General features: G+C 44.5%; 70 protein-coding genes and 1 pseudogene (1 of these 71 only partly in view). 45 read left to right on the forward strand and 26 right to left on the reverse strand.

Annotated elements, in window-relative coordinates:
• The 15 genes and pseudogenes from E4T80_RS03050 to E4T80_RS03120 all read right to left on the reverse strand — a co-directional run.
• Window positions 1-455, reverse strand: a pseudogene (locus E4T80_RS03050) (HTH domain-containing protein); the annotation flags it as partial.
• 78 nt (window positions 456-533) lie between these two features.
• Entirely contained in the window at window positions 534-1,889 is a 1,356-nt protein-coding gene (locus tag E4T80_RS03055) for a terminase TerL endonuclease subunit (protein WP_228064757.1), read from the reverse strand.
• On the reverse strand, window positions 1,889-2,359 hold the full coding sequence (locus tag E4T80_RS03060; RefSeq protein ID WP_135054845.1) for a TerS protein: 471 nt from the start codon (window positions 2,357-2,359) through the stop codon (window positions 1,889-1,891). The genes E4T80_RS03055 and E4T80_RS03060 overlap by 1 nt, the downstream gene beginning before the upstream one ends.
• A gap of 108 nt (window positions 2,360-2,467) precedes the next feature.
• Complete coding sequence (locus tag E4T80_RS03065; protein ID WP_135054847.1) at window positions 2,468-2,812, reverse strand: HNH endonuclease; 345 nt, start codon at window positions 2,810-2,812, stop codon at window positions 2,468-2,470.
• Window positions 2,793-3,191 (reverse strand): hypothetical protein, encoded by a 399-nt coding sequence (locus E4T80_RS03070; protein ID WP_135054849.1) that lies wholly within the window; start codon window positions 3,189-3,191, stop codon window positions 2,793-2,795. Before E4T80_RS03070 ends, E4T80_RS03065 begins: the two co-directional genes overlap by 20 nt.
• Before the next feature lie 67 nt (window positions 3,192-3,258).
• Complete coding sequence (gene lysC, locus E4T80_RS03075; protein WP_135054851.1) at window positions 3,259-3,474, reverse strand: Rz1-like lysis system protein LysC; 216 nt, start codon at window positions 3,472-3,474, stop codon at window positions 3,259-3,261.
• A complete protein-coding gene (locus E4T80_RS03080) occupies window positions 3,455-3,778 on the reverse strand; it encodes a DUF2570 family protein (RefSeq protein WP_228064756.1) in 324 nt (107 codons plus the stop codon). Before E4T80_RS03080 ends, lysC begins: the two co-directional genes overlap by 20 nt.
• Entirely contained in the window at window positions 3,751-4,302 is a 552-nt protein-coding gene (locus E4T80_RS03085; protein ID WP_135054853.1) for a lysozyme, read from the reverse strand. Before E4T80_RS03085 ends, E4T80_RS03080 begins: the two co-directional genes overlap by 28 nt.
• Window positions 4,295-4,576, reverse strand: a complete 282-nt coding sequence (locus E4T80_RS03090) for a hypothetical protein (protein WP_194186297.1) — start codon at window positions 4,574-4,576, stop codon at window positions 4,295-4,297. The genes E4T80_RS03085 and E4T80_RS03090 overlap by 8 nt, the downstream gene beginning before the upstream one ends.
• 198 nt (window positions 4,577-4,774) lie before the next feature.
• Window positions 4,775-5,239 carry an antiterminator Q family protein gene (locus E4T80_RS03095; RefSeq protein WP_135054855.1) on the reverse strand — a complete coding sequence of 155 codons (465 nt, stop codon included), beginning with the start codon at window positions 5,237-5,239 and terminating at the stop codon, window positions 4,775-4,777.
• A 13-nt stretch (window positions 5,240-5,252) separates the two neighbouring features.
• On the reverse strand, window positions 5,253-6,605 hold the full coding sequence (locus E4T80_RS03100; protein WP_135054857.1) for a replicative DNA helicase: 1,353 nt from the start codon (window positions 6,603-6,605) through the stop codon (window positions 5,253-5,255).
• Window positions 6,602-7,549, reverse strand: coding sequence for a hypothetical protein (locus E4T80_RS03105; protein WP_135054859.1), 948 nt, complete (start codon window positions 7,547-7,549; stop codon window positions 6,602-6,604). Before E4T80_RS03105 ends, E4T80_RS03100 begins: the two co-directional genes overlap by 4 nt.
• The gene (locus E4T80_RS03110) at window positions 7,546-8,292 is read right to left on the reverse strand and encodes a Rha family transcriptional regulator (RefSeq protein ID WP_135054861.1); all 747 of its coding nucleotides are present in this window, start codon (window positions 8,290-8,292) and stop codon (window positions 7,546-7,548) included. Before E4T80_RS03110 ends, E4T80_RS03105 begins: the two co-directional genes overlap by 4 nt.
• A 51-nt stretch (window positions 8,293-8,343) precedes the next feature.
• Complete coding sequence (locus E4T80_RS03115; protein ID WP_135054863.1) at window positions 8,344-8,781, reverse strand: YmfL family putative regulatory protein; 438 nt, start codon at window positions 8,779-8,781, stop codon at window positions 8,344-8,346.
• 52 nt (window positions 8,782-8,833) lie between these two features.
• The gene (locus tag E4T80_RS03120; protein WP_135054865.1) at window positions 8,834-9,025 is read right to left on the reverse strand and encodes a Cro/CI family transcriptional regulator; all 192 of its coding nucleotides are present in this window, start codon (window positions 9,023-9,025) and stop codon (window positions 8,834-8,836) included.
• Window positions 9,026-9,146: 121 nt separating this feature from the next.
• Between E4T80_RS03120 and E4T80_RS03125 the strand changes: the two genes are divergently transcribed.
• From E4T80_RS03125 to E4T80_RS03140, 4 genes are all read left to right on the forward strand, one after another.
• Window positions 9,147-9,908, forward strand: coding sequence for a LexA family transcriptional regulator (locus E4T80_RS03125; RefSeq protein WP_135054867.1), 762 nt, complete (start codon window positions 9,147-9,149; stop codon window positions 9,906-9,908).
• A gap of 34 nt (window positions 9,909-9,942) precedes the next feature.
• Window positions 9,943-10,242: a DUF4298 domain-containing protein gene (locus tag E4T80_RS03130; protein ID WP_135054868.1), complete on the forward strand. Its 300-nt coding sequence runs from the start codon at window positions 9,943-9,945 to the stop codon at window positions 10,240-10,242.
• Window positions 10,243-10,355: 113 nt separating this feature from the next.
• On the forward strand, window positions 10,356-10,838 hold the full coding sequence (locus E4T80_RS03135; protein WP_135054869.1) for a hypothetical protein: 483 nt from the start codon (window positions 10,356-10,358) through the stop codon (window positions 10,836-10,838).
• Between the two features lie 3 nt (window positions 10,839-10,841).
• Window positions 10,842-11,630, forward strand: coding sequence for a DUF1828 domain-containing protein (locus tag E4T80_RS03140; RefSeq protein ID WP_135054871.1), 789 nt, complete (start codon window positions 10,842-10,844; stop codon window positions 11,628-11,630).
• Window positions 11,631-11,701: 71 nt separating this feature from the next.
• On the opposite strand, the gene E4T80_RS13240 is transcribed toward E4T80_RS03140, so the two are convergent.
• Complete coding sequence (locus E4T80_RS13240; RefSeq protein WP_265588410.1) at window positions 11,702-11,824, reverse strand: hypothetical protein; 123 nt, start codon at window positions 11,822-11,824, stop codon at window positions 11,702-11,704.
• 192 nt (window positions 11,825-12,016) lie between these two features.
• Between E4T80_RS13240 and E4T80_RS03145 the strand changes: the two genes are divergently transcribed.
• The 11 genes from E4T80_RS03145 (at window position 12,017) to glmU (ending at window position 19,472) form a co-directional block, all read left to right on the forward strand.
• Window positions 12,017-12,211, forward strand: coding sequence for a host cell division inhibitor Icd-like protein (locus E4T80_RS03145; RefSeq protein WP_167740685.1), 195 nt, complete (start codon window positions 12,017-12,019; stop codon window positions 12,209-12,211).
• Window positions 12,204-12,422, forward strand: a complete 219-nt coding sequence (locus E4T80_RS03150) for a hypothetical protein (protein WP_135054875.1) — start codon at window positions 12,204-12,206, stop codon at window positions 12,420-12,422. The genes E4T80_RS03145 and E4T80_RS03150 overlap by 8 nt, the downstream gene beginning before the upstream one ends.
• Window positions 12,415-12,666, forward strand: coding sequence for a hypothetical protein (locus tag E4T80_RS03155; protein WP_135054877.1), 252 nt, complete (start codon window positions 12,415-12,417; stop codon window positions 12,664-12,666). Before E4T80_RS03150 ends, E4T80_RS03155 begins: the two co-directional genes overlap by 8 nt.
• Window positions 12,659-12,871: a hypothetical protein gene (locus E4T80_RS03160; RefSeq protein WP_135054879.1), complete on the forward strand. Its 213-nt coding sequence runs from the start codon at window positions 12,659-12,661 to the stop codon at window positions 12,869-12,871. Before E4T80_RS03155 ends, E4T80_RS03160 begins: the two co-directional genes overlap by 8 nt.
• A gap of 124 nt (window positions 12,872-12,995) precedes the next feature.
• A complete protein-coding gene (locus E4T80_RS03165) occupies window positions 12,996-13,472 on the forward strand; it encodes a hypothetical protein (RefSeq protein ID WP_135054881.1) in 477 nt (158 codons plus the stop codon).
• A 10-nt stretch (window positions 13,473-13,482) separates the two neighbouring features.
• Window positions 13,483-13,725 (forward strand): DUF4224 domain-containing protein, encoded by a 243-nt coding sequence (locus tag E4T80_RS03170; RefSeq protein ID WP_135054883.1) that lies wholly within the window; start codon window positions 13,483-13,485, stop codon window positions 13,723-13,725.
• A gap of 8 nt (window positions 13,726-13,733) precedes the next feature.
• A complete protein-coding gene (locus E4T80_RS03175) occupies window positions 13,734-14,786 on the forward strand; it encodes a tyrosine-type recombinase/integrase (protein ID WP_135054885.1) in 1,053 nt (350 codons plus the stop codon).
• 206 nt (window positions 14,787-14,992) lie between these two features.
• A complete protein-coding gene (locus tag E4T80_RS03180) occupies window positions 14,993-15,949 on the forward strand; it encodes a MucB/RseB C-terminal domain-containing protein (RefSeq protein ID WP_135054887.1) in 957 nt (318 codons plus the stop codon).
• Entirely contained in the window at window positions 15,946-16,374 is a 429-nt protein-coding gene (locus E4T80_RS03185) for a SoxR reducing system RseC family protein (RefSeq protein ID WP_135054889.1), read from the forward strand. The genes E4T80_RS03180 and E4T80_RS03185 overlap by 4 nt, the downstream gene beginning before the upstream one ends.
• Before the next feature lie 12 nt (window positions 16,375-16,386).
• Window positions 16,387-18,069, forward strand: coding sequence for a long-chain-fatty-acid--CoA ligase FadD (gene fadD, locus E4T80_RS03190; RefSeq protein ID WP_135054891.1), 1,683 nt, complete (start codon window positions 16,387-16,389; stop codon window positions 18,067-18,069).
• 35 nt (window positions 18,070-18,104) lie between these two features.
• A complete protein-coding gene (glmU, locus tag E4T80_RS03195; protein WP_135054893.1) occupies window positions 18,105-19,472 on the forward strand; it encodes a bifunctional UDP-N-acetylglucosamine diphosphorylase/glucosamine-1-phosphate N-acetyltransferase GlmU in 1,368 nt (455 codons plus the stop codon).
• Window positions 19,473-19,565: 93 nt separating this feature from the next.
• Here glmU and E4T80_RS03200 read toward each other — a convergent pair whose 3' ends face one another.
• Window positions 19,566-19,895, reverse strand: coding sequence for a DUF5339 domain-containing protein (locus E4T80_RS03200; RefSeq protein ID WP_135054895.1), 330 nt, complete (start codon window positions 19,893-19,895; stop codon window positions 19,566-19,568).
• Between the two features lie 442 nt (window positions 19,896-20,337).
• Between E4T80_RS03200 and E4T80_RS03205 the strand changes: the two genes are divergently transcribed.
• The 17 genes from E4T80_RS03205 to E4T80_RS03285 all read left to right on the forward strand — a co-directional run bounded on the left by E4T80_RS03205 (window position 20,338) and on the right by E4T80_RS03285 (window position 33,957).
• Window positions 20,338-21,888 carry a cytochrome ubiquinol oxidase subunit I gene (locus E4T80_RS03205; protein ID WP_047976988.1) on the forward strand — a complete coding sequence of 517 codons (1,551 nt, stop codon included), beginning with the start codon at window positions 20,338-20,340 and terminating at the stop codon, window positions 21,886-21,888.
• Window positions 21,889-21,901: 13 nt separating this feature from the next.
• The gene (gene cydB / locus E4T80_RS03210; RefSeq protein WP_135054897.1) at window positions 21,902-23,050 is read left to right on the forward strand and encodes a cytochrome d ubiquinol oxidase subunit II; all 1,149 of its coding nucleotides are present in this window, start codon (window positions 21,902-21,904) and stop codon (window positions 23,048-23,050) included.
• A gap of 11 nt (window positions 23,051-23,061) precedes the next feature.
• Window positions 23,062-23,160, forward strand: coding sequence for a CydX/CbdX family cytochrome bd oxidase small subunit (locus E4T80_RS03215; protein WP_084724261.1), 99 nt, complete (start codon window positions 23,062-23,064; stop codon window positions 23,158-23,160).
• Window positions 23,161-23,162: 2 nt separating this feature from the next.
• Window positions 23,163-23,468, forward strand: a complete 306-nt coding sequence (gene ybgE / locus E4T80_RS03220) for a cyd operon protein YbgE (RefSeq protein WP_135054899.1) — start codon at window positions 23,163-23,165, stop codon at window positions 23,466-23,468.
• Between the two features lie 171 nt (window positions 23,469-23,639).
• A complete protein-coding gene (gene ybgC / locus E4T80_RS03225; RefSeq protein WP_135054901.1) occupies window positions 23,640-24,038 on the forward strand; it encodes a tol-pal system-associated acyl-CoA thioesterase in 399 nt (132 codons plus the stop codon).
• A gap of 19 nt (window positions 24,039-24,057) precedes the next feature.
• Window positions 24,058-24,738: a protein TolQ gene (tolQ, locus tag E4T80_RS03230; RefSeq protein ID WP_135054903.1), complete on the forward strand. Its 681-nt coding sequence runs from the start codon at window positions 24,058-24,060 to the stop codon at window positions 24,736-24,738.
• Between the two features lie 64 nt (window positions 24,739-24,802).
• Window positions 24,803-25,240 (forward strand): colicin uptake protein TolR, encoded by a 438-nt coding sequence (tolR, locus tag E4T80_RS03235; protein WP_135054905.1) that lies wholly within the window; start codon window positions 24,803-24,805, stop codon window positions 25,238-25,240.
• A 16-nt stretch (window positions 25,241-25,256) separates the two neighbouring features.
• Window positions 25,257-26,522, forward strand: a complete 1,266-nt coding sequence (gene tolA, locus E4T80_RS03240) for a cell envelope integrity protein TolA (RefSeq protein WP_135054907.1) — start codon at window positions 25,257-25,259, stop codon at window positions 26,520-26,522.
• A gap of 20 nt (window positions 26,523-26,542) precedes the next feature.
• Window positions 26,543-27,829, forward strand: a complete 1,287-nt coding sequence (tolB, locus tag E4T80_RS03245) for a Tol-Pal system beta propeller repeat protein TolB (protein ID WP_135054909.1) — start codon at window positions 26,543-26,545, stop codon at window positions 27,827-27,829.
• Between the two features lie 19 nt (window positions 27,830-27,848).
• Complete coding sequence (gene pal / locus E4T80_RS03250; protein WP_047976996.1) at window positions 27,849-28,322, forward strand: peptidoglycan-associated lipoprotein Pal; 474 nt, start codon at window positions 27,849-27,851, stop codon at window positions 28,320-28,322.
• 146 nt (window positions 28,323-28,468) lie between these two features.
• Complete coding sequence (djlA, locus tag E4T80_RS03255; protein WP_135054911.1) at window positions 28,469-29,311, forward strand: co-chaperone DjlA; 843 nt, start codon at window positions 28,469-28,471, stop codon at window positions 29,309-29,311.
• Window positions 29,311-29,934, forward strand: a complete 624-nt coding sequence (locus E4T80_RS03260) for a DUF2238 domain-containing protein (RefSeq protein ID WP_135054913.1) — start codon at window positions 29,311-29,313, stop codon at window positions 29,932-29,934. Before djlA ends, E4T80_RS03260 begins: the two co-directional genes overlap by 1 nt.
• Before the next feature lie 22 nt (window positions 29,935-29,956).
• Window positions 29,957-30,916 (forward strand): tRNA dihydrouridine(16) synthase DusC, encoded by a 960-nt coding sequence (dusC, locus tag E4T80_RS03265; protein ID WP_135054915.1) that lies wholly within the window; start codon window positions 29,957-29,959, stop codon window positions 30,914-30,916.
• Entirely contained in the window at window positions 30,909-31,952 is a 1,044-nt protein-coding gene (locus tag E4T80_RS03270; RefSeq protein ID WP_135054917.1) for a YcjF family protein, read from the forward strand. Before dusC ends, E4T80_RS03270 begins: the two co-directional genes overlap by 8 nt.
• 23 nt (window positions 31,953-31,975) lie before the next feature.
• Window positions 31,976-32,566, forward strand: a complete 591-nt coding sequence (locus tag E4T80_RS03275; protein WP_135054919.1) for a LemA family protein — start codon at window positions 31,976-31,978, stop codon at window positions 32,564-32,566.
• Between the two features lie 78 nt (window positions 32,567-32,644).
• Complete coding sequence (locus E4T80_RS03280) at window positions 32,645-33,178, forward strand: TPM domain-containing protein (RefSeq protein WP_135054921.1); 534 nt, start codon at window positions 32,645-32,647, stop codon at window positions 33,176-33,178.
• Window positions 33,175-33,957 carry a TPM domain-containing protein gene (locus tag E4T80_RS03285; RefSeq protein ID WP_135054923.1) on the forward strand — a complete coding sequence of 261 codons (783 nt, stop codon included), beginning with the start codon at window positions 33,175-33,177 and terminating at the stop codon, window positions 33,955-33,957. Before E4T80_RS03280 ends, E4T80_RS03285 begins: the two co-directional genes overlap by 4 nt.
• Window positions 33,958-34,009: 52 nt before the next feature.
• Here the strand turns inward: E4T80_RS03285 and upp are convergent, their stop codons facing one another.
• The 5 genes from upp to msrB form a co-directional block, all read right to left on the reverse strand.
• The gene (gene upp, locus E4T80_RS03290; protein WP_047977004.1) at window positions 34,010-34,636 is read right to left on the reverse strand and encodes a uracil phosphoribosyltransferase; all 627 of its coding nucleotides are present in this window, start codon (window positions 34,634-34,636) and stop codon (window positions 34,010-34,012) included.
• 59 nt (window positions 34,637-34,695) lie between these two features.
• Entirely contained in the window at window positions 34,696-35,583 is an 888-nt protein-coding gene (gene ilvY, locus E4T80_RS03295) for an HTH-type transcriptional activator IlvY (protein WP_135054925.1), read from the reverse strand.
• 16 nt (window positions 35,584-35,599) lie between these two features.
• Complete coding sequence (locus tag E4T80_RS03300) at window positions 35,600-36,688, reverse strand: glycosyltransferase family 9 protein (protein WP_135054927.1); 1,089 nt, start codon at window positions 36,686-36,688, stop codon at window positions 35,600-35,602.
• Window positions 36,689-36,762: 74 nt separating this feature from the next.
• Window positions 36,763-36,975: a 50S ribosomal protein L31 gene (rpmE, locus tag E4T80_RS03305; RefSeq protein ID WP_047977007.1), complete on the reverse strand. Its 213-nt coding sequence runs from the start codon at window positions 36,973-36,975 to the stop codon at window positions 36,763-36,765.
• A gap of 142 nt (window positions 36,976-37,117) precedes the next feature.
• Window positions 37,118-37,513 carry a peptide-methionine (R)-S-oxide reductase MsrB gene (gene msrB / locus E4T80_RS03310; RefSeq protein WP_135054929.1) on the reverse strand — a complete coding sequence of 132 codons (396 nt, stop codon included), beginning with the start codon at window positions 37,511-37,513 and terminating at the stop codon, window positions 37,118-37,120.
• Window positions 37,514-37,743: 230 nt separating this feature from the next.
• On the opposite strand from msrB, the gene gap reads away from it, so the two are divergent.
• Window positions 37,744-38,748 (forward strand): type I glyceraldehyde-3-phosphate dehydrogenase, encoded by a 1,005-nt coding sequence (gap, locus tag E4T80_RS03315; RefSeq protein WP_047977009.1) that lies wholly within the window; start codon window positions 37,744-37,746, stop codon window positions 38,746-38,748.
• Window positions 38,749-38,958: 210 nt separating this feature from the next.
• Here the strand turns inward: gap and queA are convergent, their stop codons facing one another.
• Window positions 38,959-40,050, reverse strand: coding sequence for a tRNA preQ1(34) S-adenosylmethionine ribosyltransferase-isomerase QueA (gene queA / locus E4T80_RS03320; protein WP_135054931.1), 1,092 nt, complete (start codon window positions 40,048-40,050; stop codon window positions 38,959-38,961).
• 69 nt (window positions 40,051-40,119) lie between these two features.
• On the reverse strand, window positions 40,120-40,884 hold the full coding sequence (locus E4T80_RS03325) for a glycosyltransferase family 2 protein (RefSeq protein WP_135054933.1): 765 nt from the start codon (window positions 40,882-40,884) through the stop codon (window positions 40,120-40,122).
• Window positions 40,885-40,995: 111 nt separating this feature from the next.
• On the opposite strand from E4T80_RS03325, the gene yhbY reads away from it, so the two are divergent.
• The 12 genes from yhbY (at window position 40,996) to lpxA (ending at window position 52,469) form a co-directional block, all read left to right on the forward strand.
• A complete protein-coding gene (yhbY, locus tag E4T80_RS03330) occupies window positions 40,996-41,310 on the forward strand; it encodes a ribosome assembly RNA-binding protein YhbY (RefSeq protein WP_084724262.1) in 315 nt (104 codons plus the stop codon).
• Between the two features lie 65 nt (window positions 41,311-41,375).
• Window positions 41,376-42,098 carry a phosphatase PAP2 family protein gene (locus E4T80_RS03335; RefSeq protein ID WP_135054935.1) on the forward strand — a complete coding sequence of 241 codons (723 nt, stop codon included), beginning with the start codon at window positions 41,376-41,378 and terminating at the stop codon, window positions 42,096-42,098.
• A gap of 2 nt (window positions 42,099-42,100) precedes the next feature.
• Window positions 42,101-43,018 (forward strand): N-acetylglucosamine kinase, encoded by a 918-nt coding sequence (gene nagK, locus E4T80_RS03340; protein WP_135054937.1) that lies wholly within the window; start codon window positions 42,101-42,103, stop codon window positions 43,016-43,018.
• A gap of 50 nt (window positions 43,019-43,068) precedes the next feature.
• Window positions 43,069-43,776 (forward strand): hydroxyacylglutathione hydrolase, encoded by a 708-nt coding sequence (gene gloB / locus E4T80_RS03345; RefSeq protein ID WP_135055066.1) that lies wholly within the window; start codon window positions 43,069-43,071, stop codon window positions 43,774-43,776.
• Window positions 43,777-43,852: 76 nt separating this feature from the next.
• Entirely contained in the window at window positions 43,853-44,566 is a 714-nt protein-coding gene (uppS, locus tag E4T80_RS03350) for a polyprenyl diphosphate synthase (RefSeq protein WP_135054939.1), read from the forward strand.
• 15 nt (window positions 44,567-44,581) lie between these two features.
• Entirely contained in the window at window positions 44,582-45,448 is an 867-nt protein-coding gene (locus E4T80_RS03355; protein WP_135054941.1) for a phosphatidate cytidylyltransferase, read from the forward strand.
• Window positions 45,449-45,457: 9 nt separating this feature from the next.
• Window positions 45,458-46,771, forward strand: a complete 1,314-nt coding sequence (gene rseP / locus E4T80_RS03360) for a sigma E protease regulator RseP (RefSeq protein ID WP_135054943.1) — start codon at window positions 45,458-45,460, stop codon at window positions 46,769-46,771.
• 56 nt (window positions 46,772-46,827) lie between these two features.
• Window positions 46,828-49,245 (forward strand): outer membrane protein assembly factor BamA, encoded by a 2,418-nt coding sequence (gene bamA / locus E4T80_RS03365; protein ID WP_135054945.1) that lies wholly within the window; start codon window positions 46,828-46,830, stop codon window positions 49,243-49,245.
• A gap of 100 nt (window positions 49,246-49,345) precedes the next feature.
• Window positions 49,346-50,131, forward strand: a complete 786-nt coding sequence (locus E4T80_RS03370; protein ID WP_135054947.1) for an OmpH family outer membrane protein — start codon at window positions 49,346-49,348, stop codon at window positions 50,129-50,131.
• Window positions 50,131-51,159 carry a UDP-3-O-(3-hydroxymyristoyl)glucosamine N-acyltransferase gene (gene lpxD / locus E4T80_RS03375; protein ID WP_135054949.1) on the forward strand — a complete coding sequence of 343 codons (1,029 nt, stop codon included), beginning with the start codon at window positions 50,131-50,133 and terminating at the stop codon, window positions 51,157-51,159. Before E4T80_RS03370 ends, lpxD begins: the two co-directional genes overlap by 1 nt.
• A gap of 25 nt (window positions 51,160-51,184) precedes the next feature.
• Window positions 51,185-51,649 carry a 3-hydroxyacyl-ACP dehydratase FabZ gene (gene fabZ / locus E4T80_RS03380; RefSeq protein WP_084724264.1) on the forward strand — a complete coding sequence of 155 codons (465 nt, stop codon included), beginning with the start codon at window positions 51,185-51,187 and terminating at the stop codon, window positions 51,647-51,649.
• A 25-nt stretch (window positions 51,650-51,674) separates the two neighbouring features.
• Entirely contained in the window at window positions 51,675-52,469 is a 795-nt protein-coding gene (gene lpxA, locus E4T80_RS03385) for an acyl-ACP--UDP-N-acetylglucosamine O-acyltransferase (RefSeq protein WP_135054951.1), read from the forward strand.
• 94 nt (window positions 52,470-52,563) lie between these two features.
• On the opposite strand, the gene cpdB is transcribed toward lpxA, so the two are convergent.
• Both cpdB and E4T80_RS03395 read right to left on the reverse strand, forming a co-directional pair.
• The gene (gene cpdB, locus E4T80_RS03390) at window positions 52,564-54,534 is read right to left on the reverse strand and encodes a 2',3'-cyclic-nucleotide 2'-phosphodiesterase (protein WP_135054953.1); all 1,971 of its coding nucleotides are present in this window, start codon (window positions 54,532-54,534) and stop codon (window positions 52,564-52,566) included.
• A gap of 57 nt (window positions 54,535-54,591) precedes the next feature.
• Window positions 54,592-54,753, reverse strand: partial view of a peptidylprolyl isomerase gene (locus E4T80_RS03395; RefSeq protein WP_135054955.1) — the 3' end only. Its footprint extends 348 nt past the window's final position; 162 of the gene's 510 nt are visible here — the last part of the coding sequence; its start codon lies off the right edge, out of view — the gene reads right to left on this strand; its stop codon occupies window positions 54,592-54,594.

A 54,753-nucleotide genomic window follows, 5' to 3' on the forward strand; every position in this document is an offset into this window, starting at 1 on the left:
CGAAAATGCGCGATATTTACCGTCGTTTCAACCCCATTTAACACCACTTTCTCAATACTCCAATCAAATTGATAAGACTCACCGAGTGGAAATTTTTGAGGAATAAAAACAGCCGTAGCGGGTGGGGAAAAAGACGATTTATAACGCTTAATAAAACGAGAAACACAAGGGTATTGCCCTTCAAAACCAAGGCTTTGCAAATACTCAAAATGACGTACTGCGGTTAAACGTTGAGAAGGTGGCTTATCCATCTCCTCTTTGAGTCGTTCAATTAATAGTGCTTTATAAGGCCCTAATTTAGGTGAATCTGTGTGTTGACGTTGATAGTTTGGAATCTCAATCATATTGAGATATTTTTTGACAGTACGACGACTGAGTCGAAGTTTTTCAGCGATTTTACGCTGAGAAAGCCCCTCTTTATGATAAAGGCGACGTATTTTTAAGATGGTTTCCATGCAAAGCATACCAGGTTATTCCCTGTTTAAATAACAAGGAGTTTATCAAAAGATGCAGTGGATCACTTTTCGATGATCTTACTGCATCAGCCTGGCGCATTTTTGCATGATCATTAACAGTCCGTTGAGTAAGTCGCTTTCAAGGGTATCGATAGCCGGCGACATATCTTTAAACCCCTGTCCAAATGGAACAAGCGGTAGGTTGATGCCCTGATGTTGCAATTCCTTTTGAAGGAGGTCTATTCGCCAACGGTCAAAGGCAATGGCGGCAATATCAAATTCACTTAAAATCTCGGCAATATCCCGAGCCACGTGGGCATAATCCACAGTCGCTCCCGGTGTGGTGCGGATAAAGCCTTGTCTAACCCAGACATCGTAGGGGTTGCGATCCCGTTTCGCGCGGTCAAGCAAGCCGACTTCCGGTGTCCAAAAATAGGCATAGACATTGATTTTGCCGTGTGTATCTTTTGCCGTTAGCACAAGGGTGGTTAAGTCGGTGCGGGCGGATAAATCTAACCCGCCGTACACGGTCAGCCCTTGCGGACTGTCTGTCGGCTCACCGTTTTGTTTCCAAACCGATTGGCTGACAAAAGTGGAGACGGTGCTGACCCGCTGGTTTAACATTAAATTACGGAAAGCATTTTCAAAGCTCGGCATTCGGCAGGCTTTTTCTGCCAGTGCCTGCATATCTTCTTCACTGCGGAAAATACCCAATGCCGGATTGGCTTGTTTCCACGCGGTAATGTCGGTTAATTCAAGCGCTTTATCGGCACTGTAGACGTGGCAAACTGTCTGTGGATCTTGTCCGGTGTTGGCATCATCAATCCAAATGGAGAGTAAGTCCGCATCGTTTGCCGCTTGGGTGCTGATCGTCAGTAATAACGGGTGTTTATGCGCCCCTTGAGCAGTGGTAATTGCATCGACAAAGGCAGATTGGCTGCCCTGTACCTGCCCGACTTCATCTAAAATGGCTAACACGGGGGATAAACCCTGTGCGGTGCGTCCGTCTGAAGCGAGGGCTTTGTACTCGACATTGCCGGTCAAGCCAATTAGTCGTTTGCCACTCGGTTTAATCGCGATAATCTCACTTAAGATTGGACTAAGTTGCACCATTTTGACGGCGAGGTTAAAGACGATAGCGGCTTGTTCTCGGCTTAATGCGCCGCTGACAATTTGGCTGTTACGGATAGCCACCGGCCCGACAAGGTGGGCAAGCAGTAAGCAGGCAATCAAAGCCGTTTTGCCGTTTTTACGCCCAATCGATAAAATGCCGTGCTTGGTGCCGTGCGGGTTGTCGTATACGTCCAGAATAAACCGGCGCTGAAAGGCTTCGAGTTTAATCGGTTTGCCGACTAATGCTCCTTCCGGCACGATACAGTATTGCTCAATGAAGGCGATGACTTTCTCTGCGGTGGTCATTTGTGCGTTGCCCATCAGTTAAACCTCGCCAATAAGCCGTTGTCATCAGCGAGTGTGGCGCGAGCCTGTTGGTAAAGCTGGTTGGTTTTGACTTGATCTCGGCTTTCACCTTGGGTCGCACGGCTGTGAATTTGGAGGCTACGGCACATTTGGATTTCCCGTTTGTATAATTCTTCAACCACATAATGCAGTGGGTGGATTTTCATTGCACCGGTATCTGTTTTAAGCCAACGACGCGTGTTGGCAAGTTCTTGTTCGTATTCATCAATTTCAACATACAGTTTGGCGAGTTTGACCGCACGTTCTTGATCGATAGGCGTCCAACTGTCTAATGCCCGGCTGTTAATAATCGACTCCCAATAGCGTTTTTCGGCTTTGCTAAGCGTTTGGGGCGGTTTGAGTTGAGTTTGGGCAGCTTGCAGTGCCTGAATGTGGGCGGTCGTGCTGTCGCTCCTTGTTTTGCGTCCGCTCATAGTTTGTCTCATTCAAAAAAGGGGTAAAAAACTGGAATAGCGATCACGCAGAGTTCCACAGGCGGTTTTCGGGGGAAATCGTCTGAACTTTTTGCTCCCCCTCCTCCTTGCCGTCATAAATTAGCCGACGGATTGCCGATTAAACGGGTGATTCGGGTCAAGGGGAAAGCCATTAGTATCCGAACCGATTTCACTCACTTGACGTGCTTCGGCTCGCTGTTTACTGCTATCGTGATGAACCTTGCAGAGTGATTGCAAATTCTTGCTATCCAAAAATAAATCGATATTGCCTTTATGGGGCTGAATATGATCGACCACGGTTGCCGGCGTCAGCTTACCTTCTCGTTGGCAATAGACACATAAAGGGTGGCGGGCTAAGTGGTCGAGGCGTAACTGTTTCCACGCTTTGCGGTTGTAGAGATAATGCCAGCTTGCCCGTCCTCTCTTACTCGGTAGATTGCCCATTGACCACCGCCAAGCATTGCCCGTTATCCGCCAAGATTTCCACACTATCCTTTGCGTAGATAAATTGATAATGCGTACCGTGAATTGACCATTCATCATCGGTAACTAATACCGCAACGGGATCACCGCTGACATCTTCACGGGTGGTGGTCGCAATCTGTTCCGGCATTAACACCTCGGTGGCGGTAATATCCGTGTAGCTTTCGGGTATGTAAATCACCACATCAACGGGCTTGCCCTTATCATTATCGGGTAAGCCTTGCTCGGCAAATTCAAGGGCTTGTTTAAATTGAGGGGCGTTTGCATAGGCAATCACCGCACTGGCGACAGTACAAATAGCAACCGCACCATTCATTCGGGTTTTGATAATCATCGTCATAGTCTCGTGGTGTCAAAAGAAAAAAGACGGCAGTCGCCGTCCGTGAAAGTAATATTATTCGGGTCAGTTATTTAAACCCTGCCTTTGTCCGTGCCTGCCATTCTCGGAGGCTATCAAGCTGACCGGCACATAAGTCCCGTTCACCCGTTACTTTAATCAGGTGTTCGATAGCCTCGCCGTAGGTGTTGCCGTTAAAAGGTGTTCGCTGACACTCGGTTAAATAGGCTTGCGGCGGAAATAGATATTCCGTCTTGGTGATAACCTTACTTGTGCAACTGCTCAATAACGCTGCGAGGCAAAGGAGTAGCAGCGCACGGCTCTTTAACCAAAATTGTTTTAACCTGTTCACGTTTGCTCTCCATTTGTGTGCGTAGGGCAGTGGCAAGTTTTTGTTGGGAAACGACCGCTTGTCGCTCTTGTTCGATTTGAACCGTCAACTGTTGGTTGACAGTTTGTTGTTGGCTAATCAACTCCGCTTGCTGCGTTTTCTCGGCGGTCAGTTTGTCAATTCGATTCGATTGATAAACTACCGCACCAATCAAGCAAGCGGTCAATATCATCAAGATTTTTGCAATCGGGTTAAACATAATGCTTTTTCCTTCTGCCGACGAAGCTCAAGCCCGCGCAACTTCTTACCGCCGGCATAGATCCACTTCGGCAGCTCGTTGCACGCCCCGACATAATCACCGGCATTGGCTTTGCGGAACATTGTTGATTTCCGCATTGCGCCGCAGCCGACATTAAACACGATTGAGGTCATTGCATCGAATGTCCCCTGCGGTAGCCGTGCGCCGTTTGCGTAGCGATTGACGCACTGTTCTGCCGAGCGTAAATCCTTTGCCCAACGGTCAGCGATGTCTTTGTCGGAATAAAGGCGGTTCGGGTCAATCGGCTCACCGCCTGCCTCTGTTGAACCAATCCCAACGGTTAGCACATCGGCAGGGCATTGATACGGATCACGGCGACACCCTTCGGCATTACCGATAATCGCCAGCCCCGCTTGGCTCGTGCGTAGGTCTGAATGTTCGGTTTGAATTATTCCGATAATCGCTAACACACTGCATAGCAGGACACCACTACCGACTTTGCCGGCAACCTTTAATCTACTCATCTCTTAATCCCCGTTTGAGTTGTTGTAATTTTGCGTGATGTAACTCTTCACGATGACGAGTTTCCTGCACGAATAACGCTTCGGCTTGCTCTTCTTGGCGACGTTTTACCCGTCCCTCTTGACATTTCGAGTACATATTCACTAATGCGGTAATAATCCCTAACGCCAAGCTAATCAGCATCAGGTTCTGTTGGTCACCCAACCACGCCAACCAGCCTGTGAGACCGTTCCACGCATAACTCTGTATTCCGGCATCTTTCATACTGTATTTCATACTCCACCTCGTGTTTGAGGCAATAAAAAAGCCCAGTCTGGAAAGACTGAGCTTGTTAATTAGCTTGTAAGTTCCAAAACAAAAAGCCCCGACCGGCTAAACCAATCAGGGCGTTAGAAATATTGTTGGTGTATCACTTATAGTGTGTCCACCATTGGCATATATACTAATGACACTCGGACAGAAAATCAAGCCTTTTTACACGTTAAAAGCATATTTCTTTAATTTGTCAGCATTTTTGTGATTTTTAATCGCAAGATCGAGAAATTTTGCAACTATCCATTCAGATGCGGTGAGGCTTTCTGATACTTTTCTTTGCCAAGTTCGTAATGATTTAGATTGTTTATCTTTATGCCATTGATATTTAGCGATGGCATAGTTAGACAGACCAAAAACATACTTTGCCTCAAGATACTGATAAGCCTCTAAAGAGGGGTTTTTGATACAATACCCGACAACAGAGCTGATTACTAATCCGATTTCGTCCTCACATATTGGTCTTGAGGGGACACTGATCCGGTTTGGGTCGGCTTCTTGCATCAGTTTGGCGATGATATTCATTCGCTTTTCAAAATCCAATCCGCTAAATACCCAAGCACCCCATCGGTTTAAATGCTGTTCAATCCATTCTTTTCTCGGTTTTTCCAATAATTTTTCTGCCATTTTTCCTCCTTAATTAGCCATAACGTTTAGATTTATTCCCTGTCGGTGAGGGGCTTTGCTCTTGGCAACGCTGGTAAGCTGCCGCCTGATCGCAATCGGCAAAATGACCCTTTTCAAACCGCATATATGCCGTGCCGAGTTCACCAAATCGGCTTTTGGTCACTAAAACTTCGGTGTAGGGGTTATCACTCTCCGGTTTATATGCCCGTTCACGATAAAGCATCAAAATTTGACTGGCATCTTGCTCAATATTGCCGGAATCCCGTAAATCCGAGTTGCGTGGGCGTTTATCAATACGTCCGTCCACATCACGGTTTAACTGGCTCAGCAAAATAATCGGCACTTGGAAATTCTTACAAAAGGTCTTGAGCTGGGCGAGGGATAAGCCGATTTGCTGGGTTAAATTGCCTTTATCGCTGCCGTGGTCGATTAAGCCTAAATAATCGATTACAATCGCATTTAACGCCCCGACATTACTCAGGTGATTTTCGGCAATCGTGGTCATTTCAGTCGCAGATAATCCGCCACGATCAACCAAATAGAGCTTTTTATTCTGAATTTCGCTGATACCTTCACCCATTCGAGCAAAATCTTCATCACCCATCGTCAGCGGATTACGCAACTTCTTGACACCTAATCCGCCCATTGCACTTAATAAGCGGTCGATTAGCTGAAAATTATCCATTTCGAGTGAGAAAAACAGCACCGAGCCGCCACGGTTGAGAATATGGCGGGAAACGGTTAAGGCAAATTCGGTTTTGCCCATTCCCGGCCGACCGGCAATCACGGTAATATCGGTCGGGCTAATCCCGCCGAGAATATCGTCCACGCCCGCTAATCCGGTGCGGAGCAGGCGTTCGTCAAAATCCGTTTTACTGCGCTCTTGAACCACTTTCACATAGCTTTCGAGTAAGTCGCCGACCAACACCGGCTTGGCACTTTGACGCTGACTCAGCAGGCGTTGTAACTCGGCTAAGCCCGCTTGGGTGATCCCTTCCAACTCATCATCACGGGCAGAGGTGAGTTTGTTGGCGACACTCAACAAGGTTTTTTGTGCCGATCGGTTCACCCAAAGGGCGTGTAGTTTGGCAGCATAACCGTCAATATTCGCCGCGCCAGTTGTGTTTTTCACCACCTCCACCATATCGGCAAAATGCTCGCCATAGCTGGCTTCAAGTAGCACCATATCAATCAAATTATCACACCGAGCCTGTTTGCGAATGCGGGTGTACATCGCACCCAATCGGTGTGTGGCAAACATTTCCGGTTCAATCCACGTCATCAATTCACGGGCTTTTGCGGTTAAACCGCCGGTTAGCAGGCAGCCGACAAAACTCATTTCCACTTGGTAGGTTAAATTGCTCATAGGGTGTTCTCCAACGTTTTCGTTGCGATACGAGTCGACATCACATAGTCAAAATTCGCAACCCAGCCACGGCTACCGCCGCCAAAATAGAACTGGTCGGAGCGTTTTTTTGCCTGCTCGATAAAATCCATAAAATAATCACGGAAAGATTGCTCGCTGACCTGACCCCACTCCTTGAGGAAGAACGTGGCGACCGATTTAATCGACTTCTTGCGTGCATCGGTCAAATTATTCGGATTACGGATTTTCGCCATTGGCACGCCCGTTTGTTCGACGCAGTCGTTGTAGAGTTGGGCAACCGTGCTGTAATCCACCAACGGCGATGCTTTGGGTTTTCGTGCAGTCGGTTTTACAAAATTATGATCAGAACCGACCGCTTGCGTTTCAGCGTGAGCTGAATCCCCTTGGGGGTTAGGGGGATATGGATCTGTTGTTTGTATATGGTTTGGATCTGTTAAAGAACCGGTAAAATTACGGCTTCCAGGAAGTGTGAAATTTCTGTCTTCGCCCTGTGAATTTTCTGTTCTCAACGGCGGATTATTCCCCTTTCTCGCTGAACTAATTGAGGATTGAGCCTCTGCAAAAGGCTGTAAATGTTGTAAAAAACGAAGCTGATCAAAGCGATAATGATTTGTCGGTGTCCCGTTTGCTTTTCTCACCTGAACCGTCAGACAATCAGCCAGCAAACTCCTGATTTTCTTAACCGCATAGCGCACCTGCTCAACGGTGATTTGCTCCTCGCAGAGCTCATTGGCTAATTCCTCGTAGCTTTTCCAAAAGAACCCGTCCGCACGTTGTACTTTGGACGACCAAAAGACTAACTGATTTAGCACAGCTGCCATAAAGAAATCGCCCTCACACAAACGGATATAAATGCGCGGAATGGAAATATTGTTGCGCTGACCGCTAAATTCCGCCACTAAGTTGAATAAATTATTGCTCATAGTCCTACCGCCTTAGATGATGTAAACTCGCCATTCCAATTTTTCTTCATTGGCAACGTGCCTTGGGTGTACCATTCATACAGTTTGGCAGCGCCTTTCTTCAACAATACTGGCTTATAGGAAAGAAACGGTTCTTGCCCGTGTGGGTTAATTTCAATATTTTCTTCGGTTAAATACAGATCTCGAGCGTAGGCTTTTACCCGCTTTTGATCACGAGTATCTTGATACAGCCAGTTTTTACTTACGAGAAACTCGCCAATTTTCAAACTGTTTACACCGTTCAAGCCTTTCACAAATTCAAAAGGGGAAATACCGTTGCGGAAATAACTTTCCATTGATTGGATTTGAAGGGATTTTTGCTGGTTTTCGAGCTCTAATACGGTGTTTCGTTCCACTTCATCTGCCAGTTTACGCAGAGCGTCTGGCAATGATTTAGGTAATGGATCGGATAGTTGTTTTTCCAGCTCATCTAAGCGATCAATGATTTTGGCTCGTAGGTCAATGCGATAACCGGAGATTAAAATCATTGCTTCACGTTTGGGCAGAAAGTAGCAAGAATAAGTACGTCCTCTGCTGTCAGTGTAATCTCCTAAAAATTCAGGAGATTGAATTTTGAGCTGTTCAAGCATATTGCGAATATCCGCCATCACATTGTCGTGGCGTTTTTCACACAGTTGAGCAATCTCTACACTGCTTATCCTAATGCTTGATTTTCGTTCCGAAATGTTTAATAATTTAGTCATACTTTAAATCCTTATGGGTTGAAAAATTGCCACCGTGTCAGCGGTGGTTTTTTATTGCTGTGAATAAAGCCCAATCGTGCTTTCTAAGATTTGGGCTGTGGAAGATTGTGCCTTATGTAGTAACTTCCGCAGGGCATTGATTTCAACGGTCGTCAAAACACCGTCTGCCAAAAAGTTTTCGAGAGTGGCGAAAAATAGTCCTCTTGCCGCCAACTCTTTTAGCTGCAATGCCGAAATCTCAACACTATCCAGCTCATCAATATTCGGAATCGCAATCATTGCTTTACCTAATCGCTGAGCTACTTCGTCAGACCAATGACTGACACCGAACTCGGCTTCTATTGTGATCAACTCACATTCTGTAAACCGCTGACCTTTGCGCTGATAAAGACGGTTGTCCAAATCGTTTTCTGAATAACCTAAAACACCGCAGGCTGAATACTTACCGCCCGGCAATGCCTTAAACATTTCTAAAATCGCTTGTTTCATCACAAAATCCTGCCTTTTTTGGTGGTTTTCATTTTTTCTAAATGCGTTACATTTATTTCACTTGGTGCGGAAATGACCGAACTTCTTCAGCACGGATCACAGAACCTTTTTTATCAATAATGATGTGAATATCTCTGCCCATCTGCACAGCCTTGCAAATTGCAGCTTGAGTAACATTTAATACTTTTGCAGTTTTGCCTTGCCCGTGAGTTTTTGCATATTCACTAAGTGGAATTCGTTTCATAAAACCTCACTAAAAGTGTAATAGTTATATTATTACCGCAAATAATCAAAATGTAAATATCTGCGGTTATTTTACTTTTATAACCGTAAGTTATAGGATCTAAAAAAACACAGAGGTGCAAATGTCTAGTAACAGTAAGAAAAAAGAACTCACTCAAGAACAAAAAATGGAAGCGGAAGCTCTCAAAAGAATTTTTGAAGAAAAGAAAAGCCAACTGAAACTTAATCAAGCAGAGGTAGCTGAAGCCTTTGGCATCAGCCAAGGGGGAATTAACCATTATCTAAATGGCGTCAATGCTTTAAACGCTCAAGTTGCAACTAAGTTTGCAAAATTACTGCAAGTTTCTGTTAGTGCTTTCAGCTCTCGATTAGCATTAGAAATTTCGGATATGGCAAAAGCCATTGACGAAGAAGAAATCAAATTATTAGCTGAAAACCAAGATGATGAAGATGACAGCATCATTATTGATGTGCTTAATGTTGAAGCTAGTGCTGGTTTTGGTTCAAGCAGTGATCTAGTTGAAATTGTTAGCCAGCTACACTATGCCCCAGAGCAATATTATGAATACTACCGTGGAATGAACCCTAATAATGTCCAAGTTATTAATATTAAAGGGGATTCTATGTTTCCGACCTTTTCACACGGAGATTTGATATTCGTTGATACTACAATGACTACTTTTGATGGCGATGGAGTTTATGTTTTCACCTATGACAACTACACATATATAAAACGATTACAAAAAGCCGGTAAAGAGCTATTAGTTATATCCGATAATGACACATACAAGGCTTGGACAATTTCAAGAGAAGAACTAGAGCAACTTTATATACACGGCAAAGTAAAAGTCCACCAAAGTCAAAAACTCAACTTCATCGGTTAATTGTGATAGTCAAACTCAGCAGCGAGGAACAGCAATGCAATCAAAAATCCAACAAGCTCAAGATAACTACGGACGATTACTTGAATTACAGAAAAAGCTGGCAGACAGTATAAAAGATTGGCAAGAAGCGGCTAAATTAGCCAAAGAGCTTGAAACCTTTTACCAACAGCCCGAATGGATAGAGTTACACGATAACTCCGATAGTTATGCTATCGATACCAAAGGCAATTTCAGCGTCCTGTCGGAAGATGCGATTTGGAATGCCTTGTGGGAGCAGAAGGAGCTGGCAGGTGAAGTAGCCGACATCGCAATCAATATCTTACGAAATAAATAGAGAAAAATATTGATTATGCATAGAGCAGAAGCTGGATTTTTTGATCCAAAATCGTTAGAGACTGTAAAGATAAATAAAAGCGTAACCCAAAGAATGTAGGAATGGGAAAAAGAATGAAATTCTCCGAGCATAAATTCTGTTTAGAAAACGAAGAAGCCAAACAATTTATTGAGTTACTAAAAGCATATGATAAAACACCAGAATGGCTTAAAGCTAATAATGCGTTATGGAGAACAATTAGCTTTGTGCCTAATGATCGAGCAGAGCTACAAGGAACAATTCCCGGAGCCACAATTCAAATTGAGTACAAATTAAATAAACGTATTCAAGAGACCGGCAAAATGGTCTTGACATTGCATAAAACCGTAAAGGGAGTAAAATTACGAGCTTATCAGCTTGAAACCAATGATGAAAGCAAAGTAACATCACACAATGGTAACCAAGAAATTCGAGGAACGCACGAACATATTGGGCAAGAAGTGATTAAATTATCGCCCCTGTTCCCTATCGAAGATATTACACAGTGGTTTAAATATTTCTGTGAAAAAATTCACTTAGCTTATACAGGTGAAGATTTACAATCACCCCAAGGATAATTAATGAATGTGCTAAATTGCGAATGGCTATGTCAACAAGCCTTTTTAAATTGCTACCCCGTCAAAACCATTTCGGGGCAGCAAGGTATTGCAGTACAAACGTACCATCGCTGGCTTGACGGTTCTATTCTCAATTTTTATATTACCCCTCAAGGTAATCAATTGTTAATTTCCGATGAAGGCGAAACGCTTTTTCATTTATCTAACGTAGGCTTATTAAAAGCGAAATATCAATGGCGTCTGTTCAAAGATAAATTACAAAGTACGAATAGCGATATCCATCTTGAAGACGATGGTGAAATCATCTGCCTTACTACGCCACAATCTGCCCCCTATGCAATTGCAGATTATCTCTCCGCTTTATGTGCCATAATGCACTATGAGAAAGAATTAGCGGGCATTCCAGAAGCGGTAATTGATTTCTCAGAGGAGGTTGAATTCTACCTTAGAGCGTGGAAACCACAAGCGACTTTAATTAAAAAGCCAAAAATTTCCGGCATCTCTGGACACGAATACATCTTTGATTTCCAACTTGAGCAGGATTTAATTATGGCAATATCCCCTTCACCTAATGCGGTGGGTTCGGCAATGCGAAAAGCTGGCGATGTATTGAGCGGGAGTTTTTTAGATGATCGCCATATTCTTATCATTGTTGATGATCGCTCAGATGATCTCTTTCAGAAAAAAGCCGAGGAAGAAATCAAAATCATTTCAACACTGGCAAAAGCAGTACCATTCAGCAATTTGCAAAGCCTCATCAATAAGCAATCTCCAGCGACAACCAAAAATTAGTATTTTTAAACCGCCCTCTGGGCGGTTTTCTTTTCCCTCTCGCCCATTTCCTCATAACTTTCATTTCAAACTTAATCTCCAAAGGGCAAAATATTGCCTTTTTCACCAATTTCAGCCTCAAGCGTTCCCACAAAGCTCAAAAAACAAGCAATCAAACTTCCTACCTGAAAATTCTTTTCTTTTGAAATCAACATATTAAAGAAAATACCGCAAATAATTAAACTTGCTATAACTTGCGGTATTTACTTAAAATAAAACCGCAGGTAATATGTACCCATCAAAACAAACAGCCAAAAAATAAATATCAGAGGCAAAGATTGCCTATCTCAAACAACTCTCTACCGAGCGAGTTGTTTTAAATGGTCAATCATAACAAAGGAACACCTATGTTTACTTACAAATTTCTCTGCTTAGACCGAGAAGCAGAGGGCTATCAAACCCAAGTGCTAAAAGTTTCTGCACCAAATGAGGACGAAGCCCGTTGGCAGCTCTCTGCTCGTTGGCGTTGGCTTTTCACCGTTGCAAAAAATCTACCTAATCGCATTGTTCGCGATCAAGCTAAGGGGGAAGTTTATGCGTGATTCCACCCAAACCATCACCCTAAACCGCGACAAATTCGAGTATCAGCTCAGCAGAATACACCAAGCGATTGCTTTAATGTTAGCGTTGCAATCAGCCGAACTGGAACACTGCGACTTAATGACGTCTCTCGAAGGGATTTATAACCTCACACAAGACAGCATAATCAACCTTGAAGAAATGCTTAAAAACTCGGAGGCTGACAATGCGTAAAACTCCGACCCATAAAGCAATCCCAATGCAGCAAGCCGGTGAAATTAGCTATTCTCTTACCTATGCCAAAGCGATTATCAAGCTGATTGAACACAACGGCGAGGAAGTCAACGAGTTTGAAACGGCAACAAACGTTATCCGAGATGCACTCGGTGCAGCCCAACACTTCCTTGATAAAATCGAGCAAGCGGCAAACACCGGCTTTTATTTTGCAAATGAAAAGCAAGGAGGCAATGATGCGTAAACCTACCACCAACCCCTACATCTTAGACGAACAGGCTCAAGCCCATTTGAAAACTGCTCAAGCCAAATTAGGCAAAGCAGCCGGACTACTGGAAATGGTGGCTCTCACCGACTTTAAGCAATTCGACGATACCACGATTAGCACCTCGTTAAGTGTGATTGTTACGATGCTTTACGAAGGATTAAATGACTTGGGGGAAGTTTAAGAGGAAAGTTTCTCTGCAATTTTAGCCATTATAGTTTACTTGCTCGAATTGTGAATGATTTAGAGACTAAACAGCGTGCCGGCTAAATCAAGATTTTCGAAAATGGGATCACACATTTTCCAAAATGTTGGCTTTAACCGACCGCTTGTTGAAGCGAGGAGAAAGAATGAAAAACGACAAACTCAATGAAAAATTAGACTTCTCTGATTTAAGTACCGCTGAGCTGACGGCCGTTTCAATCAGCTATGAAAACAGCCTAATGAAAACGGATAAACCTGTTTATCCTTACACGGCCGCTGTACTGGAAACATTGGCAGAAGAATTAGTCCTGATCGCAAAACAAAAACCAGAAATGGCGATTAAATGTGCCGGGGAATTAAATGCGATAGCGGGAGCAATGTGTCGGGTGATGCCAGCACCACCACTCAGTACACCTGATGATATGGCGAAAATACTTACAGCGGAAGAATTAAAATGGCATCTAGTCAACAGCAATGCGACCACTTTTGTATCCGAACAACTGACTTACTTGGTAGGGCAGATCATAATGGCATTGGAAGGTCATAGTGTTACAACGGGTGAAAGCCATATCAAACATTGAAGGAGGCACAATGGAATTTCTTACTGATAAAGAACTAGAAATCTACACAGGCTATGAACGTCCTGCTGATCAGGTTGGCTGGTTAAAAGATAAAAATTATGTGCCTTTCACTATAAATGCTAAAGGAAAGCCGGTAGTGATCTTCAAACACGTTTTTGGGTTTCGGCGAGACGGATTAGATAACACGATTAGTTCACAGGAAGTCGCTTGGAACCCCTCTCCACCACCTAAACCCTCTTCTCAACGCAACTAAGGAGAAATATGGGCAGACCCCGTAAACCACAAAATATCAACTTGCCTGACAATGTTTATGTCCGTATTGATAAGCGGTCAGGTAAGCCTATTAAACGGTATTTCTACCGTCTATACGGTAAAACCGAAAAATCACTGGGTACAAATTTTAATCTTGCCTGCTTAGAGGCGATCAAACTTAATTTAGAAAAAGAGCCAAAAGGGGCAGTTATCACCTTTAATCGAGTCGCCAACCGTTACAAAGATGACATTATCCCATTAAAAAAACCGAATACTCAAAAAGCGAATTTAAACGGCTTAAAGCCTTTACTTGAGTTTTTTAATGGTGCGCCACTTGAACAGATTAAATCCAGCCATATTCGGCAATATTTAGACTGGCGTAAAGAGACCAAAGCGGCTGCTAACAATGAATATATGCTGTTTCATCATATTTGGCAGAAAGCGAGAGAATGGGGCTATACCGAAAAAGTTTGTCCAACGGAAGGCGTTTCCCGTTATCCAATCAAACAAAGAGAAACTTATATTGATGACACGATTTTTCATCTTGTTTATCAATACTGCAATCAAGATCTAAAAGACCTAATGGATATTGCCTACTTAACCGGACAACGCCCGATTGATGTCGTCAATATTCGGCGTAGCCATATACTTAATGGTTACTTGCATATTGTGCAAGAAAAAACGGCGGCCAAATTGCGTATTGAGATCAAAGGTCAACTCAAAACTATCTTAGAGAGACGGTTAGAAGATGGAAAAGAATACTTGTTTTATACCCGCTTAGGTAGTCGATTTACACCAAACTATGTTAGTAATGCTTTTGCGAGAGTTCGAGAACATACAGCACAAAAGCACCCGGAATATGCGGAAGCATTAAACGCATTCCAATTTCGAGATCTCAGAGCAAAATCCGGTACAGATAAAGCAATGCTGTTTGGAATGAATGCGGCGAGAGAGCATCTTGGCCATACAACTGAAAAGATGACGAAGACTTATATCCGCCTTGCTCCTATCATTCCACCGCTTGAAACCAGTGTATCTGAACCAGAAAAGACGGGCGAATAATATCGCCCGTTTTATTAAAAGCGTTACATACCTTTTGCTGAATTTAACAAAAATATTTCGGAACAAGCCTTGTTTTTTCGGAACAATGCTAATAATAGGTCTGATTTATCCTTTATCTCACAATGGGTTTGAAGATCCATCAGAAAATATGAGATTTTTTGCAAAAATTTGTTACAATCTGCCCGCTTGTTAAATTGAAATGAACAATGAAAAACTACCGCTTTTATATTCTACTTTTGTTTTGCAGCCTGTTTGCACACGCTGACACAAAAACGCCGTTGCAGTTTTTGCAAGCAATGGTTTCGGCGCATCAAACCCGCAATTATGAACAACTTTATCTGATGCAGAAAGGGGAAAATGTTACCTCGCTACGTTATCGGCACGCTTATACGGGCGGGCGGGAATATGCGCAATTATTGCATTTGGACGAGTTACGGGAAGAGCTGATTTTGCGGGACGGCAAAGTCAGCTATTTCGGTGATTTTCAACCCTTTAGCCTACGCAGCCCGCATATTCTCGATAATTTGCCGATGGTGATGTACAGTCGTTTTGCCGAGCTGAAAGGCTACCATTTTATTGATGCGGGACGCAGCCGTATTGCCGATCGCCCTGCCAGAATGATCCGTATTGTGCCGAGAGATGATTTCCGTTACCAATATATGCTTTGGATTGATACGGAAACACATCTGTTACTTCGCAGTGATCTGTTAGATCGGGATAATACGGTGCTAGAGCAATTTCGAGTGCTGCAAAGTACCTTGGACGATGAGTTATTGGGGATCGTCGAGCCGATAGAGGCTTTGAGATTGCCGACCTTTATTGAAACCAAACGCCATCAAACGCAACGGCTAAAATGGCAGCCACAATGGGTACCCGAAGGGTTTAAACGGGTGGCACAAACTAAGCAGCGTTTGCCGGAAATGCAGATGGCAGATGAGGTGGAAAGTCAGTTATATAGTGATGGGCTGTTTTCATTTACGGTTTATGTGATGAAAAATCAAGGTGTTGCTTTTGACGAGCAGTTTTGGCGGGAGGGCAAAACCAGCATTTATAGCCAGAGCTTAGGCGGATATGACGTGGCGATTATCGGCGAAATTCCGTTGGTGGCGGCACGCCATATCGCTCAAGATTTACGCTCTCGTTTGGAGACAAAAACAAAATGATGATCGAGCAAGCGGTCGTTATCGGCTATCAAAATGGCATAGCACAGGTGCAATGCTATGCTAAAGCGGGCTGTGGCGGCTGTTCGGCACAAGGTGCTTGCGGCACAAAATCTCTGTCCGCCCTTGCCGGTGAAAGACGTGCAGCGCAGTTTTCGTTAGCAGTTAATCAGCCTTTGCAGATCGGCGATACCATCGAAATCGGTTTAGCGGAGCATCATCTGCTGCAAGGTGTCATCTGGCTGTATGCCGTCCCCTTGGCAGTAATGCTATGTTCTACGTTACTGCTGTCGCAATGGGTAGCGAATGAAATCATATTGGCATTAGGGATTTTAATCTGCACCTTATCAGCCTTTTTCGGCATAAAACAGCGATTAGCCCGACAACAAACGGCGCAATTAATGCCGATATTTTTAAGAAAGATTTAGCGGAGAAGCGGAATGGAAAAAATTTGGTTTGAGAATTACCCTAAAAATGCCGAGCGGGTATTAGATGTCGAGCAATATGAATCTTTGGTTGATATGTTTGAACAAGCGGTTCGCCGCCACCCCGATATTCCCGCATATATCAATATGGGGAAAGTGCTGACTTACCGTAAGTTAGAAGAACGTAGCCGAGCCTTTGCCGCTTATTTGCAAAATGAATTACGGCTGGAAAAGGGTGAGCGGATTGCGTTAATGATGCCGAATTTATTGCAGTACCCGATTGCGTTATTCGGTGCATTGCGTGCCGGTTTGGTGGTGGTGAATGTCAATCCCCTTTATACCCCAAGAGAGCTTGAGCATCAGCTCAATGATAGCGGGGCAAAGGCGATAGTCGTCGTATCCAATTTTGCTGCCACCCTAGAGAAAGTGGTGTTTGACACCTCAATTAAGCACGTCATTCTAACCCGTATGGGCGATCAGCTCTCTTTTGGTAAACGGACGTTGGTTAATTTTGTGGTGAAATATGTGAAAAAATTAGTGCCGAAGTATAAATTGCCCCACGCCGTCAGTTTTCGTGAGGCATTGAGCATCGGCAAACAACGCCAGTATGTCAAGCCGACCATCGAGCGAGATGATTTGGCGTTTTTGCAATATACCGGCGGCACGACGGGCGTGGCGAAAGGGGCAATGCTCAGTCATCGCAATGTCGTGGCGAATGTGGTTCAAGCCAAATGGGTGGCATATCCCCTCACTAAACAGACGCAAGAACGGATTGCGGTGATTGCGCTTCCGCTCTACCATATTTTTGCTTTGAGTGTAAATTGTCTGCTGTTTCTTGAGCTGGGCGTTACCGGACTGCTGATTACTAACCCGCGGGATATTCCGGGCTTTGTCAAAGAGCTGAAAAAATATCGGGTAATGGCGATAACAGGGGTGAATACCCTATTTAACGCACTGCTGAATAATGAGCAGTTTAAAGAGGTGGATTTTTCCCGCCTAAAATTATCGGTCGGCGGTGGTGCAGCGGTGCAACGGGCAGTTGCAGAACGTTGGCACCAAACGACCGCTTGTCATATTATCGAAGGCTACGGAATGACGGAATGTTCGCCGCTGATTGCCGCCACCCGTAATGACTCAACGGAATATTCAGGCTCAATCGGCGTACCGGTACCGAACACGGATATTCGGATTGTTGATGATGAGGGGCGTGATGTTGCACTGGGAGAACTGTGGGTGAAAGGGCCGCAAGTGATGCAAGGCTATTGGCAGCGACCTGATGAAACGGCACAAGTGTTGCAAGACGGTTGGATGGCAACGGGCGACATTGTTGAAATGGGGCAGGATCTCAATTTACGCATTGTCGATCGCAAAAAAGATATGATTATTGTCTCCGGTTTTAATGTGTATCCGAATGAAATTGAAGATGTGGTGGCGTTGCACCCGAAAGTAAACGAAGTCGTTGCGGTAGGAATTCCGAGCGAAACAAGCGGGGAAAGCATCAAGGTTTATGTTACCAAAAAAGATGAGAGCCTGACCCGTGAGGAATTGCGTTTACATTGCCGCCAGCATTTGACCGGTTATAAAATTCCCCGTGATATTGAATTTAGAGATGAATTGCCGAAAAGTAACGTAGGCAAAATTCTTCGTCGTGTATTGCGTGATGAAGAACTTGCCCGTCTAAAAGGGCATCAAGAGTAAATTGATTTTAATAAGAGAATAATAAGGGATCTGAAATGACTCAATTAAGCGTTGTAATTTTAGCGGCAGGTAAAGGAACGCGTATGTATTCTGACTTGCCGAAAGTGTTACATAAAATTGCCGGTAAACCGATGGTGAAACACGTGATTGATACGGCAAAGCAATTAACGGCGAAACATATTCACCTGATTTACGGGCACGGCGGCGATTTGCTTAAACAGCACTTAAACGATGAGCCGGTGAATTGGGTGTTACAAGCGGAACAGCTTGGCACGGGGCACGCAATGCAACAAGCCGCACCGTTTTTTAGTGATGATGAAAATATTTTAATGTTGTATGGCGATGCCCCGTTGATCAGCAAAGAAACGTTGGAAAAATTGATTGCCGCAAAGCCGGAAAAAGGCATCGGTTTGCTCACGGTTGTGCTGGATAACCCGACCGGTTACGGGCGTATTTTGCGTGAAAATGGCGCGGTTGTCGGCATTGTTGAGCAAAAAGACGCTTCACCAGAGCAGTTGGCTATTCAAGAAATTAACACGGGCGTAATGGTAGCAAGTGGGGCGAGCTTTAAAAAATGGTTGGCGCAATTAGACAACAATAACGCCCAAGGTGAGTATTACATTACCGATGTGATTGCAATGGCGAACCGGGACGGTTTCCGTGTCGAAGCCATTCAAGCCGCGGATCTAATGGAAGTGGAAGGGGCGAATAATCGCTTACAACTAGCAGCGTTAGAGCGTTATTATCAACGTACCCAAGCTAAAAAATTACTGCTGGCGGGTGTGGGCATTGCCGATCCTGAACGTTTCGATCTGCGGGGAACACTTACCCACGGTAAAGATGTTGAAATTGATGTGAATGTGATTATCGAAGGTGAAGTGAAGTTGGGTAATCGGGTTAAGATTGGTGCGGGCGCTGTGCTGAAAAATTGTGAAATTGCCGATGAGGTTGAGATTAAGTCGTATTCCGTGATCGAAAATGCGATTGTAGGGACACAAGCACAAATCGGGCCTTTCTCCCGCTTACGTCCGGGGACGCAGTTGGCGGCACAAACGCATATCGGCAATTTTGTCGAAATTAAAAATGCACAGATTGCGCAGGGCTCAAAGGTCAATCACTTAGCCTATGTCGGTGATGCCGTGGTGGGCAGCCAGTGTAATATTGGGGCTGGCGTGATTACCTGCAATTATGACGGAGCGAACAAGTTCAAAACGGTCATCGGGGATAATGTGTTTGTCGGATCAGATAGCCAGTTGGTTGCGCCGGTAACCATTGAAAGCGGTTCAACCATTGGGGCGGGATCAACGATCACAAAAGATGTTAAAGCCGATGAATTGGTGATCAGCCGTGTGCCGCAACGCCATATTCAAGGCTGGCAGCGTCCGACAAAGCAGGCGAAATAACCCTCAAATAAAAAGAGGCATCTAATGATGCCTCTTTTTATGAGAACTGCTTGGACAAGCGGTGAGTTACTGCGAAAAGTTTGCAAAAACCGATTAAGATTTCTTTTCCAACTGATTTAAGGCAGTTAAGCCTTTATCGCAACTTTTTTCCTGCATCTGTGTATCCAATTTTAAGATTTGTTGCTTAGTGGCAGTGAGCTTACTTTTCATTTGTTTGATTTGAGTATGCGTACCCGGCTGCTTTTCGGCATCTGCAATCAATTTATCCGCTTTTTGAAACATCTGTTGGCACTGTTTTGGTAATTTACCGGAAGATTGTGTTTTAGCAATCGCTAAAGAAGAAGTTTTGATTTCGGCAAAGGCTGCTGAATTAAAGGTCAAAAAAGCGGCTAAAGCCGTTAGCAATAAACTGAGTTTTTTCATTGTTATTTGGTTAAATAGAAAAATTTTCAGGATACTAGCATAATTAAAATCAAGAAGCCACGCAAATTTTCTATTTTATTGCGTTGTATTGGCGGAAATATATCGACAAATTGAAAAAGAATAATAGCTGATTTGTTTCATTTTTGTTAATAAAACAGCGAAATAACTTATTAAATTGCTCAGGATTTTTTCTTGGTATTTTGATTAAAATCAAGAATATAGTAAAACCTATCGGTTTGATTTAAATCTTTATTCTGAAAATGTGATCAATGTAATAATTTTGCTATTTTTAATTTGTAAATTTACGAGTAGAATAGTCAATTGAAACTTGAACATAAAATACTGCAATGAGGTTTTTGCGGTTGCTCAAAGTTTATTGGGGTGGTTACTTGCTTTTAAGTGATCGGTTTTCAGATTTGTATATATACAAAAGAGGTTTGAGATGTTAGACGTTGTTGAACTCTCACGTTTGCAGTTCGCATTAACTGCACTCTATCACTTCTTATTTGTACCGCTTACATTGGGTCTTTCTTTTGTCCTTGTGGTAATGGAAACCCTTTATGTAACAACAGGTAAAGAAGTCTATAAAGATATGACAAAATTCTGGGGTAAGTTATTCGGTATTAACTTTGCCCTTGGGGTTACGACAGGGATTACAATGGAATTCCAATTCGGAACAAACTGGTCATATTATTCTCACTATGTAGGTGATATTTTCGGTGCACCGTTAGCTATTGAAGGCTTAATGGCGTTCTTCTTAGAATCTACATTTATCGGTCTTTTCTTCTTTGGTTGGGATCGCCTATCCAAAGGAAAACACCTTTTGGCGACCTATGCGGTGGCTTTCGGTTCTAACTTCTCAGCATTGTGGATTTTGGTGGCAAACGGTTGGATGCAAAATCCGGTCGGTTCAGAATTTAATTTTGAAACAATGCGTATGGAGATGGTGAGCTTCTCCGAATTAGTCTTAAATCCGGTTACGCAGTCTAAATTTATGCATACCGTATCGGCAGGTTACACTTGCGGGGCGATTTTTGTATTAGGTATCAGTGCTTACTATATCTTGAAAGGTCGTGATTTAGGCTTTGCCCGCCGTTCTTTCTCTGTTGGCGCGAGCTTTGGTTTAATGGCAATTATTTCCGTTTTGCTGATGGGTGATGAATCCGGTTATGAAATCGGAAAAGCACAGCCGGTTAAGCTAGCGGCGATGGAAGGGGAATTTGAAACTCACCCTGCACCGGCGGCGTGGAATGCGTTTGTTATTCCGAATACGGCGGAAATGAAAAATGAAGTGGCAATCGCTGTGCCTTATGCGGCAGGGATTATCGCAACCCGCTCTTTTGATAAGGAAATTAAAGGTCTGAAAGATTTGCGTGCCGAGAACGAACAGCGTGTGCGTAACGGTATGGTTGCTTATGCTTTACTCGAAAAATTACGTTCAGGTAACTATACAGCCGAAGAAAAAGAAGCCTTTAAACTGGTGCAGCCTGATCTTGGTTTCGGTTTATTACTTAAACCTTATACCGATAAAGTGATTGACGCAACAGAAGAACAAATTAAACAAGCGGCGGCGGATACGATCCCGAATGTAGGGCCGACTTTCTGGTCATTCCGTATTATGATGGCTGCGGGCGGCTTGATGCTTCTGTTAATTATTGCTGCATTTGTGCAAAATATGCGTGGCACAGTGGGAACAAAACCGCTCTTGCTTAAAGCATTACTTTGGGGTATTCCGTTGCCGTGGATTGCGATTGAAAGCGGTTGGTTCTTAGCCGAGTACGGTCGTCAGCCTTGGGCGATTTACAATGTATTGCCGACAGGAGTGGCTAACTCGTCATTGACCGTGGCAGATCTGTGGATCTCAATCGGCTTACTCTGCGGTTTATATACTTTATTCTTAGTGGTAGAAATGTATTTGATGTTCAAATACGGTCGTTTAGGCCCAAGTGCATTAAAAACAGGTCGCTACCATTTCGAGCAATCTGCGAAATAAGTAGGAGTTAAAAATGTTAGATTATGAAGTTCTACGCTTTATTTGGTGGATTTTAATCGGCGTGTTATTGATTGGCTTTGCGATTACAGACGGTTTTGATATGGGCGTATTAAACCTACTGCCTGTCGTGGGTAAAAGCAATGTTGAACGCCGTGTAATGATCAATGCGATTGCGCCTCACTGGGACGGTAACCAAGTATGGTTATTAACCGCAGGCGGTGCGATCTTTGCGGCGTGGCCGACCGTGTATGCCACATCATTCTCCGGCTTCTATCTTGCAATGGTATTGGTATTAGCGGCGTTATTCTTCCGTCCGGTCGGTTTTGAATACCGTGCTAAAATTGATGACCAAAAATGGCGTAATGCTTGGGATTGGGGCTTGTTTGTCGGCGGATTTGTGCCATCGTTAATCTTCGGTGTGGCGTTCGGTAATTTATTGCAGGGCGTACCGTTCCACTTTAACGAACTCAACCAAGTAACCTATGAAGGCTCAACCATTTGGAAATTATTAGGTTTATTAAACCCGTTTGCTATCTTATGCGGTGTGGTGAGCTTAATGATGTTGACCACTCAAGGCGCAACTTGGTTACAAATGAAAACGACCGGCGAGCTTCTTGCTCGTGTGAGAGGTGTTGCTCAAGTTACGGCATTAGCGACCTTAGTCGCGTTCTTAGTTGCAGGTGCTTGGTTATATTTCAAAGACGGTTTCGTGCTTACCAGTCAGTTGGATCACAATGCACAGTCCACCTTAGTCAATAAAACCGTTGAGTTACAGCAAGGGGCTTGGTTCAATAACTTCTTAGCTGCACCGGTATTATTTATCATTCCAGGTATTGCGGTTCTTGGTGCGCTAGTAACGGTTGCCGCCTCAAAAGCGGATCGTTCAGGCTTTGCATTCTTCGGTTCATCGTTAATGCAGGCTGGGGTGATTTTAACTGCCGGCGTGTCAATGTTCCCGTTCGTAATGCCTTCTATTCATTCACCGAATATGAGCTTAACAATGTGGGATGCAACTGCAAGCCATAACACATTAACCGTAATGTTAATTGTTGCCTGTATCTTTGTACCGCTTGTATTAGCTTATACGACTTGGAGTTACTTCAAAATGTATGGTCGCCTTGATGCAAAATACATTGAAGATAACACTGCAAGCCTATATTAAGGAGTGCCATTATGTTTTACGTTACTTGGGTATTGGGTATCCTGCTTGCCATTTTATTTGCGACCGTTGTAACCGTCAGCATTGAAAAAACAGGCAAATTTGACGAGTAAGTATGCTTAACTCATTCTATCAATTTACAAGAAAGGGCTGGCTAAAAGCCCTTTCTTTTATCCTCGCCGGTGCGATGTTTATTGCGATTTTAGGCAATTCCTCCGCCTTCGCTCAATTATTTGGCGGACATATTCCCTATTTGGCAATCGTGGTATTTTACGGAATGGCGATTTTATGGATTCACGGCATTGGCTTTGAAATTAGATCTGCGGTTTGGAAGCTGATTTTTCTGCCGATACTGGGCTATGCCATTGTTGTGCCAGCCTTAAGTCGGGGATATGAAATAAACAAGCGGTCGGATTTGTGAATTTTTTGACGAAACAGACCGCTTGCTTGTTTAATTGCTCCAAAATCCTATCTGGCAAATTTTGTACAATTCCGTTTATAAAAAACTTGCACAACATTTTCACTCTCTTTAGAATAGCGATAATTTTCGCCTAGTTTTTAGGCTTTTTTCATTTTGGAAAAGCGATTGGCTATGCAACATTTTTTCCCTATTCGTGTCTATTATGAAGATACGGACGCAGGCGGTGTCGTATATCACGCCCGCTACTTGCACTTTTTTGAACGCGCGAGAACAGAGTGGCTACGAGATCTTGGCTTTTCTCAGCAGCATCTTTTAGCGCAATCTATTGCCTTTGTGGTTAAAACGATGAAGATTGATTACAAAACGCCCGCACGGCTTGATGATCAGCTCACCGTTGCAACGCAAGTGCAAGCAATTAAAGGGGCAAGGATTATTTTTCAACAGCGATTGCTGAAAGCGGACTGTTGCCTTTGTGAAGCAGAGGTTGTAGTGGCGAGTGTTAATCTGGTTAAAATGAAGCCGATCAGCATACCGGAATCTATTAAACAGGCTCTGGCACAGGCAAATTAATTTTTATTGGAGTTTATCAATGGCAACTGAATTTAATTTAGTTTCATTATTTTGGGAAGCAAGTATCGTGGTTAAGATCGTGATTATGATCTTAATTGCCTTTTCCGTACTCTCTTGGGCGGTGATTATTCAACGCAGTAATGTGCTGAATAAAGCTAAGAAAGCCTCGCTTGCATTTGAAGATCGTTTTTGGTCGGGGGAAGATTTACACCGTTTGCACGATGGTTTGGAAAACCGCCGAGATGCATTAAGCGGTGCGGAGCAAATTTTTTATGTCGGCTTTAAAGAATTTAACCGCTTACAGCAAGTCAATCCCGATTCGCCAGAGGCAACGATCAAAGGCACAAGCCGCGCAATGAACCTCGCTTTAAATCGAGAGGTCGAAGGATTGGAAAACTACATTCCGTTTTTGGCAACGGTCGGCTCAATCAGCCCTTATATCGGTTTATTCGGCACAGTTTGGGGGATTATGCACTCCTTTATGGGATTAAGTGCGGTAAAACAGGCAACACTCCAATCAGTTGCCCCCGGTATTGCGGAAGCCTTAATTGCCACGGCGATTGGTTTATTTGCCGCTATTCCGGCAGTAATGGCATATAACCGCTTAAATTTACGTTTGGCGAAGCTTGAACAGAGCTATGTGAATTTCATTGATGAATTTACCAGCATTTTGCATCGCCAAGCATTTGCTAAAAAATAGTTGCAAAGTTTTAGTGAGATCTTACCGCTTGTAAGATTCCAATGAGAAAAGATAAGAGGACATTATGTCTTACCGCCGTAAACGTAACGACATTAAATCTGAAATTAATATTGTGCCGTTTCTTGACGTGCTATTAGTGCTATTGCTGATTTTTATGGCAACCGCTCCGATTATCAGCCAAAGCGTTGAGGTTGAACTGCCGGAAGAACGTCATAGCCAATCGGTATCTAACGAAGATAAAACCCCTGTCATTTTAGAAATTGCCGGTGTCGATCAGTACAAATTGAAAATTGACGGCAATTACGTACAGGTAAATCAGCAGGAAATGTTATCGGAACAAGATGTTGTAGGCTATGCCGCCGAGGCTTTCCAAAAAGATAATAATACGCTCTTTTTAGTTGCCGGCGATAAAGGCGTGGCTTATCAAGAGATTATGAAAGGTATTTCGCTGCTTAAAGATGCCGGAATTAAGTCGGTCGGCTTAATGACGGAAGGAAAATAATCGTCAAGGATAATGTGTGAAAGCTCAAAATGATAGATTAGAGATTGCCGTTATTTCTTCTATTCTGTTGCATTTATTGCTGATTGGTCTGTTTTTGTTAGGTTCATTTTTCACAAAAACAGCAATGCAAAGTGCCGGCGGGAGCGGCGGTGAAACGGAAAGTTTTGAAGCCGTGATGGTCGATACCGGTCAAGTTGCAGCGGAATATGGCAAGGTTAAAGCCGAAACCGAGAAAAAATCACCGGAAAAACCGCAAAAGCAGCCGCAAGATGAACCTGAGGTCGATCTTGCGCGCCAAAATGAAGCATTGGCAGCGCAAAAAGCGATTCAGCTTGCCCAACAACAGAAATTGGCGCAAGAACAGCGGTTAAAAGAGGCGCAACGTCAGCAAGAATTGGCGCGTCAGGCGCAAATAAAACAAGCGGAATTGCAGAAAAAGCAGGAAGAAGCGGCTCAAAAAAAATTGGCAGAAGCCACTCGCCTGAAAGCCGAAGCGGAGGCAAAACGTTTAGATGCTTTGGCAAAACAGGCTGAAGAAAAACGCAAGGCAGATGAGGCTGAAAAACAGCGCAAACTAGACGAACAGAAAAAGCTAAAAGCGGAACAAGAGGCAAGAGCAAAACAGGAAAAAGCTGAGAAAGAGGCGAAAGAAAAAGCTGAAAGAGAGGCAAAAGCGAAAGCAGAAAAAGAGGCGAAGCTAAAAGCCGAACAAGCAGCAAAAGAAAAAGCGGAAAGAGAAGCTAAAGCGAAGGCGGAAAAAGAAGCGAAAGAAAAAGCTGAGCGAGAAGCCAAAGCGAAAGCAGAAAAAGACGCTAAACTGAAAGCCGAAAAGGAAGCGAAGCTCAAAGCGGAGAAAGAGGCTAAGGCAAAAGCAGATAAAGAGGCTAAAGCGAGAGAAGCAGCAAGAGCATTGGATTTATTGGAAGGCGGCGGTAGCCAAGGCAGCAACCGTAATTCCGGTGCGCAAGGCTCCGGCGGTACAACGGGAGCGGGTAAAGGCGCGAATGTTGATGGTTCGGCATACGGTCAACGGATTAAGAAATTAATACAATCGAAATATCGAACAGATCCGAGTTTTGCAGGAATGCGGTGTGAAGTAAAAATTTTCTTAGAGCGGGACGGAACTATCCGTAACTATCAAGTTATTAAAGGTGATAAAGTAGTTTGTGATGCGGCAGTGAGTGCAGTGGTTGCGACTCGAAAAGTACCTGCTGCGCCATCTGACGCAGTTTATGGGCAATATAAATCGCCAACATTGGAATTTAGCTTAAAAGTTAAATAATCCCAAATATGAGGTTTAATATGAAATTAATTTCTCGTTTTACGAGTATGCTTGGTGTGATTGGATTATTTATGTCAGGATTGGCAAGTGCGGATTCTGACGTTCGTATTTCAATTGATGAGGGAGTCAGTATAGCACAACCTATCGCTATTGTGCCATTTAAAGCTAATGGCGGCGTGCCTGCTGATGTTGCTCAAATTATCTCAGATGACTTGCGTAATAGCGGCAAATTCTCACCGATTCCGCGCAGTAATTTGCCGGCACAACCAGGTTCGGCTGCGGAAATTATGCCGGATCAATGGAGTGCCTTAGGTGCGGATAATGTCGTTGTCGGGCAAGTATCCTCTACTGGTGGTAGTTATAATGTTGCTTATCAGTTGATTGATGTGTTGGGGACTTCAGGAGCTGCCGGTAACGTGATTGCACAGGGGGCATTTAATGTGCCTGCCGCTCAAATCCGCCAAGGCGCACATACGGTGAGCGATCAAGTTTTTGAAAAATTAACCCAAATTCGAGGTGCTTTCAGAACAAAAATTGCTTATGTTGTGCAGCGTGGGGTGTCTTCTTACGAATTGCGTGTGTCCGATTATGACGGTTTTAATGCGTTTACCGTTGTGAAAAGCAAAGAGCCGTTAATGTCGCCGGAATGGTCGCCGGACGGTTCAAAATTAGCTTATGTTACCTTTGAAAATAAAAAATCACAGGTGGTTGTACACGATCTACGTTCAGGTGCTCGTAAAGTAGTCGGTTCGTTGAAAGGGCATAACGGTGCGCCTGCATTCTCGCCGGACGGTTCTCGCATTGCTTTTGCCTCAAACCAAGACGGCTTATTGAATATCTATATCACTGGCGTGGGGGGCGGTACGCCAAGACAGCTGACCAGTGGGGCAGGAAATAATACCGAACCGAGTTGGTCGCCGGATGGCGGTTCTATTCTGTTTACGTCTGATCGCAGCGGCTCACCGCAGGTTTACCGAATGAGTGCGGCAGGCGGCGGTGCGAGTTTAATCGGCGGGAGCGGGAGCGGTAAGATTTCCGCAGACGGCAAGAATTTAATCATGGTCTCAGGGGATAAAATTGTAAAACGTGATTTGGCTTCCGGTAGCACTGAAGTGATCAGTTCGACATTTTTAGATGAAAGCCCAAGTATTTCACCAAATGGGACAATGGTTATTTATAGCTCTACCAAAGGGGTGAGCAAAGTGCTACAATTGGTGTCCGCAGATGGCCGTTTTAAAGCTAATTTGCCGGGAGCAGGCGGACAATATAAATTCCCTGCTTGGTCACCTTATTTGACTAAACAATAATTCTTCTTGGAGAAACACAATGAAAAAACTAGCTAAAGTTTTAATGATTGCGGCACCAGCTTTCGTTTTAGCAGCTTGCAGCAGCTCAAACGACAACGCAAGTGCAAATGCTAATACAGCAGGCGCAGCGGATAACGGTCAAACATTTGGCGGCTTATCTGTGCAAGATTTACAAACTCGTTACAACACTGTGTATTTCGGTTTTGACCGTTATACTGTTGATGGCGAATACCAACAACTTTTAGATGCTCACGCAGCATACCTCACTGCATCACAAGGTAAAGTAACCGTTGCCGGTCATGCAGACGAACGCGGTACACCTGAGTACAACATCGCTTTAGGTCAACGTCGTGCAGACGCAGTGAAAAACTACTTAGCGGCTAAAGGTGCGAACAATGTTGCTACCGTATCTTACGGTGAAGAAAAACCGGCAGTATTAGGTCATACTGAAGCGGATTACCAAAAAAACCGCCGTGCAGTATTAGAGTACTAATTTAGTCTTGTTTATCAGCATAAAGCCTCGAGATCTCTCGGGGCTTTCTTTTTAACTTTACAGATAAAATCGTAATTTCTTAATTATTTTTTCGCTATTCTTCGTTAAAATAGTGGCTGTTTTATAGGGAGCTGAAAGGAGCAATAATGCAGTTTATCGGTAAAATTATCGGTTTTTTTATAGGTTATAAATTTTTTGGTGGATTTTTTGGCGGACTGTTAGGGGCATTTATCGGGCATTGGGGCGATAAAAAACTCTATGAGTTGGGCAGTGTGTCTTCATCGATATTTGGCAAAAATTTAACCCGTCAATCTCTGTTTATGCAAACGACTTTTGCAGTGATGGGGCATTTGGCTAAATCAAAAGGGCGGGTAACGGAAGAAGATATTCAGCTTGCCCGTCAGCTAATGGTTCGTTTAAACCTCGATGAAGCCAATAAAACCCTTGCACAAAAAGCGTTTACATTAGGAAAAGATGCCGATTTTCCACTCCGCCAAGTAATCCAAGAATTTCGGGAAGCCTGCGGTCAGCGCCGTGATTTATTACGCTTTTTCGTGGAGGTGCAAATACAGGCAGCATTGCAAGATGGCAATTTAGATCCGGCAGAACAGCGGATTTTATTTACCCTTGCGGAAACGCTTGGCATATCCCGTATTCAGTTTGAACAGATGATCGCAATGATTGCGGCGGCGCAACGTTTTCGTTCCGGACATTATCAGCAACAAGGCTCGTATCGACAGCAAGAACAGCATCACTATCAACAGCGTAGCGGCCCGACCTTAGAAGATGCGTTCAATGTATTAGGGGTTAGCTCAGACGCTGATCAAAATACGGTGAAACGTGCCTATCGCAAATTGATGAATGAACATCACCCGGATAAATTAGTGGCGAAAGGCTTACCGCCGGAAATGATGGAAGTGGCAAAAGAGAAAGCGCAGCAAATTCAAGCCGCTTACGATTTAATTTGTAAAGCAAAAGGGTGGAAATAATGGAGCGACGTTCTCATATCATTCCACTTTTTTTACTGATCGTGATTAGCTTGATTGCGGTGTGGTCGGGGCTAAACCCAACGGATCGGGCAGTGTGGTATGCGGAAGTGATCCCGATTTTCGTCGTGTTGGGTCTGCTTGTGTTCACCTATACACGATTTCAATTTAGCGGCTTGGCATATTTTTTAATGTCATTGTGGATGATAATGCACTTTATCGGCGCAAAATATACCTTTGCGAATGTCCCTTTTGAATGGATAAACGGCTACGTTACTCCCTTTTTAGGTGAAGATCGCAACCATTTTGACCGTATTGCTCATTTTATTATTGGCTTTTACAGTTTCCCAATGGCAGAATGGCTGCTGCGTAAGCGTAAATGCGGCTTAGGCGTAGCGTTTTTCTTCTCGCTCTTTTTTATTATGTCGGTAGCGGCGGCGTATGAAATCATTGAATGGCAATATGCCGTTATTGAGGGTGGCAATGCAGGAATTGAGTTTTTAGGTTCGCAAGGCGATATTTGGGACGCACAAAAAGATATGCTGGCGGATACCCTTGGGGCGATTACGGCGTTATTTATCTATCTGATTGCCCGTCCGGATTTACGTTTGCGGGATTACTATTAACAAGCGGTCGGTTAGAGAGAAAATGTTGCAAACTCGTGTTATTCTTGCGCCGATGCAAGGGGTGCTTGATCCCTTTGTCCGTCAATTATTAACCGCCGTGAATGAGTATGATCTCTGCATCTCGGAATTTGTGCGGGTGGTCGATCAAACATTGCCGAAGAAAACCTTTTACCGCCTTTGCCCTGAATTACATCATCAGGGCTTTACCCCGTCCGGCACGCCTGTGCGGGTACAGCTTTTAGGGCAACACCCGCAGTGGCTGGCTGAAAATGCGGCATTAGCGATTGAACTTGGCTCGCACGGGGTCGATTTGAACTGCGGCTGCCCGTCTAAAACGGTAAACGGTAGCCACGGCGGTGCAGCGTTGCTCAAGCAACCGGAGCTGATCTATCAAGCGACCCAAGCTATCCGCCAAGCCGTGCCGAGAACGCAAGCGGTTTCGGTTAAAGTCCGTTTAGGTTGGGATTCTGCTGAACACTGTTTTGAAATTGCCGATGCCGTGCAACAAGGCGGCGCAGCCGAGATAACGGTACACGGTCGCACAAAGTCGGACGGCTACCGAGCTGAACGGGTCAACTGGCAGGCAATCGGCGATATTGCCAAGCGGCTGACTATTCCAGTGATTGCCAACGGTGAAATTTGGGATTTTGCCTCGGCAGAAAAATGCCAAAAACTGACCGCTTGTCAGGCGTTGATGGTTGGTAGAGGGGCATTGACCGTGCCAAATCTTAGTCGAGTGATCAAATATAATACCGAAAAAATGGTGTGGCACGGCGTGTTGCAACTGCTGGCTTGGTATGTACAAATGGAAAATCAGCACGATACGGGCTTTTATCACGTTGCTCGCATTAAGCAATGGCTACGGTTTTTGGATAAAAGCTACCCGCAAGCGATTGAATTATTTGATATATTGAAAACGGAGCACGGCTACGAGGGGTTAAAAGAACATATTATGCAAGCGGTAGGAGCAGAGAATGGATAAACGCATCTTTGAAGAACAAGCGGCTGCACAAGCGTCTGATTTTCAGCCGAAACGGGAGTTTAGCGAAGCGGACATTTCGCCGGATATTGAGCTTTCCGCTGATGATACAGCCGCATTTCAAGAAGAAAATAGCAAACCGACCCGCTTCTGGATTCGCCTATTATTAGGTATGTTGGTGCTATTGGGCGTGGCGGTGATTGCCCAATCGGTACAATGGTTGGTGGAAACTTGGCAGCAGCGTCAGTGGATCGCTTTTTTGTTTGCTTGTGTATTTTGTGTGATAAGCCTTGCGGGCATTGGTGCGATCGTGAATGAGTGGCGAAAATTGGTGCGGTTGAGAAAACATTATTATGATCAACAAGCCAGCCGACAATTTTTAGTCGAAAAGCCGACGGCAAGCGGTGAGACGGCAGCCCAATTTTGCAATCAAATTGCGGCAAAACTGACGTACAATCCGACTATTCAACATTCGGTCGCCCGTTGGCAAACGGAGCTGGACGAGGCGTATAACGCTCAAGAGGTACTGTTTCTATTTAATCAAAATGTGCTGAATCCGATTGATGAGCAGGTGAAAAAATGGATCAGCAAAAATGCGGCGGAAAACGCATTATTGGTGGCGGTCAGCCCGTTAGCCGTGGTTGATGTGTTGATGGTGGCGTGGCGTAATATTGCACTTATCAACCGAATTAGTCGCGCTTACGGTATGGAGCTTGGCTACCTTAGCCGGTTAAAATTGTTTAAAATGGTGCTGAAAAATATGGTGTTTGCCGGCGTCAGTGAAATGGCAACGGATCTGGGAATGACCTTTTTTTCACAAAATTTAACCGCACAAATTTCAATGCGGGCGGCGCAGGGTGTGGCAGTCGGGCTACTGACGGCTCGCTTAGGCATTAAAGCGATGGCATTTTGTCGCCCGATTTCGTTTCGGGATAATGAACAACCGTCGCTTTCGGCGGTCAGAAAAGAGCTGCTAGGGGTGGTAAAAACCACATTGTTTAGCAAAACAGAGGAAAATGTTCAGTACGAACAGCGTTAATCTCAATCAAAAGAGGAGTTAAAATGAAAAAGTGGATCGTGATTATTCTGATTGCGGTGGTGGCGGTTTTCGGCGGTATCACGCTTAAAAACAGCTATAATGACTTGGTGAAAGCGGAAGAAGACATCAATTCCGTTTGGGCGAATGTGGAGTCGGCTTATCAACGCCGGGCGGATTTAATCCCGAATTTAGTCAATGCGGTGAAAGGGCAAGCGAATTTTGAAAAAGAGACACTGACGAATGTGGTTGAAGCACGGGCTAAAGCTACTCAAACCAAAATTGATCCGAGCAATGCCACCGAAGAGCAGATGGCACAGTTCCAACAGGCACAACAGGGCTTAAATTCTGCCCTTTCCCGTTTATTAGTGAGCGTGGAAAAATATCCGGAGCTAAAAGCGCACGAAGGATTTTTAAACCTTCAAGCCCAGCTGGAAGGCACGGAAAACCGCATCAATGTAGAACGCAACAATTTTAACGGTGCAGTGAAAGAGTACAACAAACAGGTTCGCCAATTCCCGACCAAACTGGCTGCAATGATCTTCGGTTTTAAAGCTAAACCGCAATTTAAAGCGGAAGTCGGATCGGAAAAAGCACCGGTTGTTAATTTTAACTAATCAATAAGCGGTCTGTTTAGCCCCGTTATTTGCAAAAAGAGGGCGCAAACAGACCGCTTGCAACGATAGGTACTCGCAATGGGATTATTCTCATTATTTCAACGCAAATTGCCCCTTGATACCGCTCAAATTGAGGCGGCGATTGCCGATTTGGAGCGGCATACGTCTGCCGAGCTGAGAGTGGTGGTGGAACGCAAAGCCAAGGGGCAACCGCCGGCTCGTTGCTGCCCGACCCATAAATCCGCCGAGTTTATGCAACAGGTGGATAGTCAGCCTTGCGGGGTTGAGCCTTGTACACCTGCCGAGCAGCGTGCCGAAAGATTATTTGACGAATTAAAAATGGCGGAAACGGTAGCCCGCAACGGCGTGTTGATTTATCTCTGCTTCAAACCGCACTATATTGCGGTAATCGGTGATCAAGGCATTCACGAGAAAGTCGGTCAAGAATTTTGGCAATCGGTCTATCAGATAATGCGGGAACATTGTCGGCAGGGCAATTTTACGCAGGGAATTTGTGCGGCGATAGCCGAAATTAAAACGCAGTTGGCAGCCCATTTTCCAATTCAGCCGAATGATGTTAATGAATTACCGAATGAGGTGATTGTGAAATGATCAAATACGTCCTCAAACCGTTTTTGTGGCTGGCAATTTTATTGGTGAGTTTGAGTGCAATGGCAAATTATCCGCCATCGCCCAAGCCGTTTCGCTATGTGTCCGATTATACCCAAACCCTCTCGCCACAGGATTTGACAACCCTCGAAAATGCGTTAGCCGACTATGGACGCAAGACCAGTTCGCAAATTGCGGTGGTGATTGTGCCGTCTACGCAGGGAGAGGAGATTTCCCATTATAGCCATACGCTTTTTAATTTATGGGGGATTGGGCGAGCCAAGCAAAATAACGGCATATTATTGCTGGTGGCGAAAGATGATCGGAAATTGTTTATTGCCACAGGTCGAGGGTTAGAAGGCGCATTGCTCGATGCTATTGCCTCGTCCATTATCCGTAATGAGATTACCCCGTACTTTAAGCAGAATTTATATGCACAGGGGATTGCTAAAGGGCTGTCTGCGATTATTGCCGCCACACAAGGCGAGTATGCGCCTGCGGTTGAAGCTGAACAAGGCACTGAATTTGACGGTATTGAAATCTTTATTATTGCTGCAGTGATTATCTTCTTCCTGTTCAATGTGTTTGGACGAGGCAGTGGAATTTACATCAGCCCAAGCCAAGCGGATCGTATTATCCGCACCACCGATTCCATACGCCGAAACGGTGGCTTTGGGCGGAGCGGATTTGGTAGCGGCGGAGGCTATGGCAGTGGCAGTGGCAGTAGTGGCGGTTTCGGTGGCGGTAACACTGGCGGAGGGGGGGCTGGCGGTAGCTGGTAATCTATGGTCTTTTAAATAAAAAACCTAAGCACTCTCTTAGGTTTTTTGTCGGTTATTTCGTGCCGAAAATTTTATCACCGGCATCGCCTAAGCCGGGAATGATATAGCCGTTTTCGTTTAAGTGGCTATCAATGGAAGCGGTGTAAAGCTCAATATCTGGATGGGCTTTCTCAAGGGCTTTAATGCCTTCCGGTGCGGCTACTAACACCAACACTTTAATTTGCTTACAACCGGCTTTTTTCAATAAATCAATCGTTGCAATCATTGAACCGCCTGTTGCTAGCATTGGATCAGTGATAATTGCCAAGCGTTCTTGCACATCGTTCGCCAGTTTGGCAAAGTAGGGTACGGGTTCAAGGGTTTCTTCGTTGCGGTAGATACCGACAACGCTGATTCTGGCACTAGGAATATGTTCGAGTACGCCGTCCATCATACCTAAGCCGGCACGCAAAATCGGTACAACCGTTACTTTTTTCCCTTTGATCCGCTCAACTTCGACTGCACCGTTCCAACCTTCAATCGTTACTTTTTCCATTTCTAAATCTGCGGTGGCTTCGTAGGTGAGTAAGCTGCCGACCTCGTTGGCAAGATCACGGAAATCTTTGGTGCTAATATCACCGGCACGCATTAAACCGATTTTATGCTTAATTAGCGGGTGCTTTACTTCAACAATTTTCATCGGGGTCTCCTCAATATCAATAAAAGTGAGTTATTTTAACAGAAATCAGGCTGTCGGGTTTAATTCAGATCAGCTAACAATGCCCAAAATGCTTGAATGATTGGCTCTTGCAACCTACGTTGTTGAACGCAGATACCTAATTCGAAGGCGTGAGCAGATAATGGCAGATTGAGATAGCTAATTTGGTTTTTCACAGGGCTGTGTTGTACCACTACATCGGGCAGCAATGCCACGCCACAGCCTAGAGCGACCATCGGTACGATCGCCTCGTGCCCTTCCACCATAGCATAAATTTTGGGGTGTTTGATTTTTTGCAATTTAAGCCAGTGATCGATCCGCTTACGGGCGGGGCCGTCCACGGGCAGAATAAAGGGAACATTCTGCCAATCAATCGGTTTCTGCTGCAATAGCTGGCTTGCTGGACAGGCAATGCGAGGGGCTATCATTGACAGCGTAATATCGTCAATATAATGGAAGGCGATATTAGGCGGCAGGTTCTCCGGTTTACCGGTGAGGGAGAGATCGGCAGTGAGAGATTGCACATTGTGTAGTGCTTTGGCGGGATCGCCCGTGCTTAACTGAATGTCAATCTTAGGGTAACGCTGGCGAAATTTGGATAAAATCTGCGGTAAGTGGCTATATGAGGCGGTAACGGAGCAGAATAATTTAAGCTCGCCCTCTAAATCAGCCTGTTGTACAGACAGTTTACGCTGAATTTGTTGCCAGCTTGCCCAAGTTTGCTGCGCGAAAGGCAAGAATTGTTGCCCTGCTTCAGTGAGTATCACTTGGCGATTATCCCGCAGAAAAAGCGGCTGCCCGACTTCTTGCTCCATTCGTTGAATATGGCGGGAAAGTGCTGACGCACTCAAATGATTTTTTTCCGCCGTACGAATAAAACTTTGAGTTTGGCTAATATCTAAAAAGAGCTTTAGGCTTTGGAGTTCCATTGTATGCTGTAGCCATTTATATCAGCTCTTTATCTAATTTTGTTGAATAGAGCTGCAAGTAGTATAGTAACCACTTTATTCCATCTGAAATTATGAAATGCTCAGTTAAATTTGGGTTATGAGTTTTAGGCGTTAATATCCTATGGTGTGGAATATCCTTAGGTAATAAAGGCTCCCATATGTCTAAATTAGGTCGAGCATCAGCGAAGAAACTTAGTAAAGGTTTATTAAAAGCACAGGCTATATGTAATGCACCTCCATCTACGGCGATGACTAAATTTGAGCTTTTAGTTAAGGAAAAAAATTCAACTAAGGTTGTTTCTTTTGAATATTTAATGTTTAAGTTAGGACATAGTTTAATTAAATTATGGTAGTAACTTTTTGAAGTGATAGTATAACTTAGTACGTATTCTATTTTATTAGAAATACTATGTATGGTTGAGCTATTTAATAGGTTAGCCAATTCTATTTCTGGTATTTGTCTCTTACTGCCTTGCGGACATAATAAAACTCTTACTTTATTATCAGTCCAATAATATTTATCATAATAAAAATCTAATATTTTATTAGTATGTAAAATACTATGGGGTTCTTGTAAATTATATTTCTGATTAAAAACACTATTTTTTAAATAATTGCCTAGTTTTTCTGTTTCTTTTTGTTTAAAATGAAAATTGTAACTATCTATACTATCTGTATTATAGTGCTTTTTATATCTTTTCATAAAAATTACATTGTACTTAGGCATAATAATTCTATCCATCAATAGAGATGAAGAATTGAAGTTATTTTCGAAATCAAGTAGAAGATCCCACTTTTTAAACTGTAAAAAATAGTTAATTAATTTTCTATTTATAATAATATCTACTAGCTTTGAATTCTTAAATATTATTTCATTAGATTTTTTTGTTATCACTCCAATTTTTGCATTTGGGAAAATTTGCTTAAGCTGGGAAATATGTGCTGTATGAATAACTGCATCTCCTATGGCTTCACCTATAGGTCGAATTAGAATAGAATTAATATCGTTGAATGGAAATTCTTTTTCATTCTTCTTTATTTTCTTTTCCAGCAATAATATAAAAAATTTCTTTAAAAGACTCATTAAACTTTAAGAGAAAAGATGGCTATAGAGAGTGATTGTAAAAAACCTCCATACAAGGAGGTTTTGAATGAAAATTATTTTGTGCTTGGAATGCTGAAGCGTTTGTTGAAGCGTTCAACACGACCGCCGGTATCAACAACACGTTGTTTACCTGTATAGAATGGGTGGCAGTTACCGCACACATCAAGGTTTAAATCTTTACCGACTGTTGAACGGGTTTTAATCACATTACCGCAAGAACAGGTTGCTGTAATTTCTTTATATTCTGGGTGAATACCTTGTTTCATTATAGAAAACCTCATTTAGAAGCCATATCGCCATCAGAGCATCTATTTCGTCTGACACCATATGTATTGATAAAATGCTAGGTGATCCTAGCGCCATAAAGGTTGCGTATTCTAGGTTAAATTCAGGGGAAATTCAAGATCTTTAACCGTCAATTTCTTCGCCGGTTTCGTCCCATTTGAAGTTTAACGCAACCGAGTTAAGACAAAAACGCAGACCTGTCGGCGGAGGACCGTCTTGGAAAACGTGTCCCATATGGGCATCGCAGTTGCCGCAGCGGATTTCGACCCTGTGTCGCCCAAGGCTGTAATCATCTAAATAGCGGAGCGAATCTTCCGAAATTGTTTCGTAAAAACTTGGCCAACCGCAACCGGCATCAAATTTGGTATCGGAACGAAAGAGCGAATTATGGCATCTGACACAACGGTATGTACCAATGCGATCTTCATTGAGGAATTTACCGCTAAAGGGTTTTTCCGTACCGCTATTGAGGCAGATGTCAATCTGTTCCTCGGTGAGTTCGTTTATATCCTTAATCATTTTAGTCCTGTTGGTTTGCAGAGTAATGATTGGGTATTCTATCCTTTTCTGACCGCTTCGGAGAAGGTTTTTTCAAAAATTTGACATAGATCACATAAAACTTATCTGCTATATTTGCTGGTGTTCTTTACAGTTGTCAGAAAAGGGAAAGATTATGCTATAATCGGGCTAGCTTTCCGATAAGATGGAAGGACGAATTTTGTTTAACTTTAAATATAGGTAGAAAATCTATGGCAATTAAAATTGGTATTAACGGCTTTGGTCGTATCGGTCGTATCGTATTCCGTGCAGCACAAAAACGTGATGATATCGAAGTTGTGGGTATCAACGACTTAATCGACGTTGACTATATGGCATATATGCTGAAATATGACTCAACTCACGGTCGTTTCGATGGTACTGTTGAAGTTAAAGACGGCAAATTAGTGGTAAACGGCAAAGAAATCCGTGTTACCTCTGAGCGTGATCCGGCAAACTTAAAATGGGACGAAATCGGTGTGGATATTGCCGTTGAAGCGACCGGTTTATTCCTTGATGATGCGACTGCGCGTAAACACATCACCGCAGGGGCGAAAAAAGTGGTATTAACCGGCCCGTCTAAAGACAACACCCCAATGTTTGTAAACGGTGTGAACTTTGACCAGTATGCAGGACAAGATATTGTATCTAATGCATCTTGCACAACAAACTGTTTAGCGCCGTTAGCCAAAGTTATTCACGAAAAATTCGGTATTAAAGAAGGTTTAATGACCACAGTTCACGCGACAACTGCAACGCAAAAAACCGTTGACGGTCCTTCAGCGAAAGACTGGCGTGGCGGTCGTGGTGCATCACAAAACATCATTCCATCTTCAACCGGTGCAGCAAAAGCCGTTGGTAAAGTATTACCGGCATTAAACGGTAAATTAACCGGTATGGCGTTCCGTGTGCCGACAGCAAACGTCTCTGTTGTTGATTTAACTGTTAACTTAGAAAAACCGGCAACTTACGCTGAAATCTGTGCAGAAATCAAACGCGCATCTGAAAACGAAATGAAAGGCGTGTTAGGTTATACTGAAGATGCGGTTGTTTCAACAGACTTTAACGGTGCAGTAGAAACTTCTGTATTTGATGCCGCAGCAGGTATCGCATTAACCGATACTTTCGTTAAATTAGTCTCTTGGTACGATAACGAAACCGGTTACTCAAACAAAGTACTAGACTTAGTCGCATTAGTTCATAACTACAAAGGCTAATCTAACCTAACGCAAAAAACGCACCTGAGGGTGCGTTTTTTTATGGGTAAGCGTTGATCGGTCAAGCAGAGCTATTTTATGTTTCTGACTATATGGGCAATATTACGCTTAGTCTAGGGACAGCTTGCTGACGCTTCGTCCTAATGTTTTAGACAGATCACTAAAATAGCCTTCTTTGATAAAAAATCGTCGTATCCGACCGCGTGCTATCTAAGCTGAAGGCATATCGTCTGTTGCGTGCGGATTTTTGGTGATAAACATCGCGTCGCCATAGCTGAAAAAGCGATAATGATGATCGACCGCGTGCCGATAGGCTTGCATACAATGGCGATAGCCGGCGAACGCAGACACCAACATAATCAGCGTAGATTCGGGCAAATGGAAATTGGTAATCAACGCATCAATCACCCGAAAGGTTTTGCCCGGATATAAGAAGATGCTCGTATCCGAGTAGAACGGTGCAATGAGCTTTCCTTGCTTTTCCGCCTGCTGTGCTGCACTCTCAATCGAGCGGACAGAGGTTGTCCCGACACAAATCACCCGTTTACCGGCAGCTTTGGTTGCTAAGATTTGATCGACCACCGCTTGCGATACTTCGGCATATTCTGCGTGCATTTTGTGATCTTCAATGGTTTCGACCCTCACCGGCTGGAACGTGCCTGCGCCAACGTGTAGGGTAACAAAGGCGGTCTTAATGCCTTTTGCGTTTAGTTGCGTCAATAACGTGGTGTCGAAATGTAAGCCGGCGGTCGGGGCGGCAACCGCACCGGGAATTTGATTATAGACGGTTTGGTAGCGCTCTTGATCGGCTTCTTCATCGGGGCGGTCAATATAAGGCGGCAACGGCATATGACCGGCTTGCTGAAGTTGGTCGAGCAGCGGTATTTCGCCTTCAAATTTCAGCTCAAAGAGCGCATCGTGGCGGGCAAGCATCACTGCTTTTAAGCCGTTGCCTTCGCCCAATTTATCTTCGCCTAAGATGATTTCAGCATCAACTTTGGGTGATTTTGACGAACGGATATGCGCTAAACAACGGTTGTCGTCCAATATCCGTTCAACCAGCACCTCAAGTTTACCGCCACTGGTTTTTCGACCGTATAGGCGGGCAGGAATTACCCGTGTGTTATTAAAAATCAACAGATCGCCAGCGTTTAAATGTGAAAGCAGATCAGGGAATTGCTGATCGTGAAATTCCCCCGTTTCGCCATTGAGATAAAGTAATCGGCTGTTGGTACGTTCAGGGGTGGGATAACGGGCAATGCGCTCATCGGGTAAATCAAAATGAAAGTCTGCTACACGCACAAAAATTCCTTATTCTCTAAAAAGTTAGTAAATTTATCGGCAAATCCGACCGCTTGCAAGTGGAAAACATCAGGGACGTGCTCGGCTTCTGTCCCACAAATCCGCATATTTGACGAAAGTGGAATGCGCAGAAAGCACGGCGAGTAAAAAGCCCTGTTTGCCGTCTAAAAAACCGGCTTTGAGCAGGTACATTTTGACAAAGCAGCCAAGTGCGTGGCTCGCCCCTTGCCAAAGTGTTGCGGTTTTGCCGGCATTGGCGCGTTGCTCTGCCCACGCTTTTGCATAGCCGGCGGATTTGACCAAATAGTGATGAATATTTTTATAGGTGAAATGGTGCAGATCGCCGCGTAAGGTTTTCACGTTACTATTGGGCGGATAATGCACTTTTTCGTGCACCAATTCATCGCCGTAACGGGCGTAATCGGTACGGTAAAGGCGCACCACATAGTCGGGATACCAACCGGAATGGCGGATTTGCCGCCCAAAGACTTCACTTAAACGGGCAAGACGATAAACCGTGTTCGGTTCGTCATTTTTAACCGCTTGTTGAATGGCGTGTGCCAGTTCGGGCGTAACCCGCTCATCAGCGTCCAGCCATAAAACATAGTCGGACAAAACATATTGCTGGGCGAGTTGGCGTTGTTTGCCAAAGCCTTGCCAATCGGTATGGGTAAACCATTTTGCGCCGTAGCGTTCAGCAATTTTCTGCGTATCATCTTGGCTGCCGCTGTCTAAAATCACGATTTCGTCCGCCCAATCTTTGACGCTTTCTAAACATTGAGCGAGATCTTGGGCTTCGTTTTTAACGATCATTGCAACGCTGAGTGTCGGCATAATTGTTCCTTTCACAAAAAAATGGTCGCCATTTTAGCACAATTCTTCCTTTAAAAATCGGCGTGTTTATGCTATTTTGGCGACCGTTTTTTATTTTGAAAGGCAAGATCAATGTCCATTACATTAACTACAAAACAGAAACAATATTTGAAAGGATTGGCACACCATTTAAGTCCGGTCGTGATGCTGGGCGGCAACGGTTTAACAGAAGGTGTGTTGGCAGAAATTGACAATGCCCTCGATCACCACGAATTGATTAAAGTAAAAATTGCCGGTGCGGATCGGGAGATGAAACAGTTGATTATTGATGCGATTGTGCGGGAAACCAAAGCAACGGCGGTGCAAACGATCGGGCATATTTTGGTGCTTTATCGCCAAAGTGAAGAGAAGAAAATCAGCCTACCGAAAGCGACAAAATCCGTTTAAGGTTGCAAAAAATTGAGCTAAACAGACCGCTTGTTGTCGCAAGCGGTTTTTTATAGGGGAAAATTGTGTTTCAAAAATTAACCTTTTATACGCTGTTGATGGTGATCATTCCGGTGATGGCGTGGCTGACCGGCTGGCAATGGTCGGGGGATGAAAATGTGATCGGCATTCTGGACTATCCGCTCTACTGGCTGACGGAAACCGGCTCCGTGCCTTATGCAATCATCACCTGTGTGTTACTGATGCTATGGTTGATGTACTTAACCCGCCAACGCTACTCTTGGCTATTGGTAGGGGCGATTTGTGCCGGCTCGGTGATTGGCACGCAGGCGATAAAAACAGTGGCGAAGCATACCTTTGCCGAGCCCCGCCCTTACGTCGTAGCGATGATGGGTGAGCAAACGGAACAGTTCTACGAATTAAGCCGACAAGCACGGGGCGAATTAGTGGCGGCTCACTATCAAGGCTCGCCTTATCCGCTGATTGCCAAACACCGTGAAAATGAAACGGGCTATTCTTTCCCGTCCGGTCATACTATTTTTTCAGTGTCTTGGCTGTTGGTTTTTGCCGGTTTATTGGCGGGCTTAACAGGACAAGCGGTCGTTTTCGCCAAAATTTTTGCCATTTCGTGGTCGGCTTTGATGTTGATCAGCCGCTTACGGCTGGGAATGCACTATCCTATCGATCTGTTTATCAGCACTCTGATTGCGTGGGCTTTTCATTTAGTGCTGTTTATCTGGCTTGTTCCCTATTTAGAAAATTGGACTTTATTTAGAAAGCGAGGCTAACAATGACGTTTTATTATGGATTGGATATTGGCGGCACCAAAATTGAGCTGGCAGTGTTTAACGACAAATTGGAAAAGTTGTACAGTGAGCGTGTACCAACGCCGCAAACCAGCTATGAAGATTGGCTTTACACGGTGGAAACCTTAGTGCGTAATGCCGATCAAAAATTTGCGACTAAAGGGAATGTCGGTTTAGGGTTGCCGGGGTTTGTGAACCGTGAAACCGGCGTGGCGGAAATCACTAATATCCGTGTGGCGGACGGTAAAACGATTATCCGTGATCTGAGCGAACGGCTAGGGCGTGAGGTCAAAGCGGAAAACGATGCCAACTGCTTTGCACTGTCGGAGGCGTGGGACGAAAATAATCAGCAATATGCTACTGTATTAGGGCTGATTTTAGGCACGGGCTTTGGCGGCGGTTTAGTGTTTGACGGCAAAATTCACTCCGGTCATATCGGTATGGCGGGCGAAGTCGGGCATATGCAGCTCAATTATCACGCCTTGAAATTACTCGGCTGGGATAATGCACCGATTTACGAATGCGGCTGCGGCAACCGAGCCTGTTTGGATACCTATCTTTCCGGGCGTGGCTTTGAAATGCTCTACCGTGATTTAGTCGGCGAGACGCTTGATGCGAAGAACATCATCAGCCGTTTTTATCAAAATGAGCCGAAAACGGTCGAATTTGTCAATACGTTCATTGAGTTAATGGCGGTGAGCATCGGGAATCTGATTACCGTGTTAGATCCGGATATGATCGTCTTTGGCGGCGGGTTATCGAATTTCGATTATATCTACGAAGCGCTACCAAAAGCGTTACCGCCGCATTTAATGCGCAGTGCTAAAGTGCCGGTATTGAAAAAAGCAATTCACGGCGATGCGGGCGGCACACGGGGCGCAGCCGCACTCTTTTTAAAATAACTTAACGTAAGCGGGGCAATGGGATTTGCCCTTTTACTTTGGTGAAGATGATGATTTCAATTTTTCCGATTCCGGCGTTGGCGGATAACTACATTTGGGTATTAGCGAAAGGGCAGAAAGCGGTGATTGTCGATCCGGGCGAAAGTCAGCCCGTGAGCGATTTTTTAGCAAAATATCAGCTTGAACCGACCGCTTGTTTGCTGACCCATAATCATAATGACCATACCGGCGGGGTGCTTGCATTGCGAAAAAATTATCCGCAGTTAAAGGTGTTCGGCCCGCAAGAAGTGGCGGCATTTGCCACGGAGATTGTTTATCCGACGCAGCAATTTAGCCTGTTGGATTTACCGATCGAGATCATTGAGAGCGGTGGGCATACCGAAGGGCATCTCAGCTATTTGGTCGATCATCGCTATTTATTTTGTGGCGATGCGCTGTTTTGTGGCGGTTGCGGGCGGGTATTTACGCAGGATTATGTGGCACAGTTTGCCGCCTTACAACGTTTTGCCGCATTAGCTGATGAGGTAGCCGTCTATCCGGCACACGAATATACCCAAAGTAACCTCAAATTTGCCGAAGCGGTATTGCCGCCGAGCTGCGTTTTAATGGAATATCAAGAGCGAGCGGATATGCTACGGGCGCAAAACCGCCCGACATTACCGACGACTATCGGGGTCGAAAAACAGATCAATCCGTTTTTAAAGGCACAAACCTTGGCTGAATTTACACGGTTACGCAAACAGAAGGATAATTTTTAATCGGTTATGCTTTTCCGAAAGTTATGCCTTATGCTATGATTGAGCGTTAATTTGAGATAAACAAAGAGAGTTTTCCGTGCGCTTTGATTCAACCAAAATGCCTCGACACGTTGCCATCATTATGGACGGTAACGGCAGATGGGCGAAACAACAAGGCAAATTACGCATTTTTGGACATCAAAACGGCGTGAAAGCGGTCAGAAATGCGGTAAATTTTGCAGCCCGTCATCATATTGAAGTGCTGACGCTCTACGCCTTTAGCAGCGAGAATTGGAGTCGGCCGGAAACGGAAGTATCGGCATTGATGACGTTATTTATGAAAGCGTTAAATTCCGAAGTCAAAACGTTGCATAAAAATAATATCCGCTTGAAGATTATCGGTGATAAATCCCGCTTTAGCGACCATTTGCAACAGCGTATTCAAGCGGCGGAACAATTAACGGCCGCCAATAGCGGTTTAACCCTCAATATTGCGGCAAATTACGGCGGTTATTGGGATATTGTGAATGCGGCAAAACAACTGGCGCAGCAGGTTGAACAGGGGGCATTAACGGTTGAGCAAATTACTCCGGAGGCTTTTCAGCAAGCCTTGGTTACCGAAGATCAGCCGCAAGTCGATTTGTTGATTCGAACCAGCGGCGAGCAACGTATCAGTAATTTTTTATTGTGGCAAATTGCCTATGCGGAACTGTTTTTTAGCCCGGTGTTGTGGCCGGATTTTGATGAAAACAGCTTTAGCGAGGCGATTATCGCTTATCAACAACGTGATCGCCGTTTTGGCGGTTGCTGAATAAAGGGAGCATAAATGCTTAAACAACGAGTTTTGTCGGCGGTTGTGATGATCGCTTTCGCATTAGTGGCATTATTTGGGCTGCCGCCTCTGCCGTTTACGATTGCATTATCGGCGATTGTTGTCTTGGCAATGTGGGAATGGGCGCAGTTTGTCGGTTTTAAACGTCCGATCGCCCGTGCGATAGTCGCATTTGTGGTTACCTGTTTATTCTTTTTTCCAATGGTTGCCAGCACCGATTATATTCGAGCCGCCCGTTTCTTAACCGATGAAACCACCCCGCTATTATTTCTCGGTTGCATTTGGTGGTGCATTGCATTGGGGTTGGTTGTTTCCTATCCGAACTCGGCGAAAGGCTGGCAGCATTCCGTGAGTGCCAAATTTATTTTCGGCTTCTGTACGCTGATCCCTTTTTTGATCGGGGTGTTGGCTCTGCGTTTCTACCAATATCCGCTTAATCAATATCAAGGCACTTATTTACTGCTGTATGTATTCTTGTTGGTTTGGGGAGCGGATTCCGGTGCTTATTTTGTCGGACGGGCGATCGGCAAACGTAAACTTGCGCCGAAAGTGTCGCCGGGCAAATCGTGGGAAGGGGCGATCGGCGGCGTGCTGACTTCGGCTGTGATAGCGGGGATTTTTTTACAATTTGCACCGAATGTTTTTGGGCGTGAGATCGAGACGGTCTCATTTATTGTGTTATCCATTATGACCGTTGCCGTTTCCGTGCTAGGCGATTTAAGCGAAAGTATGTTTAAACGCCAAGCGGGGATTAAGGATAGTAGTAATCTGATCCCGGGGCACGGCGGGATTTTAGATCGGATTGACAGTTTAACCGCTGCCGTACCTGTGTTTGCAACCGGCTTTTTCTTTTTGGTATAAGGGCTTACTTTGACGTCTATTGTTGCTTTTTTTATTCTCATCTGTGTTTTAGTCTTTGTGCACGAATACGGTCATTTTTGGGCTGCCCGCAAATGCGGGGTAAAGGTACTGCGTTTTTCTATCGGCTTTGGTAAAGTGCTATGGCGGAAAAAGGACAAGCACGGCACGGAATTTGCCTTTTCACTGATTCCTCTCGGCGGTTATGTCCAAATGTATAACGGCGAGCCGGAGCTGAATTTACCGATAGAACACGCCTTAAAACATAAAAGTCTGTTGCAGCGGGCGGCAATTATTGCTGCCGGTCCGATCGCTAACTTTTTGTTTGCGATTGTCGCATATTGGGCGGTGTTTAGCCTTGGCGTGCCGACGGTGAAGCCGGTTATCGGTGAGGTTTTGCCGGATTCTATTGCCGCACAAGCTCAACTGACGCCTGAATTTGAAATTACTCATATAGACGGCAGAGAAGTGCGGGATTGGGAGGACGTAACTTTAACCTTAGTCGGCAAAGTCGGTTCAAATGCTGTTGAGCTAAAAGGTTACGATATGGAGAGCGGCTTTCCGGCTCACGCATCATTAGATTTGAGTGGCTGGCAGGTGGACGGCAATAAACAAAATCCGCTTACGGCACTAGGTATTCGTCCGAAAAGTAGTGTGATTGAACCAATAATTAAAGGCGTAGTCGAAAATTCACCGGCAGCACAGGCGGGCTTAATCGCAGGCGATCGGATTATCCGCATCAATCAACAGCCGTTTGACTGGGCTTTTTTAGTTGAGCAGGTACAAACGGGTGAACCGTTAGTATTAGAGATTGAGCGGCAAGGCGTGGAACAGAGTGTGTCTATCCAGCCTGAAAAAAAAGAAAAACGCTATTTAATTGGTATTCAGCCGAGCTATCAACCGCTCGAGGATAAATACCGTACCGAGTTAAAGTATGATATGCTCACGGCATTGGAGAAAAGTTTAAGTAAAGTTTGGGCGTTAATTGACACCATTTTGCAATTTATCGGGCATTTGATTACCGGGCAGTTATCGCTTAGCAATATGGGCGGCCCGATTTCAATGGCAAAAGGGGCAGGCGCAACCGCAGAAATTGGGTTTGTCTATTATTTAGGCTTTATGGCATTGATTAGCGTGAACCTTGGGGTGATGAATTTATTCCCGATTTTGCCGTTAGACGGCGGGCAATTAGTGTTATTAGCCGGTGAAGCAATTCGCCGTAAACCGATAGCCGAGAAGATTCAGCTAAGATTTCAACAACTTGGTATTGTTTTTGTGTTGAGCTTAATGGCATTTGCGTTATTTAACGATTTAATTCATTTTTAATCGCTTGCAAGCGGTTAGATTTTCACATATTTTTGCAAACGAATAGGATCATTTCGATGAAAAAACTCTTACTTTCTACACTTTTAATTGCAAACGGCGTGGTGGCTGCGCCTTTTGTGATTAAAGATATTCGTATTGACGGCGTTCAGCCTGAAACGGGGGCGGCGATTATTTCCGGATTACCGGTAAAAGTCGGTCAAAAAGCGACTGATAATGATGTGGCGAATGTGGTCAGACAACTTTTTGCCAGAGAATTATTTGCTGATGTGCGGGCAAGCAGAGAAGGTAATACGTTAGTCATTAAAGTTACGGAGTTTCCGATCATTAACAAAGTGGATATTGAAGGCAACTCGGCGATTCCAAAAGATCCTTTAGAGCAGAATTTAACCGCTAATTTAATCAAAAAAGGCGAAATCTATAATGCAGAACGTGTAGAAGCCTTCAAAGAAGCATTATTAACACATTACCATTCCATTGGTCGTTATAATGCCACGATCGATACCGTAACCAATAAAAGCGAGAACGGCGGTGTTGATGTTAAATTGGTGATCAGCGAAGGCGATATCGCCTATGTAAAGCAGATCAATTTTGACGGCAACAAAGCCTTTAGCGCAAAAGAATTAACCAAACAACTTGATATTCAACCAGATGTTGCGTGGTGGAATATTTTCCAAAGCAGCAAATTTGAGCAACAGCCGTATAACCAAGATCTTGAAAACCTGCGGGATTTTTATATGAACCGCGGTTATGCCAAATATGATTTGCTAAAAAGCGATGTGCAATTTAGCGAAGACAAAAAAGAGGTCAATCTAACCTATCAAATTAACGAAGGCGACCAATACCATATCAGCGAAATGCGCATTTCCGGTAATACCGCACGTTTAGACAAAGAATTGAGCGCCCTATTGAAAGATTTTAAATCCGGTCAATTATTCCGTAAAGACGAATTGGCGAAAATCGAAGAAGGGATTAAAGCTATACTGGGTGAAAACGGTTTCGGTTCACCGAAAGTGGATATTTTCCCGATTTTTGATGAAGAGAATAAAACTGTGCGGATCAACTATATTGTCGATGCGGGATCACGCATTTATGTGCGAAAAATCCGCTTTGAAGGCAATGATGTTACTGCGGATTCCACCCTACGCCGTGAAATGCGTCAGCAGGAAGGCGCTTGGCTTTCTACCACCGCCGCTCAACTGGGTAAAGCCCGTTTAGAACGAACCGGATTCTATGAAAGCGTAGAATTGAGTTACCCGAATGTGCCAAATGTGGCGGATCAGGTTGATTTGGTCTATAAAATTAAAGAGCGTAATACCGGTAGTATTAACTTCGGGATCGGTTATGGATCAGAGAGTGGTTTAAGCTATCAGGCTGGTATCAAGCAGGATAACTTCTTGGGAATGGGATCAACTATCAGCTTATCCGGTACTCGTAATGACTACGGCACGAGCGTGAACCTTGGTTATACCGAACCGTACTTCACAAAAGATGGTGTAAGCCTTGGCGGTAATGTTTTTTATGAAGATTATGATAATTCAAAGAGCAGCTCATCGTCTAAATATCAGCGTAGAACCTACGGCGTAAACGGCACATTAGGTTTCCCGGTGGATGAAAATAACTCCTACTACCTTGGTTTAGGGTTTACGCACGATAAAATCAAAAACGCAGAGCGCGAATTTACCCGTGATCTTTATGTGCGTTCAATGAACTTCCCGTTTAACCAAGAGAGCAATGTTTACCCGAAAATTAAAGCGAAAGACTTTGATTTCTCCTTTGGTTGGAACTACAACAGCCTCAATCGTGGTTATTTCCCAACGGAAGGCACAGCGGCAAATATCGGTGGAAAAGTAACAATTCCGGGATCGGATAATAAATATTACAAACTGAACGCCGACTTTAGAAATTATTTCCCGCTTAACCGTGAACATAAATGGGTTATTTCCACCAAAGCGGGTGTCGGCTATGCCAACGGTTTTGGCGGTAAGAACTTGCCATTCTATCAACATTATTCGGCGGGCGGTATCGGCACATTGCGTGGCTTCGGTTACGGTGCAATTGGGCCGAAAGCGATTTACTATCGTGCGGCAACCGAGCAGGAAAGAGGCGGTTTCTTAAATCCATCGAATGATGTTATCGGCGGAAATGCGATTGCAACGGCAAGTGTAGAATTGATTATGCCGACTCCGTTTATCAGCGAAAAATATCAGCATAACGTCAGAACCTCCCTGTTTGTTGATGCGGCAACGGTTTGGAATACCAAATGGAAACAAAAAACGGTGTTAGACGGCTTAGAGTATAATTACTCCAGTTTGGAAAATTTCAAAGATTACAAACGTGTGCGTGCATCGGCGGGGATTGGTTTCCAATGGAATTCACCGATTGGGCCACTTGCATTCTCCTATGCAAAACCAATCAAAAAATATAACGGCGATGAAATTGAGCAATTCCAATTTAGCATTGGTAGCTCGTTCTAAACGCTCATCGCAAGCGGTCGATTAGGGCCACTTTTTTGCAAAATTTGTGTTGAAATCGACCGCCTGTCAAGATTATTTCACCCAAAAGGATATGTATTTTATGAAAAAATTATTTAAATTAGCGGCAGTGGCCGCAGCTCTTGCATTTTCAGCAAATGCAGCGAATGCGAACGATAAAATCGGTTTTGCCGATCCGGGTTATTTAATGCAAAATCACCCTTGGATGGTTGCGGCTAATGAAAAAATGACCCAATTTATGAAAGAGAGCGAAGCTAAATTTGCCGATGAAGATAAAAAGTTGCAAGATGAAGAGAAAGCATTATTGGCAGAGCGTAAAAAATTAGAAGACGATGCCAAAAAATTGCAAAAAGAGCAAAGCAGCGTAGAAGCTTCATTAAAGAAAAAAGTCCAAGCACTAGAAAAAGAAGCGCCACGTTTACGTTCTAAAGAGATCCAAGCCCGCCAAGATAAAATCAATGCAGAGCATAAAGCGTTCCAAAATAAAGTCGCGGCGATCCAAAAACGTGAAGCGGAGTTTGGTAAAAAAGCAGAGGCTTTCCAGAAAAAAATTACCGCTTTCCAAGAGAAAATTGCAAAAGCACAACAATCTTCTGCGGGTTTCGATCCGAATGAAGTGCAAAAACAAGTGGTAGAAGAGATTAATCAAACGATTAAAACCGTTGCAGAATCAAAAGGTTATACTTTAGTCTTCTCTCCGGCAATGGCTCTGTATGCCAAAGATGAAAAAGCGGATATTACCGAAGATGTATTGGCAGCCTTAAAAGCAAATGCAAAACCGCTACCGGAAAAAGCTGCCGATGCGCCTAAGGCAGAGGAAAAAGCAGAAACCCCTGCGGACGCTAAACCGGAAGAAGCGAAAAAATAATGGCGATTTTCCGTTTAGCACAGTTAGCGGAGCAGATCGGCGGTACTCTTCGGGGTAACGCCGATTTGGCTATTTCCGGCATTGCGCCTTTGGAGAAAGCAGAGGCGGTTCATATTACGTTTATTTCCAATGCAAAATATCGCCCGCAACTGAGTGCTTGTCAAGCTGGTGCGATTATTGTTTCCCAAGATGATGTGTCATTTTGCCTTGAAAATCAAAATCTTATTATTGTTGCGAACCCCTATCTTGCCTATGCGCTATTGGCGCAATATATGGACAGTACACCAAAAGCGGCTGAAAATATTGCCCCGACTGCCGTGATTTCACCACAGGCGGTTTTAGGGAAAAATGTCTCTGTCGGGGCTAATGCCGTGATTGAAAGTGGCGTGGAATTAGGCGATGATGTGGTTATTGGGGCGGGTTGCTTTATCGGTAAAAACAGTCAAATCGGTGCAAGAACCCAACTGTGGGCGAATGTGTGTGTTTACCACAATGTGCAAATCGGTAGCGATTGTTTGATCCAATCTTCCGCCGTGATTGGCAGTGATGGGTTTGGTTATGCAAACGATAAAGGGCAATGGATCAAAATTCCGCAAACCGGCGGTGTGGTGATCGGCAATCGGGTTGAGATTGGTGCTTGCACCTGTATTGATCGGGGGGCATTAGATCCAACCGTTATTGAAGATAATGTGATTATCGATAACCTTTGCCAAATCGCTCACAATGTGCATATTGGCTATGGCACGGCAGTGGCAGGCGGTGTAATTATGGCGGGCAGCCTGAAAGTCGGGCGTTTCTGCCAAATCGGCGGTGCAAGTGTGATTAACGGTCATATGGAGATTTGTGACGGCGCAATTATTACCGGAATGGGAATGGTGATGCGGCCGATCACAGAGAAAGGGATTTACTCGTCCGGCATTCCGCTGCAACCGAACAAAGCGTGGCGTAAAACCGCTGCGTTAGTTATGAACATTGATGAAATGAACAAACGTTTGAAAGCGTTAGAGAAGCAACTCACTAACGCATAACCCTATGTAACCGAGAGAGGTCAGAGTGACGGCATTACAAACTGAACAAAGAGAACCGAGAATTATTGAAGTAACCGAAATTATGGAGATGCTGCCGCATCGCTATCCGTTTTTATTGGTTGATCGGGTGGTGGATTTTGAAGAAGGAAAATGGCTGAAAGCGGTAAAAAATATTAGTGTGAATGAACCTTGTTTTACCGGTCATTTTCCTGATCGTCCCGTTTTCCCCGGCGTGCTGATTTTGGAAGCGATGGCACAAGCTACGGGCGTATTGGCAATTAAAAGTTACGGCAAATTGAAAGAAAACGAACTCTACTATTTTGCTGCAGTTGATAATGCCCGCTTTAAGCGTCCGGTTGTGCCGGGTGATCAGATGCTGATTGAGGTAACTTTCGTCAAAGAACGCCGTGGCATCACTGCCTTTAGCGGCAAAGCCTTTGTGGACGGCAAAATTGTCTGTGAAGCCGATTTAATGTGCGCCCGTAAATAAATTCACCCTAACAAGAGGGAAAACTATGCAACTTATTGATTCTTCAGCAAAAATAAGCCCGCTTGCCGTCATTGAAGAGGGCGCTCGCATTGGGGCTGGGGTGGAAATCGGCCCGTTTTGCGTGATTGGCAAAGAGGTAAAAATCGGGGCGAGAACCAAAATTCATTCCCACGTTGTGATTCAAGGGGATACGGAAATTGGTGAAGATAACCATATTTTCCAATTTGCCAGCATTGGCGAAATCAACCAGGATTTAAAATATCAAGGCGAACCGACCAAAACCCGTATCGGTCATCGCAATCGGATTCGTGAGAGTGTTACCATTCATCGTGGCACGGTGCAGGGCGGTGGTGTAACGAAAGTCGGTGATGATAACCTGTTTATGATCAACTGTCATATCGCCCACGATTGTCAGATTGGTAACCGCTGTATTATTGCCAATAACGGCACGCTTGCCGGACACGTTACCCTAGATGATTTTGTGATTGTCGGCGGAATGTCGGCAATTCATCAATTTGTCGTGATTGGTTCGCACGTTATGCTTGGCGGCGGCTCAATGGTCAGCCAAGACGTACCACCTTATGTGATGGCGCAAGGCAACCACGCTCAACCGTTCGGGGTCAATCTTGAAGGGCTAAAACGCCGTGGCTTTGAAAAAGCGACAATGCACGCTATTCGTAATGTGTATAAATTGATTTACCGTAGTGGCAAAACCCTTGAAGAAGCGATGCCGGAAATTGAACAATACGCTAAAACCGAAGCGGCGGTCAGTTTATTCCTCGACTTCTTTAAACGTTCGACCCGAGGTATTATCCGCTAGTCGCAAGCGGTGGGTTTCAAACTAAAATCGACAAAATAAATGGGACACCGGTAGTGTCCCATTTTGTAGATCGTTCAGCCGAACCGACCGCTTGCTACTGGGTTAAGTCAATGCGGTAAACTGCAAAGCCGACTTCATCTGTTCCTACTTGCTCCATTGGATATTGCGCTTTTTCTTTGATAAAGGCTTTCGCTTTTTCCGTTGGTGATGTTTCAACCCGAATATCCAATTTCACTTGGGTTTTGATTGGTGCAAACCGCCAGTTACCGTTTGCAGTTGGGCTGACTTTTCCGTGCGCCTGCGTTTGTGCGGTAATGTAATTGGCAAGTATTTGGCGGTTTTCGTCCGGTGAGGCAAAGACGATATGTTGATCGCCTGTGCCGGGGAATTTATTGCTGTACGCACGATAATTGTTGGTTGCAATTAAAAATTCCCCTTTTGGATCAACGGCTTTGCCGTTAAACGTAAGGTTGATTACCCGCTGGGCAGTCGGGTTAATCAGTTTACATTCTCCGTCATAACGTGCCGGTTGGGTAATATTAAATTGATATTCGACCCCGTCAATCACATCAAAATTGTAAGTGCGGAAGCCCTCCCAATCAATTAGGGTTTGAGGCTGTTCACTTTTCGGGTCGATCTGCTTAAACATTCCGGCACTGCACTCCAGCCACTCTTTGAGCTGTTCGCCACTGACTTTCACCACCACCAGCGTGTTTGGGTAGAGGTACAAATCAGCGGCATTACGGAAGGTTAATTCGCCTTTATCTACCTCCGTATAACCGTTCGGATCGTTTTTACGTCCGCCCGCTTTAAACGGCGCGCCTGCACTTAAAATCGGCAGACCGGCTAGTTCGGGTAAAGCTTTTACCGCATTTTCCACATAAGCCCGCTGTGCCTGATTGACGATCTGAATGGTCGGATCGTCCTGAATTAAGGCGAGGTAGCTGTACATATTATCGTCCGCCTTACCGATTGGCTGGGAGACAAATTGGCGGGTCGCCTCGTGAACCGGCTGCAATAAAGCGGTCAGTTCGGGGTGATTTTTTGCAACGGCGGTTTTAGTGGCGGTGTCATAAATCGGGCGCAGTGCAGCACTGCCGTCCGTTACCAGCCAATCGTTACCCCGCTTGGCAAGGGTTAAATCAATCACGCTGATATTATTTGCCCAGTAGCCTGCCATTGCTTCCGGCACGCCTTTGAATGTGCCTTTTTCAATATCGGCGTTTGCAGTACCGGCAAACTCTTTATTCGGGAAGAGGCGGTGAGAATGCCCGAAAATAACTGCATCAATGCCTTTGACATCGGCAAGGTAGAAAGCCGCATTCTCTGCCCCTTCTTGATATGGCTTATCGGACGGGCCGGTGTGAGCAAGGGCGATGATAATATCCGCACCGGCTTTTTTGACGAGCGGCACATATTTTTCCGCCGTTTTCACAATATCACGGGCTTCCACTTTGCCGTCTAAATGGGCTTTGTCCCACACCATAATTTGCGGCGGCACAAAGCCGATATAGCCCACATTGAGCGTATGCTTAATGCCGTCCTCATCAACAACCTCTTTCGGTTGGATAAAATAAGGCTGATAAAGCGGTTCGTCTGTGCCGGCTTTAACGATATTCGCATTAATGATCGGGAATTGGGCTTGTTTGATAGCACTCTCAAGGTAGGTTAAACCGTAGTTGAATTCGTGGTTGCCGAGCGTGCCGACATCATAATGCATCGCATTGAGCGCTGCAACGGCAGGGTGAGGCTCACCGGCTTTATGTCCTACGGCGGCTTGATAATCGGCAATCGGGTTACCCTGAATTAAGTCGCCGTTATCCACCAGTACACTGTTTTTGGCTTCTTGGCGGGCTTGTTCGATTAACGTTGCGGCACGGGTAAAGCCAAATTTATCCGTTGGGGCATCTTTGTAATAGTCAAAATCCGTTAAAAAGCTGTGAATATCGGTTGTGCCGACAATGCGAAAATGCACTTTGCTATTGCCGGCGGCAAAGGCAAAACGGTTAGTACTCAGGGCTAAAATACTGGTTGCGCCGATTTTAATGAAATGTCTTCTGTTCATTCTGACTCCTTTTATTACTCAAAAAAGAAAAGGTTGGTATAACCCAACCTTTTGCCGTTATGCCACGCTAACCGATTCGATGATCACATCTTCTTTCGGGACATTTTGGTGGAAACCTTTATTGCCGGTTGCTACACCTTTGATTTTATCGACAACGTCCATACCTTCGACTACTTCACCAAAGACGGCATAACCCCACTCTTGCACCACTTCACGTCC

This window comes from Muribacter muris, from assembly GCF_004569585.1.
Classification (GTDB): Bacteria; Pseudomonadota; Gammaproteobacteria; order Enterobacterales; family Pasteurellaceae; genus Muribacter; species Muribacter muris.

Bases quoted from the DNA above. Each gene is read 5' to 3' on its own strand.
- E4T80_RS03055 (WP_228064757.1), bottom strand. From the start codon at position 1,889: ATGGGCAACGCACAAATGACCACCGCAGAGAAAGTCATCGCCTTCATT.
- E4T80_RS03060 (WP_135054845.1), bottom strand. From the start codon at position 2,359: ATGAGACAAACTATGAGCGGACGCAAAACAAGGAGCGACAGCACGACC.
- E4T80_RS03065 (WP_135054847.1), bottom strand. From the start codon at position 2,812: ATGGGCAATCTACCGAGTAAGAGAGGACGGGCAAGCTGGCATTATCTC.
- E4T80_RS03070 (WP_135054849.1), bottom strand. From the start codon at position 3,191: ATGACGATGATTATCAAAACCCGAATGAATGGTGCGGTTGCTATTTGT.
- E4T80_RS03080 (WP_228064756.1), bottom strand. From the start codon at position 3,778: ATGTTTAACCCGATTGCAAAAATCTTGATGATATTGACCGCTTGCTTG.
- E4T80_RS03085 (WP_135054853.1), bottom strand. From the start codon at position 4,302: ATGAGTAGATTAAAGGTTGCCGGCAAAGTCGGTAGTGGTGTCCTGCTA.
- E4T80_RS03090 (WP_194186297.1), bottom strand. From the start codon at position 4,576: ATGAAATACAGTATGAAAGATGCCGGAATACAGAGTTATGCGTGGAAC.
- E4T80_RS03095 (WP_135054855.1), bottom strand. From the start codon at position 5,239: ATGGCAGAAAAATTATTGGAAAAACCGAGAAAAGAATGGATTGAACAG.
- E4T80_RS03100 (WP_135054857.1), bottom strand. From the start codon at position 6,605: ATGAGCAATTTAACCTACCAAGTGGAAATGAGTTTTGTCGGCTGCCTG.
- E4T80_RS03105 (WP_135054859.1), bottom strand. From the start codon at position 7,549: ATGAGCAATAATTTATTCAACTTAGTGGCGGAATTTAGCGGTCAGCGC.
- E4T80_RS03110 (WP_135054861.1), bottom strand. From the start codon at position 8,292: ATGACTAAATTATTAAACATTTCGGAACGAAAATCAAGCATTAGGATA.
- E4T80_RS03115 (WP_135054863.1), bottom strand. From the start codon at position 8,781: ATGAAACAAGCGATTTTAGAAATGTTTAAGGCATTGCCGGGCGGTAAG.
- E4T80_RS03120 (WP_135054865.1), bottom strand. From the start codon at position 9,025: ATGAAACGAATTCCACTTAGTGAATATGCAAAAACTCACGGGCAAGGC.
- E4T80_RS03125 (WP_135054867.1), top strand. From the start codon at position 9,147: ATGTCTAGTAACAGTAAGAAAAAAGAACTCACTCAAGAACAAAAAATG.
- E4T80_RS03130 (WP_135054868.1), top strand. From the start codon at position 9,943: ATGCAATCAAAAATCCAACAAGCTCAAGATAACTACGGACGATTACTT.
- E4T80_RS03135 (WP_135054869.1), top strand. From the start codon at position 10,356: ATGAAATTCTCCGAGCATAAATTCTGTTTAGAAAACGAAGAAGCCAAA.
- E4T80_RS03140 (WP_135054871.1), top strand. From the start codon at position 10,842: ATGAATGTGCTAAATTGCGAATGGCTATGTCAACAAGCCTTTTTAAAT.
- E4T80_RS13240 (WP_265588410.1), bottom strand. From the start codon at position 11,824: ATGTTGATTTCAAAAGAAAAGAATTTTCAGGTAGGAAGTTTGATTGCT.
- E4T80_RS03145 (WP_167740685.1), top strand. From the start codon at position 12,017: ATGTTTACTTACAAATTTCTCTGCTTAGACCGAGAAGCAGAGGGCTAT.
- E4T80_RS03150 (WP_135054875.1), top strand. From the start codon at position 12,204: ATGCGTGATTCCACCCAAACCATCACCCTAAACCGCGACAAATTCGAG.
- E4T80_RS03155 (WP_135054877.1), top strand. From the start codon at position 12,415: ATGCGTAAAACTCCGACCCATAAAGCAATCCCAATGCAGCAAGCCGGT.
- E4T80_RS03160 (WP_135054879.1), top strand. From the start codon at position 12,659: ATGCGTAAACCTACCACCAACCCCTACATCTTAGACGAACAGGCTCAA.
- E4T80_RS03165 (WP_135054881.1), top strand. From the start codon at position 12,996: ATGTTGGCTTTAACCGACCGCTTGTTGAAGCGAGGAGAAAGAATGAAA.
- E4T80_RS03170 (WP_135054883.1), top strand. From the start codon at position 13,483: ATGGAATTTCTTACTGATAAAGAACTAGAAATCTACACAGGCTATGAA.
- E4T80_RS03175 (WP_135054885.1), top strand. From the start codon at position 13,734: ATGGGCAGACCCCGTAAACCACAAAATATCAACTTGCCTGACAATGTT.
- E4T80_RS03180 (WP_135054887.1), top strand. From the start codon at position 14,993: ATGAAAAACTACCGCTTTTATATTCTACTTTTGTTTTGCAGCCTGTTT.
- E4T80_RS03185 (WP_135054889.1), top strand. From the start codon at position 15,946: ATGATGATCGAGCAAGCGGTCGTTATCGGCTATCAAAATGGCATAGCA.
- fadD (WP_135054891.1), top strand. From the start codon at position 16,387: ATGGAAAAAATTTGGTTTGAGAATTACCCTAAAAATGCCGAGCGGGTA.
- glmU (WP_135054893.1), top strand. From the start codon at position 18,105: ATGACTCAATTAAGCGTTGTAATTTTAGCGGCAGGTAAAGGAACGCGT.
- E4T80_RS03200 (WP_135054895.1), bottom strand. From the start codon at position 19,895: ATGAAAAAACTCAGTTTATTGCTAACGGCTTTAGCCGCTTTTTTGACC.
- E4T80_RS03205 (WP_047976988.1), top strand. From the start codon at position 20,338: ATGTTAGACGTTGTTGAACTCTCACGTTTGCAGTTCGCATTAACTGCA.
- cydB (WP_135054897.1), top strand. From the start codon at position 21,902: ATGTTAGATTATGAAGTTCTACGCTTTATTTGGTGGATTTTAATCGGC.
- E4T80_RS03215 (WP_084724261.1), top strand. From the start codon at position 23,062: ATGTTTTACGTTACTTGGGTATTGGGTATCCTGCTTGCCATTTTATTT.
- ybgE (WP_135054899.1), top strand. From the start codon at position 23,163: ATGCTTAACTCATTCTATCAATTTACAAGAAAGGGCTGGCTAAAAGCC.
- ybgC (WP_135054901.1), top strand. From the start codon at position 23,640: ATGCAACATTTTTTCCCTATTCGTGTCTATTATGAAGATACGGACGCA.
- tolQ (WP_135054903.1), top strand. From the start codon at position 24,058: ATGGCAACTGAATTTAATTTAGTTTCATTATTTTGGGAAGCAAGTATC.
- tolR (WP_135054905.1), top strand. From the start codon at position 24,803: ATGTCTTACCGCCGTAAACGTAACGACATTAAATCTGAAATTAATATT.
- tolB (WP_135054909.1), top strand. From the start codon at position 26,543: ATGAAATTAATTTCTCGTTTTACGAGTATGCTTGGTGTGATTGGATTA.
- pal (WP_047976996.1), top strand. From the start codon at position 27,849: ATGAAAAAACTAGCTAAAGTTTTAATGATTGCGGCACCAGCTTTCGTT.
- djlA (WP_135054911.1), top strand. From the start codon at position 28,469: ATGCAGTTTATCGGTAAAATTATCGGTTTTTTTATAGGTTATAAATTT.
- E4T80_RS03260 (WP_135054913.1), top strand. From the start codon at position 29,311: ATGGAGCGACGTTCTCATATCATTCCACTTTTTTTACTGATCGTGATT.
- dusC (WP_135054915.1), top strand. From the start codon at position 29,957: ATGTTGCAAACTCGTGTTATTCTTGCGCCGATGCAAGGGGTGCTTGAT.
- E4T80_RS03270 (WP_135054917.1), top strand. From the start codon at position 30,909: ATGGATAAACGCATCTTTGAAGAACAAGCGGCTGCACAAGCGTCTGAT.
- E4T80_RS03275 (WP_135054919.1), top strand. From the start codon at position 31,976: ATGAAAAAGTGGATCGTGATTATTCTGATTGCGGTGGTGGCGGTTTTC.
- E4T80_RS03280 (WP_135054921.1), top strand. From the start codon at position 32,645: ATGGGATTATTCTCATTATTTCAACGCAAATTGCCCCTTGATACCGCT.
- E4T80_RS03285 (WP_135054923.1), top strand. From the start codon at position 33,175: ATGATCAAATACGTCCTCAAACCGTTTTTGTGGCTGGCAATTTTATTG.
- upp (WP_047977004.1), bottom strand. From the start codon at position 34,636: ATGAAAATTGTTGAAGTAAAGCACCCGCTAATTAAGCATAAAATCGGT.
- ilvY (WP_135054925.1), bottom strand. From the start codon at position 35,583: ATGGAACTCCAAAGCCTAAAGCTCTTTTTAGATATTAGCCAAACTCAA.
- E4T80_RS03300 (WP_135054927.1), bottom strand. From the start codon at position 36,688: ATGAGTCTTTTAAAGAAATTTTTTATATTATTGCTGGAAAAGAAAATA.
- rpmE (WP_047977007.1), bottom strand. From the start codon at position 36,975: ATGAAACAAGGTATTCACCCAGAATATAAAGAAATTACAGCAACCTGT.
- msrB (WP_135054929.1), bottom strand. From the start codon at position 37,513: ATGATTAAGGATATAAACGAACTCACCGAGGAACAGATTGACATCTGC.
- gap (WP_047977009.1), top strand. From the start codon at position 37,744: ATGGCAATTAAAATTGGTATTAACGGCTTTGGTCGTATCGGTCGTATC.
- E4T80_RS03325 (WP_135054933.1), bottom strand. From the start codon at position 40,884: ATGCCGACACTCAGCGTTGCAATGATCGTTAAAAACGAAGCCCAAGAT.
- yhbY (WP_084724262.1), top strand. From the start codon at position 40,996: ATGTCCATTACATTAACTACAAAACAGAAACAATATTTGAAAGGATTG.
- nagK (WP_135054937.1), top strand. From the start codon at position 42,101: ATGACGTTTTATTATGGATTGGATATTGGCGGCACCAAAATTGAGCTG.
- gloB (WP_135055066.1), top strand. From the start codon at position 43,069: ATGATTTCAATTTTTCCGATTCCGGCGTTGGCGGATAACTACATTTGG.
- E4T80_RS03355 (WP_135054941.1), top strand. From the start codon at position 44,582: ATGCTTAAACAACGAGTTTTGTCGGCGGTTGTGATGATCGCTTTCGCA.
- bamA (WP_135054945.1), top strand. From the start codon at position 46,828: ATGAAAAAACTCTTACTTTCTACACTTTTAATTGCAAACGGCGTGGTG.
- E4T80_RS03370 (WP_135054947.1), top strand. From the start codon at position 49,346: ATGAAAAAATTATTTAAATTAGCGGCAGTGGCCGCAGCTCTTGCATTT.
- lpxD (WP_135054949.1), top strand. From the start codon at position 50,131: ATGGCGATTTTCCGTTTAGCACAGTTAGCGGAGCAGATCGGCGGTACT.
- lpxA (WP_135054951.1), top strand. From the start codon at position 51,675: ATGCAACTTATTGATTCTTCAGCAAAAATAAGCCCGCTTGCCGTCATT.
- cpdB (WP_135054953.1), bottom strand. From the start codon at position 54,534: ATGAACAGAAGACATTTCATTAAAATCGGCGCAACCAGTATTTTAGCC.